The 57,671-nt window shown below is 63.8% G+C and carries 32 protein-coding genes (1 of these 32 running past the window's edge); 10 read left to right on the forward strand and 22 right to left on the reverse strand.

Annotated features, from left to right (window positions below; genetic code table 11):
- The 5 genes from PO883_RS21055 to PO883_RS21075 form a co-directional block, all read right to left on the reverse strand.
- Positions 1 to 1,022, reverse strand: a 1,022-nt coding sequence (locus PO883_RS21055; RefSeq protein WP_289311485.1) for a glucokinase, incomplete at its 3' end; no start/stop codon positions are given.
- A 177-nt stretch (positions 1,023 to 1,199) separates the two neighbouring features.
- Entirely contained in the window at positions 1,200 to 2,147 is a 948-nt protein-coding gene (locus tag PO883_RS21060) for a VTT domain-containing protein (protein WP_289311486.1), read from the reverse strand.
- Between the two features lie 78 nt (positions 2,148 to 2,225).
- Complete coding sequence (locus tag PO883_RS21065; protein ID WP_289311487.1) at positions 2,226 to 3,902, reverse strand: ABC transporter ATP-binding protein; 1,677 nt, start codon at positions 3,900 to 3,902, stop codon at positions 2,226 to 2,228.
- Between the two features lie 9 nt (positions 3,903 to 3,911).
- Entirely contained in the window at positions 3,912 to 4,934 is a 1,023-nt protein-coding gene (locus PO883_RS21070) for an ABC transporter permease (RefSeq protein ID WP_373890091.1), read from the reverse strand.
- The gene (locus tag PO883_RS21075; protein WP_289311489.1) at positions 4,931 to 5,869 is read right to left on the reverse strand and encodes an ABC transporter permease; all 939 of its coding nucleotides are present in this window, start codon (positions 5,867 to 5,869) and stop codon (positions 4,931 to 4,933) included. The genes PO883_RS21070 and PO883_RS21075 overlap by 4 nt, the downstream gene beginning before the upstream one ends.
- Positions 5,870 to 6,298: 429 nt before the next feature.
- On the opposite strand from PO883_RS21075, the gene PO883_RS21080 reads away from it, so the two are divergent.
- Entirely contained in the window at positions 6,299 to 9,094 is a 2,796-nt protein-coding gene (locus PO883_RS21080; RefSeq protein WP_289311490.1) for a TonB-dependent receptor, read from the forward strand.
- Positions 9,095 to 9,379: 285 nt separating this feature from the next.
- A complete protein-coding gene (locus PO883_RS21085; protein WP_289311491.1) occupies positions 9,380 to 11,998 on the forward strand; it encodes a TonB-dependent receptor in 2,619 nt (872 codons plus the stop codon).
- Positions 11,999 to 12,397: 399 nt separating this feature from the next.
- Here the strand turns inward: PO883_RS21085 and PO883_RS21090 are convergent, their stop codons facing one another.
- The 3 genes from PO883_RS21090 to aroG all read right to left on the reverse strand — a co-directional run bounded on the left by PO883_RS21090 (position 12,398) and on the right by aroG (position 17,725).
- The gene (locus PO883_RS21090; protein WP_289311492.1) at positions 12,398 to 12,901 is read right to left on the reverse strand and encodes an excisionase family DNA-binding protein; all 504 of its coding nucleotides are present in this window, start codon (positions 12,899 to 12,901) and stop codon (positions 12,398 to 12,400) included.
- A gap of 300 nt (positions 12,902 to 13,201) precedes the next feature.
- A complete protein-coding gene (locus tag PO883_RS21095; protein WP_289311493.1) occupies positions 13,202 to 16,099 on the reverse strand; it encodes a TonB-dependent siderophore receptor in 2,898 nt (965 codons plus the stop codon).
- Between the two features lie 564 nt (positions 16,100 to 16,663).
- Positions 16,664 to 17,725, reverse strand: a complete 1,062-nt coding sequence (gene aroG / locus PO883_RS21100; RefSeq protein WP_289311494.1) for a 3-deoxy-7-phosphoheptulonate synthase AroG — start codon at positions 17,723 to 17,725, stop codon at positions 16,664 to 16,666.
- On the opposite strand from aroG, the gene PO883_RS21105 reads away from it, so the two are divergent.
- From PO883_RS21105 to PO883_RS21115, 3 genes are all read left to right on the forward strand, one after another.
- Positions 17,719 to 18,159, forward strand: a complete 441-nt coding sequence (locus PO883_RS21105; protein ID WP_289311495.1) for a hypothetical protein — start codon at positions 17,719 to 17,721, stop codon at positions 18,157 to 18,159. The genes aroG and PO883_RS21105 overlap by 7 nt on opposite strands.
- Positions 18,160 to 18,230: 71 nt before the next feature.
- Positions 18,231 to 21,080 carry a TonB-dependent receptor domain-containing protein gene (locus tag PO883_RS21110; RefSeq protein WP_289311496.1) on the forward strand — a complete coding sequence of 950 codons (2,850 nt, stop codon included), beginning with the start codon at positions 18,231 to 18,233 and terminating at the stop codon, positions 21,078 to 21,080.
- A 39-nt stretch (positions 21,081 to 21,119) separates the two neighbouring features.
- Positions 21,120 to 23,786, forward strand: a complete 2,667-nt coding sequence (locus PO883_RS21115; protein ID WP_289311497.1) for a TonB-dependent receptor — start codon at positions 21,120 to 21,122, stop codon at positions 23,784 to 23,786.
- 137 nt (positions 23,787 to 23,923) lie between these two features.
- Here PO883_RS21115 and tldD read toward each other — a convergent pair whose 3' ends face one another.
- The 3 genes from tldD to PO883_RS21130 are packed head-to-tail and all read right to left on the reverse strand — an operon-like array spanning position 23,924 to position 30,476.
- Entirely contained in the window at positions 23,924 to 25,384 is a 1,461-nt protein-coding gene (gene tldD, locus PO883_RS21120; protein ID WP_167086456.1) for a metalloprotease TldD, read from the reverse strand.
- A gap of 58 nt (positions 25,385 to 25,442) precedes the next feature.
- Positions 25,443 to 26,240, reverse strand: coding sequence for a carbon-nitrogen hydrolase family protein (locus PO883_RS21125; protein WP_289311498.1), 798 nt, complete (start codon positions 26,238 to 26,240; stop codon positions 25,443 to 25,445).
- A 30-nt stretch (positions 26,241 to 26,270) separates the two neighbouring features.
- Positions 26,271 to 30,476 carry a YhdP family protein gene (locus PO883_RS21130; protein WP_289311499.1) on the reverse strand — a complete coding sequence of 1,402 codons (4,206 nt, stop codon included), beginning with the start codon at positions 30,474 to 30,476 and terminating at the stop codon, positions 26,271 to 26,273.
- 187 nt (positions 30,477 to 30,663) lie between these two features.
- On the opposite strand from PO883_RS21130, the gene glnE reads away from it, so the two are divergent.
- Entirely contained in the window at positions 30,664 to 33,420 is a 2,757-nt protein-coding gene (gene glnE, locus PO883_RS21135; RefSeq protein WP_289311500.1) for a bifunctional [glutamate--ammonia ligase]-adenylyl-L-tyrosine phosphorylase/[glutamate--ammonia-ligase] adenylyltransferase, read from the forward strand.
- Positions 33,421 to 33,510: 90 nt separating this feature from the next.
- On the opposite strand, the gene PO883_RS21140 is transcribed toward glnE, so the two are convergent.
- On the reverse strand, positions 33,511 to 36,306 hold the full coding sequence (locus tag PO883_RS21140; RefSeq protein ID WP_289311501.1) for a TonB-dependent siderophore receptor: 2,796 nt from the start codon (positions 36,304 to 36,306) through the stop codon (positions 33,511 to 33,513).
- A 257-nt stretch (positions 36,307 to 36,563) separates the two neighbouring features.
- Positions 36,564 to 39,455: a TonB-dependent siderophore receptor gene (locus PO883_RS21145; RefSeq protein ID WP_289311502.1), complete on the reverse strand. Its 2,892-nt coding sequence runs from the start codon at positions 39,453 to 39,455 to the stop codon at positions 36,564 to 36,566.
- Between the two features lie 353 nt (positions 39,456 to 39,808).
- Here PO883_RS21145 and PO883_RS21150 point away from each other — a divergent pair, with 353 nt between their 5' ends.
- Positions 39,809 to 40,270 (forward strand): cache domain-containing protein, encoded by a 462-nt coding sequence (locus PO883_RS21150; RefSeq protein ID WP_167086463.1) that lies wholly within the window; start codon positions 39,809 to 39,811, stop codon positions 40,268 to 40,270.
- A 307-nt stretch (positions 40,271 to 40,577) separates the two neighbouring features.
- On the opposite strand, the gene gap is transcribed toward PO883_RS21150, so the two are convergent.
- Positions 40,578 to 41,588: a type I glyceraldehyde-3-phosphate dehydrogenase gene (gene gap / locus PO883_RS21155; protein ID WP_167086464.1), complete on the reverse strand. Its 1,011-nt coding sequence runs from the start codon at positions 41,586 to 41,588 to the stop codon at positions 40,578 to 40,580.
- Positions 41,589 to 41,649: 61 nt separating this feature from the next.
- On the reverse strand, positions 41,650 to 43,647 hold the full coding sequence (gene tkt / locus PO883_RS21160; protein WP_289311503.1) for a transketolase: 1,998 nt from the start codon (positions 43,645 to 43,647) through the stop codon (positions 41,650 to 41,652).
- A gap of 145 nt (positions 43,648 to 43,792) precedes the next feature.
- Between tkt and PO883_RS21165 the strand changes: the two genes are divergently transcribed.
- On the forward strand, positions 43,793 to 44,518 hold the full coding sequence (locus tag PO883_RS21165; protein ID WP_289311504.1) for a 16S rRNA (uracil(1498)-N(3))-methyltransferase: 726 nt from the start codon (positions 43,793 to 43,795) through the stop codon (positions 44,516 to 44,518).
- Between the two features lie 251 nt (positions 44,519 to 44,769).
- Here PO883_RS21165 and PO883_RS21170 read toward each other — a convergent pair whose 3' ends face one another.
- The gene (locus PO883_RS21170) at positions 44,770 to 47,532 is read right to left on the reverse strand and encodes a TonB-dependent receptor (RefSeq protein WP_289311505.1); all 2,763 of its coding nucleotides are present in this window, start codon (positions 47,530 to 47,532) and stop codon (positions 44,770 to 44,772) included.
- Positions 47,533 to 47,993: 461 nt separating this feature from the next.
- Between PO883_RS21170 and PO883_RS21175 the strand changes: the two genes are divergently transcribed.
- The gene (locus PO883_RS21175; RefSeq protein ID WP_289311506.1) at positions 47,994 to 49,628 is read left to right on the forward strand and encodes an NAD(P)/FAD-dependent oxidoreductase; all 1,635 of its coding nucleotides are present in this window, start codon (positions 47,994 to 47,996) and stop codon (positions 49,626 to 49,628) included.
- Between the two features lie 134 nt (positions 49,629 to 49,762).
- Here PO883_RS21175 and corA read toward each other — a convergent pair whose 3' ends face one another.
- From corA to glnA, 5 genes are all read right to left on the reverse strand, one after another.
- Positions 49,763 to 50,728 carry a magnesium/cobalt transporter CorA gene (gene corA / locus PO883_RS21180; protein WP_289311507.1) on the reverse strand — a complete coding sequence of 322 codons (966 nt, stop codon included), beginning with the start codon at positions 50,726 to 50,728 and terminating at the stop codon, positions 49,763 to 49,765.
- Positions 50,729 to 50,804: 76 nt separating this feature from the next.
- On the reverse strand, positions 50,805 to 52,298 hold the full coding sequence (ntrC, locus tag PO883_RS21185) for a nitrogen regulation protein NR(I) (protein WP_289311508.1): 1,494 nt from the start codon (positions 52,296 to 52,298) through the stop codon (positions 50,805 to 50,807).
- Between the two features lie 69 nt (positions 52,299 to 52,367).
- Positions 52,368 to 53,453, reverse strand: a complete 1,086-nt coding sequence (glnL, locus tag PO883_RS21190) for a nitrogen regulation protein NR(II) (RefSeq protein WP_289311509.1) — start codon at positions 53,451 to 53,453, stop codon at positions 52,368 to 52,370.
- Positions 53,450 to 53,950, reverse strand: a complete 501-nt coding sequence (locus PO883_RS21195) for a DUF4124 domain-containing protein (RefSeq protein ID WP_229423474.1) — start codon at positions 53,948 to 53,950, stop codon at positions 53,450 to 53,452. The genes glnL and PO883_RS21195 overlap by 4 nt, the downstream gene beginning before the upstream one ends.
- Before the next feature lie 194 nt (positions 53,951 to 54,144).
- Positions 54,145 to 55,560 (reverse strand): type I glutamate--ammonia ligase, encoded by a 1,416-nt coding sequence (glnA, locus tag PO883_RS21200; RefSeq protein WP_167086472.1) that lies wholly within the window; start codon positions 55,558 to 55,560, stop codon positions 54,145 to 54,147.
- Positions 55,561 to 55,870: 310 nt separating this feature from the next.
- On the opposite strand from glnA, the gene PO883_RS21205 reads away from it, so the two are divergent.
- Positions 55,871 to 56,329, forward strand: a complete 459-nt coding sequence (locus tag PO883_RS21205; RefSeq protein ID WP_289311510.1) for a rhodanese-like domain-containing protein — start codon at positions 55,871 to 55,873, stop codon at positions 56,327 to 56,329.
- Positions 56,330 to 56,359: 30 nt separating this feature from the next.
- Here the strand turns inward: PO883_RS21205 and PO883_RS21210 are convergent, their stop codons facing one another.
- Positions 56,360 to 57,671, reverse strand: the 3' portion of a protein-coding gene (locus tag PO883_RS21210) for a TAXI family TRAP transporter solute-binding subunit (RefSeq protein ID WP_289311511.1). It continues 53 nt past the right edge of the window; 1,312 of the gene's 1,365 nt are visible here — the last part of the coding sequence; the start codon falls outside the window, past its right edge — the gene reads right to left on this strand; the stop codon is at positions 56,360 to 56,362.

Consider the following 57,671-nt stretch of genomic DNA (forward strand, 5'->3'; position numbering starts at 1 on the left):
CAGCCGAGCTTTTCGGCGAGGATGGCGGAGACGCCCAGGAAGGCGGGGTACTCGGCCGTGATGACGAAGGTCGGCACTTGCGCCAGATAATTGACGAAGCGCCCTTTCTGCTCGAAGCGGCTGCGGAAAGATGAGCGCGCAAAACGCTCGCCCAGCCGTGGCACGATCCCGCCACCTATATAGATACCACCCTGCGCACCGAGCGTGACCGCGAGATTGCCCGCCACCGTGCCCAGCATGCCGCAGAAGGCGTCGATCGCCTGGTCGCACAATGCACATTCCCCCGCCAGCGCGCGCCGCGAGATCTCGGGCGCGTCCAGCTCCTGCGCCACCTGCCCCGTATGGTGCGCCAGCGCGCGGTAGATCAGCTCGATACCGTCGCCCGACAGCATGCGCTCGGCCGACACGTGCTCGTACTGGCGCCACGCGAACTGCAAAATCGCCACTTCGGTCTCGTTGGCCGGCGAAAACGTCACGTGCCCGCCTTCGCTGAGCAGCGCGGTCCAGCCGTCGCCCGACGGAATCAGCCCCGACACGCCCAGCCCGGTTCCGGCGCCGACCAGCCCCAGCGGCGTCTGCGCACGCGCCACGCCGCCGCCAATCTGCTGTTTCTGGCTAGCTGCCAGGTGCGGCAAGGCACGCGCCAGCGCGGTGAAGTCATTGACCACTTCCAGCGTCTCGAAGCCGCACTCAAGCCGCAAGGCGGCAATCGAGAACTCCCAGTGATGGTTGGTCATCCGCACCAGATCACCCGTAATCGGATTGGCAATGGCCAGCGCCGCGTGGCGCAAGGCGCCTACGCCGGCGCCAAGCACCTTCGGCGAGCCCAGATAGGCGCGCAGAGCATCGGCCAGGGTCGGATAGTCGGCACAGGGCAACACCTCGATCAGCCCGGTCTGCCCGGGCGCCGTCTCCAGCGCGAAGCGGGCGTTGGTGCCGCCGATGTCGGCCAGGAGGCGCGGCCCGTCGGCATAGGCGGGGGACGGGGAAGCTGAAGATGGCGCGGTAGCGTGCTGAGTCATGGTGGCAAGTGTTCTATGGACTCGCCAAGCTTAATGGACACATGCCCGAGGTGCAAGCTTTCTTTGTAGTTTTAGTACATTGTCACGGAAAATTCTTGCGGCAAGGCGAGTTCCGGCAACGCTGCCCGTAGTATAGCTACGCGCAGCGGGGTCGAAACGAAAGGAAATGGGACGGAATCAGCCGGCGTGGGCAGTCTGCGGGTCGCTCGCGCCGCTGTGGTGGGCGTTCCATGCGTCCAGTCCGCCATGCAGGGGCCGGGCCCGATGATAGCCCTTGGCAATCAGTTCCTTGGCGACCTGGGCCGCCGTGACGTCGTTCGGGCAGCTGCAGTAGACGACGATGTGGCGTTCCTTGTCGAGCAGCGCCATGACGCTGTCGGGCGTGCAGGCGTTATAGATCAGCGCGCCAGGCACGGCTTGTTCGAGCTGCTGGGCGGTGACGCTGCGCGCGTCGATGATGATCGGATGCTGCCCGCCGTGGATCAGCTGGACCAGCTCGCTCATGCTGATGCGCTCGATCTGCATGCCCTGGCGGAAGCGGCGCCGCTCGATGTACTTGTACAAGACGAACAGGGCGAGCAAGCTCAGCAGGACCATCAGCGCGGTGCTGCCCATGTCTTCGAGCATGAGCAGTACTTTGTCGACGCTGTTGTGGAAGATGACGCCGATGGCAATCCCGGTGCCGCTCCACAGCAGGCTGCCGGTCATGCTGAAGGCCAAAAAGCGCGGCGTGCTCACGCCCAGCGCGCCGGACATGGGCGAGGCGATGATATTGAAGCCCGGAATGAATTTGGCGACCATCAGCGATTTCGGACCGAAGCGCTTGAAGCGGTCTTCGGTCTGGCTGACGCAGTAGTCGGGCGAGAGCGAGATTTTGCACAGCAGGCGCAGGATGCGCTTGCCGTAGAAGCGCCCGGCGTTGAACCAGAACACGTCGCTGATCAGGCAGGCGCCGACGCTCACGGCAAGGCACACCGGCAAGCTGATCTCGCCACCCGCAGCCAGCGCACCGGCCACGATCAGGATGGGGAAAGCGGGAATCGGCAAACCGATTTGCTCGACCAGCACGATGGCAAACACGATGAGCACACCGTAGACCTGAAGCAATTCGATAAGATTGGGCATGCCGCTATCTTAGCCGAAAATGCGCCGGAAATCGCCCGCTGCCCGCATTGCCGCAAGCGCGCCCCGGCATGCGCATATTTACGCGCCCGGGATCGCCCCCAGCAAGGCCCTGGTGTAGGCGTGCTGCGGATTGCGGTACAACTCGTCCGAATCGGCCATCTCCACCACGCTGCCGGCACGCATCACCATGACCCGGTCGGCCATGTACTTCACCACCGCCAGGTCGTGCGAAATAAAGATGTAGCTCATGCGGTATTCATCCTGCAGGTCTTGCAGCAGATTGAGTACCTGCGCCTGCACCGAAACGTCGAGCGCCGACACCGATTCGTCGCACACCAGGATTTCCGGACGCAGGGTCAGGCAGCGCGCAATCGCAATGCGCTGCCGCTGCCCGCCCGAAAATTCGTGCGGATAGCGCTGCATCGCCTGCGCCGGCAAGCCGACCTTGTCGAGCAGTTGCAGCGCCATGGCCGCGCGCTCGCCGTCGCCCGCGCCGATCTGGTGAATGCGCATCGGTTCGAGCAGGATCTGCCCCACCGTGAAGCGCGGATTGAGCGAGGCATACGGGTTTTGAAACACAATCTGGATGCGCCGCTTGTAGGCCATGAATTCGCGCGCCGGCATGCCGATCAGGTCCTTGCCGTCGAAAATCGCCGTGCCGCCGCTGGCCTGGTGCAGCCGCAGCAGGGTCAGTCCGAGCGTGCTCTTACCCGAGCCCGACTCGCCCACCACGCCCAGCGTCTTGCCGCGCGCCAGGGTGAACGAGACGTCGCTCACCGCGCGCAGTTCGCGCTTGCCGAACAGTCCCTCGCGCGCGTAAAAACTTTTGCTCAGGTTGCGCACGACCAGGACTTCCTCGTCGCCGGCCGCGTAACCGCGCACGCGCTGGGGACCGGCGGCCTGCTCTTGCACTTCCAACCGATCGTCCAGATAGTCGCCGAGCACCGGCAGGCGCAGCGGACGCTGGTCCAGCCGCGGGCGGCAGTGCAGCAGCGCGCGCGTGTAGGGGTCTGCCGGCTGCTCCAGCACCTGGCGCGCCAGGCCCTGCTCGCGCACCTCGCCATGGCGCATCACGATGACGTGGTCGGCGATCTCGCCGACCAGCCCCAGGTCGTGCGTGATGAACAGCACCGACATGGCGCGCCGCTGTTGCAGGCGGGCGATGAGGGCGATGATCTGCTTCTGGATGGTAACGTCAAGCGCGGTGGTCGGCTCGTCGGCGATCAGCAGGGCCGGCTCGCAGGCGATCGCCATGGCGATCATCACGCGCTGCTGCTGGCCGCCCGACAGCTGGCCGGGATAGGCGTCGATCTTGAGCGCCGGATCCGGCATGCCCACCTCGTCGAGCAGCGCCAGCGTGCGCGCCCTCGCCTGCTTCGCGCTCATGCCCATGTGCAAGCGCAGCACTTCGCCGATCTGGAAGCCGACCGTCAGCACGGGATTGAGCGAGGACATCGGCTCCTGGAAGATCATCGCGATCTCCTTGCCGCACAGGCGGCGCCGCTCCCTGGCCGGCAGCGCCAGCAATTCACGTCCGTCGAACACGATGCGCGAAGCCGGATCGATCAGCGTCGTTTCCGGCGCCAGCAAACCCATCACTGCCAGCGAGCTGACCGACTTGCCGCTGCCGGACTCGCCCACCAGCACCACGGTGGCATTGCGCGGCACCGCGAACGAGACGCCGCGCACCGCCTCGACCGTGCTGTGCTTGTCGACGCGGAAGGCGATGCGCAGATTGTCTACTTGAAGCAGCATGCGGGCCTTCTACTTGAGTTTCGGATCGAGCGCGTCGCGCAGCGCATCGGTCAACAGCGAAAACGCCGTCACCAGCAGCGCCATGGCGGTCGCGGCGGCGGTCAGTTGCCACCATTTGCCGAGGATCAATTCGTTCTGCGCTTCATTGAGCATGCTGCCCCACGACACCACGCCGACCGGCACGCCGAAGCCGAGAAAACTCAGGATCACTTCGGCCTTGATGAAGCCGACCGCCAGGATCGACAGCTGCACCAGCGCCACATGGCTGATGTTGGGAAAAATATGCGAGAACATCTTGCGCCAGTGCGAGGCGCCGATGGCGTCGGCCGCCATCACGTACTCGCGCCCCTTGTGCTTCATGTACTCGGCGCGGATCAGGCGGTACGGCCCGGTCCAGCCGGTCAGCCCGAGAATGAGCACGATGGTGCTCACGCCCTTGTGCTGCAGCACGGCGGCCACCGCCAGGATCATCAGGATCGGGGGAATCGAGGTGAACACGCTGTAGAACCAGTTGAACAGGTCGTCGACCACGCCGCCGAAGTAGCCGGAGAATGCACCGAACAGGGTCCCCAGCGCGACCGCCAGCAGCGCCGCCGCCAGCCCCACCACGATCGAGGTTTCGCCGCCCTTGATGGTTTTGAGCAGGACGTCATGGCCCCATTTGTCGGCCCCGAACGCCAGCGTAGGCAGGCGCGCTGGCGGTGGCGCGGCAATCGCGGCGCCCTGCGCGTCGATGACGGCGGCAATGTCGCCGGCCAGCGGATCGAAGGCGTTCGGCGGCGGCGCCATGCGCGCCACGCCGGCGCCCTCTTGCGTCAAGGCATCGGGGCCGGTGAACGATGGCGGCGCGTACGTGACGCCCACCTCCTCTTCCCAGCCGGCGGCGACCAGGCCCATGGAGGACAGCCCCAGCATGGCCAGGAACAGCGCCACCACGGCCAGCGACAGCATCGCCACGCGGTCGGCGCGCAGGCGCCGCATGGCCAGGGTCCACAGGCCGGCCGGCGCGTTTGCTGGTGCGCCCATCCTCATGCGAGCCGCACGCGCGGATCGACCGCCTGGTACAGCAGGTCGGCCAGCAGATTGAACACCATGGTGGCGGCGGCCACGTACACGGTAATCGCCTTGATCACCGGAAAATCGCTGCGCTCCACCGCCAGGATGACTTCGCGCCCTATGCCGGGAATACCGAAAAACCGCTCCAGCAAAAACGCGCCGATCAGCAGCGCCGGCAGGTTCGCCATCACGTGCGTGATGATGGGAATGGCGGCATTGCGCAGCACATGCACCCACATGATGCGCCGTTCGGACAGCCCCTTGGCGCGCGCCGTGCGCACATAGTCCTGCTGCACTTCGTCGAGCACGAAACTGCGGTACAGGCGCAGGGTCGGCGCGATCGACACGGCCAGCCCGATCAGCACCGGCAGCGCCGCATAGCGCAGCAGGTTCTCGCCCAGCCCGGCGCCCCAGCCCTGCACCGGAAACAGGCCCATCTTGTAGGCCAGGCCGTACTGGAAGGCGATGATGTACACCAGGATGCTGACCGACATGCCGGCCGTGCAGGCAATCATCACCGCGCGGTCGGTCAGCGAGCCGCGCACGAAGGCCACGGCCAGCGCCAGCGCGATGCCGGTCGCGGTTTCGAGCACGGTCAGGGGAATGAGCACCGTCAGCGACGGCCCCAGCCGGCTGGCGATGATGCGCGAGACCGGTTCGCCGGTGCTCCAGGCGTTGCCGAAGTCAAAGGTCACGATCTGCTTGACGAAGATCCACAGCTGCACGTGCATCGGCTGGTCGGTGCCGAGCTGGCGCCGGATGTTCTCGATCTCGGCGGCATCGGACATCTTGCCGGCGAGCAGATACGCGGGATCGCCGCCGATCCAGTTGAACAAGATAAACACCAGCAGCACGACGCCGGCCATGGTGGGCAGCATCTGCCACAGGCGGCGCAGGATATAGGCAAGCATGGGATGTGGCGCGGTCTTTCCTGGTCGTGGTGCGGTTCGGTTGCGGCAGTGCGCAGGCCATCACGATAGCGCATTTCAGCCGCGCGCGGTCATGCCAGGCGAACAATGTTCAAGCACGCCATGCCGTCGCCGCAGCCCTGTCAACACAGGCCAACGGCAGACTACGCCCGCAAATTCAAGTACAAAATTGTAGCGTCGGGAAACTGTTGTTTCGCTGCCAAAATGAACGGTGTGTACATTGACAGTCAGACACTCAGGTGTTGATATATGTGCGCTTGGAAAATGTTCTCACCAACTATTTCCCAAGAAAACGGGAGACTGCATGTGTTTTTTGCCAATTTCAGCAAGCCTGTGCTGGGAATAGTGCAAAAAGCGACATAGGCATGCAGATATAGACGTCTTTAACATTGATACCCTCTGGAGTTACACATGTTTAGAAAAACCGCAATTGCGCACGCCGTCTCTCTGGCGATCGCTTCGGCAGCACTTTCCGTGGCCGCGCCGGCCATGGCACAGGACGCAGTAACAGGTCCGATTCAACGCGTCGAAGTCACCGGTTCCAGCATCAAGCGCGCCAGCGCCGAAACCGCTTCTCCAGTCCAAGTCATTACTGCGCAAGACATGGCCAAGTCCGGCAAGGGCACGGTCGCGGAATACCTCCAGACCCTGACCGCCGATGGCGCAGGTTCCCTGCCGACAGGCTTCGGCAACGGCTTTGCCGCCGGTTCGACCGCGATTTCGCTGCGCGGCCTCGGCGCCACCTCGACCCTGGTGCTGCTCAACGGCCGCCGCATGGCGCCGTTCGCCCGCGCCGATGATGGCCAGAAGAGCTTTACCGACCTGTCGACCATTCCGATGGAAGCGGTCGAGCGCATTGAAGTGCTGAAAGACGGCGCCTCCTCGACCTATGGCGCGGACGCGATTGCGGGCGTGGTCAACATCATCCTGCGCAAGGATTTTACGGGCATCATCGCCAAGGGCACGATCGGCCAGTCCAAATACAAGGATGGCGAAATGGCCAAGGGCTCGCTGACCTGGGGCAAGGGCAACCTGGAAGCCGACGGTTACAACGTGCTGGTCAACGCCGAGTACTACACCAACAACGAACTCAAGAACAAAGACCGCGCCAACCGTGGCTGGATCGGCCACGGCGACCTGCGTCCGTACGGCTATGCGATGGATACCCAGTTCGCGTCCGGCTACCTGTCGGGCAGCAACAACACCGGCGCCAGCCCGGCCGGTTCGATCCGCAACCCGGCCAACAATACCTATGTCTCGCTGCCCGGCTGCGGCGCCCTGTCGAAGACCGCCAACCGCGATCCGCAAGGCGGCTGCCTGTGGCACCACGACCAGTTCCGTTCGATGCAGCCGCAGGTCGATGGCTTGAACCTGTACACGCGCGCCACCAAGAAACTGGGCGAAGACCTGCAAGTCTACGGCGAAATCGGTTACTCGAAACGCGATACCTCGTTCACCCTGGTGCCGGGCGAAATCACGCGCACCTATGCCGGTCCGCCGACGGCTGCCAATCCGACCGGCGTGACCAACTGGGGTTCGGGCGCCGGCACCACCATGCAGCTGGCCGCCAACCACCCGCAAAACCCGTACGGCGTGCCGGTACGGGTGCGCTATTCGGCCTTCGACGTGGGTCCCAGCGAGCGTTCGGTCAACAATGAATTCAACCGCCTGGTGGTGGGCCTGAAGGGCGCCGGCATGGGCTGGGATTTCGACACGTCCTACGTGCATTCGGAATCGAAACTCGACCTCATGTACAGCAATATGCTGAACCTGCGCGTGGTCCAGGCCGCGCTGGGCAATCCGGCCAGCTCCTACTTCCCGTACTACATCGGCGAGCAGGCCGGCAAGAACCCGGCCTCGCTGTACGCGGCCATGGTGCGCACCGCCACCTCGCATTCGACCACCCAGCTCGACATCGTCGACTTCAAGGCTTCGCGCGAGCTGTTCCAGCTGCCGGGCGGCGCCATGGGCCTGGCCGTGGGCGGCGAACACCGCCGCGAAAAACTCGACAATCCATCGCTGTCGGGCACCGAAGACGGCAGCATCAATTCCTCGTACGTGGCCGCCAAGGGCGAAGAGAAGATTTCAGCCGTATTCCTCGAGGTGGCGGCGCCGGTACTGAAATCGGTGGAATTGTCGGCCGCGCTGCGTTACGACAAGTACACCAACTTCTCCTCGACCACGCCGAAATTCGGCGCCAAGTGGACTCCGGTCAAGAGCTTCGCCCTGCGCGGCACCTATTCGGAAGGCTTCCGCGCACCGGGCGCCGCTGAAGCGAGCGCCTCGTCGCGTTCGACCGGCACCGCCACCACGCGCGATCCGGTCCGTTGCCCTGGCGGCACGCCGGCAGCCGGCGGCGGCAGCGCCACCGATTGCGCGATCTCGCTGGCCGCGGTCAAGGTCGGCAATCCTGCGCTCAAGCCGGAAACCTCGAAAGGCATGACGCTGGGCATGGTCTGGGATCCGCTGAACGATACCAGCCTGTCGGTCGACCTGTGGAAGATCAAGCGCAGCGACGAGATCAATCCGCTGCCGTACAACGAAGCGGCGGCCCTGCCGACCGCCGTGCGCGCGGATAACAACCTGGTGGTCGGCGGCGTGGCGATTCCGAACACCGGCACCATCCTGATCTCGAACGCACCGTACCGCAATTCGAGCTTTACCGAGATCAAGGGCGTCGACCTGGACATCAAGCAAAAGTTCCGTCTCGGCGACTATGGCCGTGCCAACCTGGGCCTGACCTGGACCTACATCGATTCCTGGATCCGTGCCGAGTCGGCCACCGTCAAGTACCAGTACGCCGGCACCCACGGCAACTGCGACACCTCCAACTGCGCCGGTACGCCGAAACAGAAGATCAGCTTCGTGGCAGGCTGGGACTGGCAAGACCTGAACCTGACGGCCACCACCAACTACCGCTCGAAGATGAAGAACGTGCAGTACGAGGGCGACATCTGCGCATCCAAATTCGCCAACGGCACCCCGGCGCCGAACGCGGAATGTACGCTCGCTTCGTTCACCTCGACCGACCTGTCGGTGCGCTACAACCTGTCGAAGAACTTCCAGCTGTTCGGTTCGATCAACAATGTGTTCGACAAGATCGCACCGCTCGATGCACTGACCTACGGCGGCATGAGCTACAACCCGATGGACGCCAGCGGCGCCATCGGCCGCTATTTCAAGGCCGGCGCGCGCTACCAGTTCTAGTCTGAACCAGCAGTGAACGCATGACGGAAGGGCGACGCGCAGGCGTCGCCCTTTTTCATTGCCCTGTCCTGCAAGTATGTATATGTACGCGCACACGCATTGTCGCGCCGCGGCGGTTGCTGCCTACAGGAACATGATTGCTGACTGGAAGCTTACTTTGTAAATCAAGCTAAACAATTTAGCCATTTCCGTTGTATTTTGATCAAAGCCAATCTTGTACGATTGACACCCGCAGCACCTGATGATTCTATAGTCCCCTCTCACTTTTGGATGGAGTTGAACAGCATGATGAAGCCAACCGTATTATCCCTGTCGTTGGGCGCGATCTTCGCTGCCGGCGGCGGACTCGCAGGCGCGGCGTTCGCACAGGACGGCCAGCCAATGCAGCGCGTCGAGATCACCGGATCGTCGATCAAGCGCATGCAAAGCGAAACCGCCACGCCGCTGAGCGTCATCAAGGCCGACGAATTCATCAAGCAGGGATTGACCACGGCCCAGGAAGCGCTGTCGCGCATTCCATCGAACCAGACCACCATGGGCAGCGGCAACGTCGTGGGCGGCAATAGCAGCGGCTTGCCGACCGGCGGCCAGGCCAGCGCCGATTTGCGCGGCCTGGGCGGCGACAAGACCCTGGTGCTGCTCAACGGCCGGCGCCTCGCCAACCACCCGTACGACAGCTCCAGCGTCGACCTGAACATGATTCCCCTGTCCGCCCTGGACCGCGTCGAAGTGCTGCGCGACGGCGCTTCCGCGATCTACGGCACCGACGCCATCGGCGGCGTGATCAACTTCATCACCAAGCGCTCGGTCACCACCACCACCATCACCGGCGAACTGGTGCGTCCACGCAAGGTCGGCGGCGATGAAGAGCGGGTCAACCTGTCCAGCGGCTTCGGCAACCTCGACAAGGATGGCTTCAACGTCTTCGGCGTGGTCGACTGGCACAAGCAGGAATCGATCAATTCGCAGCAGCGCGAATTCTCGAAAACCGGCATCGTCCCGAGCCGCGGCCTGAACCTCACTTCCGGCACTACCTTCCCCGGCAACTACTACGATGCCGGCGCCGACAAGTCCGGCAATCCGGGCTGGGCCAGCGGTTGCAACGCACCGTTCTCGGTACCGAACGCGGACGGCATCTGCCGCCAGGATTACACGCGCCAGATCGACAGCATGCCCGACCAGGAACAATTGGCCGTCTTCGCGCGCGGCAGCATGAAGCTGGGCGCCGACCACCTGGCCAGCCTGGAATTCCTGCATTCGCAAAACGACGTGACCTCGCGCACGGCGCCGCCGCCGCAAACCGGGCTGATCATGCCCAACACCAGCAAGTACTACCCGAAGAGCGGCGTGTCGGGCCAGCCGCTGTCGATCAACTGGCGTCCGCTTGAATCGGGCCAGCGCACCATCGATTCGAAAGGCAAGGCCGACCGCGTGGTGTTCGGCATGGAAGGCTTGCTGGCGGGCTGGGATTACAAGGGCGGCCTGTCGCACTCGATATCGAAGTCGAGCGAAGACTTCATGGGCGGCTATGTGGCCGACGCCGCGTTCGCGGCCGGCGTGGCCAATGGCATCCTCAACCCGTTCGCACTGCAAGATGCGGCCGGCAAGACTTATCTCGAGAGCACCGCCCTGCGCGGCCGCGTGCAAAGCGCCGAAGTGAAGAACACCGCCTTCGACTTCAAGGCCAGCCGCGACCTGATGGCGATGGGCGGCGGCCAGATGGCCGTGGCGGTCGGCACCGAAATCCGGCGCGAGACGGCCGACTTCAACGTCAACCGCGCGATCGCTTCGCAGGCGTCGAGCTCGGGCCTGTCCGGTTCGCTGTCGAAATCCGGTTCGCGCAATATCCAGGCCCTGTTCACCGAACTGAACCTGCCATTTACCAAGGAACTGGAAATGCAGCTGGCGGCCCGTTACGACCGCTACAGCGACGTCGGCAACACCACCAACCCGAAAATCGGCCTGCGCTACCAGCCGATGCCGCAGCTGCTGGTGCGCGGCTCGGCCAGCACCGGTTTCCGCGCGCCGACCCTGTTCGAGAAAAACGGTCCGCCATCGCGCAACGATACCAACGATAGCTACAGCGATCCGATCCTGTGCCCGGGCGGCAAGGCGCAGCCAGGCTCGAACCCGCTGCGCGACTGCAACCTGCAACAGTTCAAGCTGCAGGGCGGCAATGTCAACCTGAAACCGGAAAAATCGAAGTCCTTTTCCTTCGGCGCCGTGGTCGAGCCGATCCCGAGCGTGACCTTCGCGGCCGACTACTGGAACATCCAGCTCAAGGACAAGATCGCCGCCCTGCCCGAGCAAACCATCTACGGCAACTACGCCAAGTACAAGGCGCTGTTCCTGCGTAATCCCGACGGTTCGCCGAACGCGATCGAAGACTTCCTCAACAACCTGGGCGAAGTCAAGACCGATGGCGTCGATGTCAGCCTGACCCTGCGCCTGCCGCGCACCAGCGCCGGCAACTTCACCGTGACGATGGACGGCACCTACGTGCACAAGTACGATTACCAGAACGAGCGCAGTGGCGAGTTCATCCACAACGTGGGCCGCTACGCCGACATGGCGCCGGTGTTCCGCTGGCAGCACACCGCTGCGCTGAACTGGTCCAATGGCCCGTGGGGCGTGAACCTGTCGCAATCGTTCAAGTCCGCGTACCAGGACCAGGATCAGGTCGATCCGGAGTTCAAGCACAAGGTCGAGGCGTACAGCCTGTTGAACCTGTCGGGCAGCTACAGCGGCATCAAGGGCCTGACCCTGACCGCCGGCCTGAAGAACCTGCTGGACGAACAGCCGCCATTCTCGAACCAGGGCACCCTGTTCCAGAAGGGCTACGATCCGCGCTTCAGCGACCCGATCGGGCGCGCCGTGTACCTGCGCGCCAGCTACGCGTTTTAAGCGTTTTCAGCTGGCAAAAAACCGCCGGGGTCCGGCGGTTTTTTTTCATCCTTGCAGCCCGTTCCTTCCTTGAAAGCATGGCCCGCGCCTTCACCCAAGGCATGCGGCGCGTCCGTTATTGGCGACGCGGACCTGCGGAAGGAAGCGCCAGCCCCCATTCCCGTGAGAAGTGTTGAACCGTTTTCCTCGCCCCATGCAATTTGGCCAGTTGCGCAAGAACTCGGCTTCAATATCCTGACTCCACCTCGCGGAGAACAGGCCCAGCAAGCACATATCGAACAGCACGTCGGAGAGCCGCGGCGGCAACAGAGCATTGGCGTCCAGCAGCGCATGGGTAATACCGCCGGGAGACAAGGGATGGTTGATCGCCGCCTCAGGTCCGCCGGCGCGTCTTCGTCTTCACATCGACAAATGCCGTCTCGGGAATGGCATACATGCCGGTCTCCGCAGCAGCAGCCCGGTAGTCCGGTAGTCCGGATGCGCGGTGCCGGCATCGCGTTGCGAAATCCATGTGCGCACTGAAGATTCCGGAACGCGGCGCCCGCCCCCGGCGACCGACTCGCCCTCCAGTTTGTTGTTATCAATAAGCATGGCAACATAAGGCAGGCTGCATTGCATCAGCTCGGCTGCGTCCTTGATCATCAGCATCGTGTCGGCCCGCGCAGTGGTCGATGTCGCCGCGTGAAGCTCGGCGACGTCAGTCAGATAGCGCTGCAAGCCAATGCGCATGTTACGCGCCGGATCATCCTGCCCATCCAAGAGTTCATGAAGCGCATCGGCAATGTGTTGCGGCGTCCCGACCGCCAGGTTCGGCAACTTCGACACCAAGGCCTCCGCGATGCCTGCCAACGGGTCGGATGCGATGGATGGGGTATGCCGGTTCTTTTTGAAAACGGTGGTCATGGAATGCCCTCCCTTCTTACCGGTCTTCATTGTAGTTCAAATGCTGCGGCAGCCGGTGCTGCGGCAGCCGATGCTGCGGCAGCCGGTGCTGCGGCAGCCGATGCTGCGGCAGCCGGTGCTGCGGCAGCCGGTGCTGCGGCAGCCGGTGCTGCGGCAGAAGCGACTCCCTCCAAAGTGCACCGTTCGCCCCCCATAGAAAAAAACCCGCCGGACAGGACGTCCGGCGGGGTTTTTTACGTCATACAAGTTTCTTACAAGAGTAGGCGATGGCTGTCTGTCAACCGCCGCGCACCCCGGCAATTACAGGAACTTGTAGTTCAGACGTGCGTAAAACGTGCGGCCCAGCGGGTTGGTGAAGGTCGGATCGTAACCCACTTGGAAGTTGGCAGCATTGCGCGACGATGGTGGATCTTCGTCCGCGATGTTCTTGATGCCAAACGTCATGCTCACGTTTTTCATCGGTTTCCAGCCCAGGGTAGCATCGAAGGTCGAATAGGCACCGACCTTGCGCAGCTCGGGATACTCAGGCCCGATCTCTGCCGGATCGGTAAAGTCCCAATATCCTTTGGTATAGTTATGCGTCACCGACGCACTCCACTGGCCAATACCGTAGTTCAGGCTCAGCATGTGGCGGAAACGCGGGGTCGGACCGAAATCCTTGTAGTTGCCCAGGTCGCTGACTTCCGGCGAGCCTGCGTACTGGTAGCCGTGCTTGCTGTAGTAGGTCGAATCGAAGTTCGCGCCAAGCGTGCCCATGTCGCCCATCTTCTGGCGATAGTTCAGGTTCAAATCGACACCAGCGGCGTAGAATTTGCCGGTGTTCACGCGTGGCAGGGCCACGTACGCAAGCGGGAAATCCTTGTTGGCATTGGCGGCATAAGGCAGCTTGATGCCGCCGACCGGCACTGGTGGCGGAGGCAAGTTGTTCGCTAATGCCAACTCCTTGTCTTCTTCATACTTCTTCTCGATTGCCGGATCGTAGCGATAGAACTGACTCAGATTGGCGACCGGATCGCCGAACACGGTGTTTTCCGACATCGCGTTAATTGACTTATCGATTTTCACATTCCAGTAATCGATCGAGCCGCTGATGGTCGACGTTGGCTGGAACACCAGGCCCAAGGTGTATTGCTTCGATTTCTCAGGCTTGAGGTCCGGGTTGCCGCTGTTCTGTGTGGTCAGCTGAACATTGCACTCATCCTGGCGGTCGCCAACCTTATTGATACTGTCGACTTCCTGACCTTTCGGGCAACGCACCGGATCGCTGAAGTTCGACGAGGTGTTGTTCAACGCCTTAGGATTGAGGTTGTCCACCAGGGTCGGGGCGCGGAAGCCGCGCGCCACCGAACCGCGCGCCATGATCACGCTGGTCGGACGGTAGGTGAAACTCAGTTTCGGGCTCAGGTTGTCGAATGCGGTGCCGAAACCGTTCTTGTACTTGTCGTAGCGGGCGGCGCCGCTCAGTTCCAGGCCCTTGACGACAGGAACAACCACTTCCGAGAACAGGCCGAACACTTTACGGTCACCGGACACGCCAGGAACTTCACCCGCGCCGCCCACTTCGTCACCGTTCTTGAGGACATCCGACGACTCCTGGGTCAGCTTTTCCTTGCGATACGACGTGCCGACCGAAAAGCCCACCGCGCCGGCCGGCAGATTGAACAACTCCTTGGACATCTTGAAATCGAGCTCTTTCGAGATCGAGACGCCGCCGTTTTCAAAGCCGCTCAGCTGCGAACCGAGCAATGCCGCCTTGCTGGCCTCATCTTGCGTACCGAATACGTTGATTTCACCCTTTTTGACCAGAGGCTCCAATTTGGCGTAGCTGAACTTGCCAGGACCGAACTGGATCTCGACTTCGTTCTTGCCGTAGGTCAGTGCGGTCTCGTAATCCCAGCCCGCCATCGTGCCCTTGGCGCCCACCACGATCCGGGTGTTTTCGGTCTTGGTCAGGTCATTGCGGCCGCCACCGGCGACGGTGCGCCAGGTACCCTCAAGTTCACTCGTCGGCGTCACGTCCATGTCGGCCGCAAGCACGCTCTCTGCCGTCGTGACAGTGCCGTTCGGCATTTTGTAGCCAGCCGGCAGCTTGAGGCCCTTGGGCAGCTTGATCGTCTTCGGATAGAAGCGGCCATTGGTCGGGTACTTCATTTGATTGGTGTACGGCGCCGGCGAGGCGGCCGCGATCATCTTGTCGCGGGTGTACGCCGCTTCGGCGAACAGTTCCAGGCCTTCGTTGACCTTGAATACGGCACGGGTGACGATGTTGTCGTGCTTGGCTTCAGGCACCAGGTCGATGTACTTGACATAGTCGGTGCCGCAGCCTTTTTCGCTGATGACCACCAGGCTGAATTCATCGTTCTTGCAACCGTTGTAGCGGTAAGGATTGACGCCGACATAGTTGTTGCCTTGCGAATCGGTGAACTTCAGGTTGGGCACGCCGTTACGTGGCGAGGACTTGTTGATGCCCAAGTCAGGACGCACGGAAGTGGTCGAGAAGCTGCGGTCGGAAGCTTGCAGTTTATCGTTTTCTTCATGGTTGGCGCTGAACAGCACGTTGAAGCGGTCAGTCGCGATGTCGCCGAAGCCGCCGGTCAGGTTAAAGCTGGTGGTATTGCCGCCGCCCTGGTCGACGTGGGTCTTGTAGGCCGATACTTCCATCCCTTTGTAGTCTTTTTTGAGGATGAAGTTGATCACGCCGGCGATCGCATCGGCACCGTACACGGCGGAGGCGCCGTCGCGCAGCACTTCGATGCGTTCGATGGCCGACAGCGGGATCGAATTCAAGTCGACCGGATTGTTGCCGACCGCATAGTTGGCCACGCGGCGGCCGTTCAGCAGCACCAGCGTGTAACGGGCGCCGAGGGCGCGCAGGTTGGCGGTCGATGGCACGCCGGACGCGCCGACGTTGTTCGACGCCACGTTGCCGCCGAAGTTACCTGGGATCAGGTTGACCAGATCCTGGGCCGAGGTGGCGCCGGTGCGCTCGATGTCTTCGCGGCGCAGGATGGTAACAGGCAGTGCGGTTTCAGCGGCGACGCGCTTGATCGACGAGCCGGTGATCTCGACGCGCTGCATCGAATTGTCCTGGGAAGCGGTCTGCGCCACGGCAGGCAGTGCTGCGAGGCCAAGGCCGACGGCGATACCGCCCGAAAAAACCAGGCGCAATGAACGCGATAAAACGGTTTCCGTCATCATGTGTGAATCCCTTGATTTATAAAATATTAGTATTAACACCATCTTTTGGATGATGCATCAATTTAAGTAGCGAACCTTGCGGTGGCCGGGTCCGGATTGCGGAGTCCTTCCGGTGCAAGGTACAACCAGCCGAGCTCTTGGTAGCGCTGTCTCCCTCGGCTGAACTTCTTCACTTCGCTTAAAGCGACTTGTCGATTGGCGTTCGACATCTATGCCTTTTTGCCAATCAAGCCCAAGATAGAAACATACGGGAATATTTGATGTCAATGGTAAATACGGAATATGTATATAAACAACAGGGTTGGTGTCGTATGCACGATTGCGCGGCATTTTTTTGCGTGCAAGCAGGGAAATTGTGATTGAATAAAGGTAATTAATTGCCGTGGTTTGCAATGCGCAGCCATGCCCACTCGTCGCGCAAGCCAATCCGATGCTGTTTGAAGCGCGCCTTGCCAGGTATGGCGCCGTTCGATATGCTGGCGCGCACGCCGGCCACGCCGGCGGCGGCGCGCCGGGAAATCAGCGGGGTACCGGAGCAGCCCCGCGCACCATGTCAGCGAACGGTTACAGGTCCTGGCGCAAGCGGCGCTCGCGCACGGCCGCGGCCAGGCCTTCCAGCACCGCCACGCTGCTGTCCCAATCGATGCAGCCATCGGTGATCGACTGGCCATACACCAGTTCCTTGCCCGGCACCAGATCCTGGCGCCCCGCCACCAGATGCGATTCCACCATCACGCCGACGATGCGCTCGTCGCCGCCGGCCACCTGGGCCGCGATGTCGGCGCACACCGGTATCTGGTTCTCCGGCTTCTTGGAGCTGTTGGCATGCGAAGCATCGATCATCAGGCGCGCCGCCAGGCCGAGTGCCGAGATCTGCTGGCAGGCCAGTTCCACGCTGGCGGCGTCATAGTTGGGCGTCTTGCCGCCACGCAGGATGACGTGGCAATCCTCATTGCCGTTGGTCGAGACGATCGCCGAATGCCCGCCCTTGGTCACCGACAGGAAATGGTGCGGATGCGAGGCCGCCTTGATCGCTTCGACCGCGATCTTGATGTTGCCGTCAGTCCCATTCTTGAAGCCCACCGGACAGGACAGCCCGGACGCCAGTTCGCGGTGCACCTGCGACTCGGTGGTGCGCGCGCCGATCGCGCCCCAGCTGATCAGGTCGGCGATGTACTGCGGACTGATCACGTCCAGGTACTCGGTCCCGGCCGGCAAGCCCAGCTCGTTGATGTCGCGCAGCAGTTCGCGCGCCATGCGCAGTCCGTCGTTGATGCGGAAGCTGTTATCCATGTACGGATCGTTGATCAAGCCCTTCCAGCCGACCGTGGTGCGCGGCTTTTCGAAGTACACGCGCATGACGATTTCCAGCTCGTCCTTGAAGCGTTCGCGCTCGCCCACCAGGCGCCGCGCGTATTCCATGGCGGCACGGGTATCGTGGATCGAGCACGGGCCGATCACCACCATCAGGCGGTCGTCCTGGCCGTGCAGGATGCGGTGCAGCGCCACGCGCGAGGAGCTGGCGGTCTGCTCGGCGCGCTCGCCGCAGGCAAACTCGCGGATCAGGTGGGAGGGTGGCGTCAGTTCCTTCATTTCGCGGATGCGTAGATCGTCGGTGCGTGGCATGGTTTTCTCCGTGGCTAGGTGTTTCAAACTGGATTCAAAATGGTCGGGCTAAAAAAAAACCGCCATGGCTGGCGGTTTTTCTGGATATTGCAAGATCTCGTCGTTGCTACGTGAACCTGCCGCTACTCCACCGCCTTTGGGTTGGAATTGCTAAAGTAAAAGTAGCAGGTAAAGAAAACGACGTTGTGCATGGCAAGAATCCAAAAGTGATGCAACGACTATATCAACAATTCCTGCAAATTGGCAAGCTGTTTTATCGGCGCCCGTCAAGACAAGACGCTACAAGCGGTTGCGCCTTCCCCACAATGGGCACGCCGATGCCTGTCACCTTTGATCCAGATCAGTCATGGCGGCGCCTGCGGTGCAAAACTCGGTGCATCGCGTCCCCATCGAAGCTTGCGCCAGATCAAACCACGGTCAACTTTTCCAAATAGATAGATTGAGCTGAATCATGGTCATGCCGGCGCTTAGCGGGCGGGGCAGTCAATCGTTTCCGGAGTCCGCAATGAACGCATCCCGCATATCGTGTTCGCTCAGGCGCCTGGTCGCCGGCGGCGGCGGGGCCAGCCTGGCCCTGCTCCCATTCGCCGTCCAGGCGCAAGCCCCGGCCCCGCCCGGCCCCATGCCGCGGGTGGAAATCACCGGCACCCATATCCCGCGCGCCACGGCCGAAACCGCGGCCGCCGTCATCACCCTGAACCGCAACGATATCGAACGGTCCGGCAAAACCACGGTGGCCGAACTGCTGCAAACCCTGGCCGTCGACAACCAGGGCTCGGTGCCGTCCAGTTTCGGCGGCGGCTTCGCCAGCGGCGCCTCCGGCATCTCGCTGCGCGGCCTGGGCGCCGCCTCCACCCTGGTCCTGCTCAACGGGCGCAGGGTGGCACCCTACGGCCTGGCCGACGATGGCCAGAAAATGTTTTCCGACCTGAACATCATCCCGGCCGACGCCGTCGAGCGCATCGACGTGCTCAAGAATGGCGCCTCGGCCATCTACGGCTCGGACGCGATCGCCGGCGTGGTCAACGTGATCCTGCGGCGCGACTTCCACGGCACCACACTGCGCGCCAGCTTCGGCCAGTCGCGCGAGCGCGACGGCAACGATGGGGTCGCCTCGCTCACCTGGGGCGGCGGCGACCTGCAGGCCGAGCGCTACAACGTGCTGGCCAGCCTCGAGTACGGGCGGCGCGGCGCGATCTGGAACCGCGACCGCGCCGGGCGCGGCCACATCGGGCGCGGCGACCTGCGCGACTGGGGCTTCAGCGCCCAGGAGTCGCTCGGCGGCACCGGCGCCATCACCGCCAGCAATACCGCCGGCAGCGCCATCAACGGCAACGTGCGCAATCCCGCTACGCTCGATTACTACAACCGCGGCAACCTGGCCGGGGCCGGTTTTACCCGCACCTTTCCGGGCGCCGCCTGCGCCGGCTTCACGTCCCATCCGCAGGGCGACCCCGCCGGCGGCTGCCTGATCGATGCCGCGCAACGCTACAACCAGATCCAGCCGAGCCAGGAACGGATCAACTTTTTCGGGCGCGCCACCTTGCAGGCCACGCCGCGGGTGCAGGCCTACGCCGAGCTCAATCTGTACCGCAGCGTATCGGCCTCCTCCTCCACGCCCTCGGCGGTCAGCGGCGCGGTCGGCTATCCGGGCGGGCCGGTCAACAGCGCCGCCGTGGCGCTGGGCCCGGCCCATCCCGACAATCCCTACTTCGGTACGGCGGCGCGGCTGCGCTACATGGCCGCCGATATCGGCCCGCGCATGAGCCAGATCGATTCCGATTTCGTGCGCCTGCTGGCCGGCGCCAAGGCCACGCTCGGGCCGTGGGAGGTCGATACCGCCCTGCTGTTCTCGCAAAACCAGGTCAGCAACGAACGCAGCGGATATCCGCAGCGCGACGTCGCGTTCGCGCTGCTCAATCCGGGCCCGGCCAACGTGGCGGCGGCCAGCGCCAATCCGGCCTATGCCGCGCTGGCGCCGGGCAGCGTGTGGCGCATCGCCGAAAACGCCGCCCTGAACCCGCCGGCCCTGTACGCGGCGCTGGCGCCGGCCAGGACCAACGATGCCAGGAGCCGCATCGCGCAGGCCGACCTGCGCGCCTCGCGCCAGCTGGCCGAGCTGCCCGGCGGCGCGCTCGGAGTCGCCATCGGCGCCGACTTCCGGCACGAATCGGCCGAGCTGGCCCCCACCCCCGGTACCGAGCGCGGCAACGTCATCGGCCTCGGTTACTCGGCCTACAAGGGTAGCCGCAACGTGGCCGCGCTGTACGGCGAGGAGCTCGCGCCCGTGCACCCGGCGCTCGAACTGTCGGCCGCGCTGCGCGCCGACCACTACACCGACGCCGGAGACTCCTACACGCCCAAGTTCGGCGTCAAATGGACGCCGCTACGCACTTTCGCCTTGCGCGGCACGTATGCGCGCGGTTTTCGCGCGCCCAGCACGGCCGAAAACGGGGTCGGCGGCCTGGCCGCGTATTCCACCTCGGTCGACCCGCTGCGCTGCAGCCTGGGCGTCGAGATCGCCTGCAACCCGGCCCAGGTCGCCATCATCACCTCGCCCAATCCCGCCTTGTCGCCCGAAAAATCGCGCAGCGTCAATGTGGGCATGGTGTGGGACCCGTACCGGCGCACCACGGTCTCGCTCGATCTGTGGGAAATCAAGCGCAAGAACGACATCAACCAGGAACAGAGCGACGCCGCCATCCTGGCCGGCCGCATCGCGCGCGACCCGAGCGGCGCCACCTGGCCCGGCGACCCCGGCCCGATCGCGGCGGTGCTGGCCAGCTACGTCAATTCGGCGCGCACCCAGGTGCGCGGCGCCGACCTCGACCTGCGCCAGCGCTTCGACTTCGGGCCGGGCAGCGGCGAAGCGAGCATGGATGCCAGGTGGACCCACCTGTTCAAGTGGCAGCGAACCGAGCAGGACGGCAGCACGCGCGACTACGCCGGCACCCACGGCAACTGCGACGTCACCAACTGCATCGGCACGCCCGACGACCGGGTCAATTTCAGGCTGTCGTGGGAGCGCGCGGCCTGGCGCGTATCGGCCAACGTGAACTACCGGGGCGCCATCAAGCATACCCTGTTCAAGAACGACCCCGCCGCTTGCGCCAGCCACTTCGCCGACGGCAATCCGGCCCCGGCCGACTGCGAACTGCCTTCCTTCACCACGGTCGACCTGAGCTTGCGCTGGAAGCCGGCGCCACGCATCGACGTATTCGGCTCGGCGCAAAACATCGTCGACCAGCTCGCCCCGCTCGATCCGCTGACCTACGGCGCCACTGCCTATAACCCGCTCGACCATGCGGGCGCCGTGGGGCGCTTTTTCACGGCCGGCGTGCGCTACACCTTTTAGCGACATCCTTTCACTCACTGTTAACCACCGGAGCAATCCATGATTGAAAAAGCCTTATCCGCCGCCATCGGCCGCTTGTGCGCCGGCGGCGCCCTGCTCGGCGCCGGCGTGCTGGCCCTGCCCGCACAGGCCCAGGCGCCCGCCGACGCCTCCCAGACCATGCAAAAAGTCGAGATCGTCGGCACCTCGATCAGGCGGCGCCTGGAGGCGCAAACCGCATTGCCGATCACCTCGCTGCGCGCCGAAGACTTCGCCAAGCAGGGCCTCTCGACCGCGCAGGAAGTGCTGGCCACGATTCCGATGAACCAGACCTCGACCGGCGCCAGCCAGTCGGTCGGCTCCGGCACCGGCGGGCGTGCCACGGCCAATCTGCGCGGCCTCGGCGGCGACAAGACCCTGGTGCTGCTCAACGGCCGGCGCCTGGCCAACCACCCCTTCTTTGCCGACACGGTCGACCTGAACATCATTCCCGTCGCCGCGCTCGACCGGGTCGAGGTGCTGCGCGACGGCGCCTCGGCCATCTACGGCAGCGATGCCATCGGCGGCGTGATCAACTTCGTCACCAAGCGCTCCTACCGCGGCCTGGAAGTGAGCGTGGAAGCGTACGAACCAGTTGGCTCGGGCGGCGGCGACGAGCAGCGCGTCAACCTCATCGGCGGCTGGGGCGACCTGGCCACCGACGGTTACAACCTGCTCGGCATTGTCGACTTTCACCGCCAGTCCGCGCTGACGGCCACCGACCGCGACTTCGGACGCACCGGCGTGCGCCCCGAGCGCGGCATGTACCAGACCAGCGGCACCACCTTCCCCGCCAACTTCTATTCGGAGAACGACATTTCCGGCAATCCGAGCTTCGCCAGCGGTTGCCGTCCGCCCGACTCGATCCCCAACCGCACTGGCGGGGCGACTTGCCGCTTCGACTACACCCAGTTCGTCGACCTGATTCCACTGACCAGGCAGGAAACCTTCCTCGGCCGCTTCAGCAAGAAACTCGGCGCCGACCATAGCGCCACCCTGGAATACCTGCACAGCCGCAGCACCAACGAAGCGCGCGTGGCGCCGCCGCCGCTGGCCGGCATCGGCCTGACCATGAGCAATGCCAGCCCCTTCTATCCGGGCCGCGGCATCACCCCGGCCGTGGCCGGCCTTGCCGGCGAGCCGCTCGACGTCAGCTGGCGGCCCCTGGTAACCGGCAAGCGCGAAGGCCTCGACGTGAGCCTGTCGGACCGCCTGCTGGCCAGCATGGAAGGCACGCTGGGCGGCTGGGATTACAGCGCCGGCCTGTCGTATGCGGTGGGGCGCGCGCGCAGCGCGTTTACCAACGGCTACGTGATCGATGCGCGCCTGATCGAGGGCGTGGGCAATGGTTTGCTCAACCCGTTCGGCGAGCAGACCCCGGCCGGCAACGACTACCTGCGCCAGTCGCTGCTCCAGGGCGAATACCTGCGCGCCAAGATCAAGAGCGGCGCCATCGACTTCAAGGCCAGCCGCGAGCTGATGAACCTGCCCGCTGGCCCGCTCGGCTTCGCGCTCGGCGGCGAATTCCGGCGCGACGAAGCCGACTACCGGGTTAACCGGGCGCTGGCCAGCCAGGCGTCCAGTTCCGGCTACGCCGATGCCCAGGACCAGAGCGGCAGCCGCAATATCGGCGCCGTGTTCACCGAGTTCAACATCCCCCTCATCAAGGACCTTGAAGTCAACCTGGCCGCGCGCTACGACGACTACACCGACTTCGGCCACAGCTTCAACCCCAAGGTGGCGCTGCGCTGGCAACCCAGCAAGCAGGTGCTGCTGCGCGGCTCGTTCAACAAGGGTTTCCGCGCCCCCACCCTGTACGATCTGCACGGGCCGCAAACCACCACCAACACCAGCAGCCCCTGGGACGATCCGGTGCTGTGTCCGGGCGGTACGGCGGTTCCGGGGGCCAATCCCAATCTTGCCTGCGACCAGCAACAAAACCAGCGCCAGGGCGGCAACCCCGACGTCAAGCCGGAACGCTCGCGCACCTACAGCGCCGGGATCGTGCTCGAACCGACGCCCGACCTGACCTTGTCGCTCGACTACTGGGATATCCGGCTCAAGGACCAGATCAGCGCGCTGGCGGAGGAATCGATCTTCGGCAACTACCAGAAATACCAGAACCTGTATTTCTACAATGCCGCCCGCACCCGGCTCGACTACGTGCTGACGATCACCCAGAACCTGGGCGAGGTCAAGACCCGCGGGATCGACCTGGGACTGCTGTGGCGCCTTCAGCGCGGCCAGTGGGGCAATTTCACCCTGGGGGTCGATGGCACCTGGGTCGACCGCTACGACTACCAGAACGAGCGCAACGGGCCGTTCACGGTCAACGCGGGGCGCTATGCCGATGCCAGTCCGGTGTTTCGCTGGCGACACAACGCCAGTCTGGGATGGACCCGGGGTCCGCTGAACATGACCCTGTCCAACCGCTACCTGTCCGGTTACGACGACCAGCCCGATGAAAACGGGATCGTGCCTGGCCGCGTGGGACATTACTCCACCTGGAGCCTGGCAGGGACCTACACGGCGAACCAGAAGGTCAGCGTGACCGCCGGCGTCAAGAACCTGCTCGACGACGACCCGCCCTTCACGGTCCAGAGTACAACCTTCCAGCAGGGCTACGATCCGCGCTACACGGACCCGCTCGGACGGACGTTTTACGTGAGGGCCATGTACAAATTCTGAGTGCGACGTTCTGCGTGCGGCCAGCTGAAACGCCCGCCGGAAAAACACAAAGGGCGCACCAGAAGTGCGCCCTTTGTGAAACAGTGCCAGCAATGACGGTGCTTGACGTGGCTGAAAAGTAGCCGGCCCTGGCGAACTTACGCGGTACCGCCCACCGTCACGTCTTCGATGCGCAAGGTCGGCTGGCCCACGCCGACCGGCACGCTCTGGCCTTCCTTGCCGCACACGCCCACGCCGGAATCGAGGCGCATGTCGTTGCCGATCATCGATACGCGGTTGAGCACGTCCGGACCGTTGCCGATCAGGGTGGCACCCTTGACCGGATAAGTGACCTTGCCGTTTTCGATCATGTAGGCTTCGCTGGCCGAAAACACGAACTTGCCGTTGGTGATATCGACCTGGCCGCCGCCGAAATTGACCGCGTACAAACCGTTCTTGACCGAGGCCAGGATTTCTTCCGGGTCCTTGTCGCCGCCCAGCATATAGGTGTTGGTCATGCGCGGCATCGGCAGGTGCGCGAACGATTCGCGCCGCGCATTGCCGGTCACCGGCATTTTCATCAGGCGCGCATTCATCGTATCCTGGATGTAGCCCTTCAGAATGCCATCTTCGATCAGGGTGGTGCACTGGGTCGGATTGCCTTCGTCATCCATATTGAGCGAACCGCGGCGGTCGGCCAGGGTGCCGTCGTCGACCACGGTCACGCCCTTGGCGGCCACGCGTTCGCCAATGCGGCCCGAAAAGGCCGACGAACCCTTGCGGTTGAAGTCGCCTTCGAGCCCGTGTCCGATCGCTTCGTGCAGCAGCACGCCGGGCCAGCCCGGTCCGAGCACGATGGTCATCGGACCGGCCGGGGCCGGACGCGCATCGAGATTGACCACGGCCGCCTTGACCGCTTCTTCCGCGTAGCGCTCCAGCACCACGTCATCGAAATAACCGTAGTTGTAGCGCCCGCCGCCGCCGGACGAACCCATTTCGCGGCGTCCGTTCTGCTCGACGATGACCGTCACCGAGACCCGCACCAGCGGCCGGATATCGGCCGCCAGCACGCCATCGCTGCGCACCACCAGCACCACATCGTATTCGCCGGCCAGGCCCGCCATCACCTGCACCACGCGCGGATCTTTGGCGCGCGCCATTTTTTCCACGCGCTCGAGCAGCTTGACCTTGGCCGTCGCGTCAAGCGAAGCGAGCGGATCGTTGGGCAGGTACAGCGAGCGTCCGCCCACCGGCGTCATCGAGGACGCCACCTTGATCTTGCCGGCCCCGGCGCGCGCGATGGTGCGCGTGGCCGCGGCCGCGTCCAGCAGGGCGCGTTCCGAAATTTCATCGGAGTACGAAAAAGCGGTCTTGTCGCCGGACACGGCGCGCACGCCCACGCCCTGGTCGATCGAGAAACTGCCGGTCTTGACGATGCCTTCTTCCAGGCTCCAGCCTTCGCTCTTGGTAAACTGGAAATACAGGTCGGCGTAATCGACCTTGTGGGTGAACATCGTGCCCAGGGTGCGCAGGAGCTTGCCTTCATCGAGGCCAAATGGCGTCAGCAGCACATCGCGCGCGACAGCCAGGGAGGAGAGATTCGGTTCGAACGGGGTCATTTTGCGGGTCTTTCAGTGTGGATCAGCCATTGTGCCATAGTCGGCCCCTTGCGGTAGTTCACAGTTTGCGGTGCTTGAGCGCAGGCAAGCTTTCGCGTACCCCCGCCAGGAAAGCCGCATCGAGCGCGCCGCTGACGATGCCTTCGCCCTCGTCCAGCACGGCCTTGACCTCGCCCCAGGGGTCGATCAGCATGCTGTGGCCGAAGGTGCGGCGCCCGTTCTGGTGGCTGCCGCCCTGGGCCGAGGCCAGCACATAGCACTGGTTTTCGATGGCGCGCGCGCGCAGCAGCACTTCCCAGTGCGCCAGGCCCGTGGTGTGGGTAAACGCGGCGGTGACCACGATCAGCGCGCACTCGCCCATGGCCCGGTACAGCTCGGGAAAGCGCAGGTCGTAGCAGACCGACAGGCCAACCCGCCCGAACGGCGCCTCGAAGGCCGCCACGGCTTCGCCCGGCACGATGGTGCGCGCCTCGTCGTAGCTTTCGGCGCCACGGGTAAAACCGAACAGGTGGATCTTGTCGTAGCGCTGCACCGGGCGGCCCTGCGGGTCGTACACCAGGGTGGTGTTCATCACCCGCCCGGCGTCGGGCGACACCAGCGGCAAGGTGCCGCCGATCAGCCAGATGCCGTGCTCGCGCGCGGCCTGCGCCATGCATTCCTGGATCGGGCCCTGCCCGGGCGCCTCGGCATGGGCCACCTTGTCGGTGTCGCTCATGCCCATGATGGGCCAGTATTCCGGCAAGGTCACCAGGGTGGCGCCGCGCGCGGCCGCCTCGCTCACCAGGCGGCGCGCGCTGGCGATATTCTCGGCCACGTCGGGGGTGCTGATCATTTGTACTGCGGCCACGGTCGTCATGTCGTTCTCTCCAGTCGGTGTTGCTGCGCTTTATTTGGTCGCCGCCGCGCCGCCTTCGGGCACCCGCAGCGGCGGCGGCCCCTTGGGCGAGCCCAGCTTGGTGATGACTGGCGCCTTCCACGGGCCGGTGATCTGCATTTCATAGGTCAGCGCGCGCATCACGGGAGCGCGCAAGAACAGTTGCGCGAGGAAACTGCCCAGCCCGACCACCGGATTGACCGCCAGCGCGTACACCAGCGGCCCGGTGCCCAGGTTAAATTCGGGAATCACCACCACATGCAGGTTGGCCGACTCGTTGGCAATGTCGGCGGTGCCGGCCATGAGCACGGTGGCGGCCACGCCATGCATCTTCAGGTTGTCGGTGCGCACCACGCCGCGCGTGATGCTGGCATTGGCGCTGATGCCGTCGAACGCCAGGCCTTCCGAAAACACATCGTGGAAATCCAGCTTGAGCAGGCGCGGCAGCATTTGCAGGCTGAGTACACCCAGCAGCTTGGCCGCGCCCGGATCTTGCTTGAGGAATTGGCCAGATGCCACGCTCATGTCGATCTTGCCCGACAGACTGGGAATATCGAGGGAATACGGCAAGCCATTCCAGGCGATATCGCCCGCCAGCTTGCCCTTGCCGCGGCGCAGCGTTTCCGGGAAACCGAAACGGTCGAGCAGCTTGCCGGCATCCTCGATCTCCAGCGTGAAATTGAGGCTGGTATTGCTCTGCCCCTCCCCCGTCACCCACTTGCCGGTACTGCGCAGCACGCCGTCCGGATTGGCCAGCAGCAAGCGGTTGATTTGCCACTCGCGTCCGGTAGCAAGCTGGGCATTACTGGCGACCAATTCCAGCCGCCCGAGTTTCTTGTTGAACAGTTCAAAATGCTCGGCCACGATATCGAGCGCGGGGATGGTGGCCGCCGCGCTCTTGCCGCTTTCGAGCAAGTCCTTGACCCCGGCCGCGGCCGATTCCGGGATGATCAGGGAGGCCAGGCGCGCCGTCACCTTGCCCAGGCCCTGGCCGCCGCTACCCTCGGCCCAGGCGATGTGGCCGGCCACCTGGCGCGCATCGATATTCGCCTGCCAGGTATCCTTCACGTGCGAGGCGCCCACCACCACGTTGTCGAGCTTGCGCTCACTGATGATCAGTTCGCCCGCGCGCGCGGCCAGCACATCGGCCACCACGTACTGCGCCAGGTCCATGCCGCCATCGACCGAGGCGTCGGCCGCCGATGCGCCGGCCGCCACCGGTTCAGGCGCGGCGTGCGCCACCGAGGCGCCGATCTTGATCCACTGGTCGACATTGAGCGACTTCATGTCGACATTGACCATCATGCCGCTGTCCGGGGCCGGGGCCGGCACGTTCACGCCGATGCCGCCGCTCTCGACCCGCCATGCGCCCTTGCCGTGCTTGACCCGCTGGTAGCGCGCGCCCATGTTGGCGCCCAGCGCCACCCGGATTTCATCGCGCGCCACGGCCGGGTCGGTACTGGGCAGGCCGTTCAGGGTGAAATGCAGCGGCAAGGCCTCGGGCGCCGCCTTGTTCAGGGGCGCCGGCAAGTCCACGCCCAGGCCGGCCAGGCTCGAATCGACCGTCACCAGCGCCTGGTGATCCTTGACCACCACCGAGCCGGTATAGTGCGCGCCGCCGGAAATGAGTCCGAGCACATGCTGCATGGCGGCCGAGGGATAGGTCTTGCGGATACCCTCGGCCGTGGCCGTGCCGCCCAGCTTGATCACGATGGCATTGTCGCGCTGGGTGCCGCCGGTCAGCGCCAGCGGCCCGCCCAGGAAGCTGGCGCCGACGCCGTTCAGGTTAATGCCGCGTTCATTGAATTCCAGCTTGCCGATGGCCGCCTGCAAGGGCGGCAGCGGGTCGAACAGCACCACATCGTTGCCCATCAATTGCAAGCTGCCCTGCACCTTGGAGTCGATCAGGTGATTCAGCGGCAACTGCAGCTTGAGGGCCAGCTTGGCGTTGCCGCTCGCACGGGTGTGTTCGGTAAAGCGGCCGATCCAGTTCAGCACCGGGCTCGCTTCCATATAGCCGAGGAAATCCTGCATCGGCGCGGCGGCGTTGCCATCGATTTCCAGCACGTGTTCCGGATCGGCCAGGTCGGCGATCACGGCCGTCACCGCGCTCAAGGCCACGCCCCGGGTACGCCCGGTGTCGCCCTTGATTTCCATGCGCGCGCGCTCGAACAAAAACGTGCCGTTGATCTGCTCGGCCTGCGGCCACACCGGCGCCACGCCATCCGGCGCGAAATGGCCGGGTGCGTAGTTCAGGCGCGCGTTTTCCAGGCGCCCGCCGACCCGGAACTCGCCCTTGCGCTCGCCCGGCGTATTGCTACGGAACGGAAAGTGGGCCAGGTCGCCGCGCAGGCGGAAGGTGGCGTCCAGGGCCACGCCATCTTCCAGCGCACCGGTCAGCCAGGCGCGCAAGTGTTCCGGGGTTTTCAGGGGCAGGTAGCGCCCGATGGTATTGAGTGCGAATCCGCTGAGCGTGCCGCTGACATCGACGATGTCGGCCGGCTTGCCCGGCTGCGTACCCAGGCTCATCTGATGCGTGCCCGCCAGCGAACCGCTGAGCGCGCCCTGGACGAAGTTCAGGCTATCCAGGTCCACCAGTAATTTGTTGCCGGCCGCAAAAGTCCAGCGGGCACGGGCGTTGAACTGGTCGAAGGGCATGGCCGGATCGGCGAACCAGGCCGGCAATTGCAGAACCAGTTGCTGCGAAGCTAGGCTGATCGTGCCGCCCTGGTCGCTCGCATCGAGCGTGCCCGACAGGTTTTCGATGCCGGGAATCGGTGGCACCGCGGCGCGCGCCGGCGTGCTGGCCGTCCTGGCCACGGCCAGCCGGGCCGGCTGGGCGCGCATGGTCAGCCCGTCGAGCTTGCCGCGCACGCGGTAGCTGGCAATCTCAGGGAACCTACCCTGCCACTGGGCCGAAAAATCGCTCACGCGCCCGCCCAGGCCAGCCTCGGTGAGCAACTGGCGCTGCACCGGTGTCAGCGGCAACTGGACGGCCAGCCGCGCCAGGGTTTCCAGGTCAAGTTGGCGGGCACTCACTTTCACTTGTTCGGGGCGCTTGCCGCGCGCCGGCACATAGGATTCGGACAGGGTGGTCGGCGCCAGGCCCAGGCCGTCGGCGGTGAGCAGGGAAAAATCGGTGAGCGTCACTTCATGGCCCTGGGCACCGAAGGCCGGGGCGCCGCGGTTGCTGCCGGCGGCAAAGGTTTCGCGCGCCGACAGGCGGCCGCGCACGCGCGTCAGTTCCAGCGCCGGCAAGTCGCGTCCCAGGCGCGCCGACACGCCGGCCAGCGCCACGTCGGCGGTAAAACCGGCCAGCTTGGCCCGGTCCAGGCTCAGCCAGGCGCGCACCGATCCCTGGCCCTGGCTGATTTTCACCGGATAATCGAGGTAAGGGGTCCAGGCCGACAGGTCGGTATCGGGCAGGTCGGCGTACAGCTCGCCCTTCCACTGGCCGATATCGGCCATGCGCGCCGCGAAACGCGGATGGGCAAAGTCGGCGCGCACGTCGAGCGGCCCGGCCAGGCTGGCCGGGGGCGTGGCGCGCAAGCCAAAGCGGTGGTGCTGCCAGCGGTTCTTGAGCACCAGATCGACGTTTTCCAGCGCCAGCACCGGGGCGCCGCGCAACTGGTCGGTCCACTGCACCCGCCCTTCGCGGATCACGATCCGGCGCTGCTTGAACGCCCAGTCGGCGCCACTGCCATCGCCATCCGCATGGCGCTTGATGAGCATGCCCGCCACGAACAGCTGGCCGGCCGCGTCGCGCCGGATATCCAGGTCGGGACGAATGATGTCGAGCGAATAAAAGCGCGGTTCCAGGGTCGGTACGCTCCACCACGACAGGGTGGCCGACACGCTCGGCAAGCTCAGCACCTGGCGCCCGCCCGGGTCGCGCACGATCACATCGCCCAGGAACAGGTTGGGGCGCAAGCCGTGCCAGGACGCGTAGATGCGGGTGATGCTCACCTCGCTGCCCAGCGCGCGGCTGGCGATGCGCTCGATATTGCCCTTGTAATAGTCAATATTCGGCAAAATCAGGTAGCGCAGCACCAAAAACACGATGGTGAAGATGAAATACACCAGCAGCGCCAGCTTGATGGTAAAGCCCAGCACATGGTGGGTGGCGCGGTTGCACACCCGATAGGCGGAGCGCAGCCGCCGCCAGCGCTCTGCGATGGGCAGGTGCTCGGCGGGCGTCTGTGCTTCCGGTGTGTGCATCAATAAGCTGATAAAGGGTCCGCCGTGTAAATGTATTGCAATAAGGTAGCGCTTGCGTGAATGCCGCCCACTCCCTTACCATCGTCCTGATCCGCACCGCAGCGGGCCATTCGCGGCGCGGCCCAATTCTACCTTATACAGCCCTGGCTGAACCCGACTTTCACTCACCCCGACCCCACGCCAACCCATGAACCGAGCTTCCCTGACACCGCTGTCGCGCTTTTACCAACGCTGGCTGGCGGCCGACCCCGGCCGGGCCGGCGCCGTTGCCACCCTGGGCGCGGCCGCCATCGACCAGCTCGACCTGGCGCATGCGCTGGCCAGCCAGCGCGCTGCCGACGGCGCCGCGCTGCCGCTGGGGCGCGCCATGCGGCGCCTGCGCAACCTGCTGGTGGCCGGCCTGATCGCGCGTGACCTCGATGGCCGCGCCGACCTGGCCGAAGTGGTCGCCAGCATGACCGGCTTCGCCGATTTCGCCATCCGCACCCATCTGGCGGCCCTGATGGCCGAGCAAGTGGCCAGCCACGGCATGCCAGTCGGCTACGAATCGGGCTTGCCGCAAGAAATGATTGTGTTGGCCATGGGCAAGCAAGGCGGCGGCGAACTGAATGTCTCGTCCGACATCGACCTGATCTTCGTCTACCCGGAAGATGGCGACACCGCCGCCGGACCGGGCCAGCGCCCCCTGTCGAACCATGAATTTTTCGCGCGCCTGGGCAAGAAGCTGATCGCCGCCCTGTCCGAAATCACCGAAGATGGCTTCACCTTCCGGGTCGACATGGCGCTGCGCCCGAACGGCAACTCCGGCCCGCTGGTTGCCAGCCTGAACATGGTGGAGGAATACCTGATCGTCCAGGGCCGCGAATGGGAACGCTACGCCTGGGTCAAGGCGCGCGCGGTCACCGGCAGCGCCGCCGATATCGCCGCGCTGGAAGCCATCGTGCACCCTTTTGTCTACCGGCGCTATCTCGATTTCGGCGTGATCGATGCGATCCGCACCATGCACGCCCAGATCCGGGCCGAGGTCGACCGCCAGGAACGGCTGCACCCGGACCGCAGCAATAACGTCAAGCTGGGCCGTGGCGGGATCCGCGAAATCGAATTCCTGGCCCAGGTGTTCCAGCTGATCCGCGGCGGGCGCGATGCCGCCCTGCGCGACCGTTCCACCCGCGCCACCCTGCGCGTGCTGGCCGACAAGGAACTGCTGACCCCGGACACGGTCGAGCAGTTGCTCGACTCCTACAGCTTCCTGCGCAACCTGGAACACCGCCTGCAATACCTGGACGATGCCCAGACCCACACCCTGCCCGCCAGCGAGGCCGACCGCGCCGTCATCGCGCAAATGATGCGCCTGCCGGACGTTCCCACCCTGCTGGCGCGGCTGGAGCAGCACCGCCATTTTGTCGCCGCCCAGTTCGACGCCATCTTCAGCGACAAGTCCGAGCAACATGGCGACACGGTCGACCCGGCGGCCAGCAGCTGGGCCGGGGCCGACCTCGACAACCGCGAAGCGATCGAGGCGCATTTGCGCGCCTTGAGCTTCGACGATGCCGGCGGCGCCGCCCAGCGCCTGATGAGCACCTGGCAGTCCGGCAAGGTGCAAGCCTTGCCGGAAGCGAGCCGCACCCGGCTGCTGGCGCTGGTCAACGCCGCCCTGCCCCTGATCGCCAAGACGGCGGCCGGCGCCGGTGCCGGCAGCGCCAGTTCCACCCTGACCCGGCTGCTGGCGTTTTTCGAAGCCATCGCGCGCCGCTCGGCCTATCTGTCCTTGCTGACCGAATACCCGCACACGCTGGAGCGGGTGATCCGCATGATGTACGCCAGCGGCTGGGCCGCCACCTTCCTGACCCAGCACCCGATCGTGCTCGACGAACTGCTCGACGAGCGCGTCAGGAGCGCCGTGCCCGACTGCGCCGCCCTGGCCGCCGAACTGAAGGAACAACTGGGCGCGGCCGCCGGCGACACCGAACGCCAGATGGATATCCTGCGCGAAGCCCACCACGCGCAACTGTTCCGCCTGCTGGCGCAAGACCTGGCCGGCGAGCTGACCGTGGAAAAGCTGGCCGACTACCTGTCGGCACTGGCCGACACCATCGTCGCGGCCACCATCGATGCCGCCTGGCAAGCGATCGCCACGCGCCACCGCGAGGTGCCGCGCTTCGCCGTCATCGCCTACGGCAAGCTGGGCGGCAAGGAACTCGGCTATGTGTCGGACCTGGACCTGATTTTCCTGTTCGACGACGACGACCAGGAAGCGCCCGGCAACTACGCCAAGCTGGCCCAGCGTTTCATCACCTGGATGACGGCCCACACCTCGGCCGGCATTTTGTTCGACATCGATACCGCGCTGCGCCCGGACGGCGCCAGCGGCATGCTGGTCTCGAGCCTGGCCGCGTTCGAGCGCTACCAGGAAAATTCGGCCTGGATCTGGGAACACCAGGCGCTCACGCGGGCCCGCTTTTGCGCTGGTGACGCCGCCATCGGCGAGCGTTTCGAAGCGGTGCGCGAAGGGGTGCTGCGGCTGGACCGCACGGCGCGCGCGGACGAGCTGCGCGAGGAAGTGCTCAAGATGCGCAAGAAGATGCACGACGCCTATCCGAGCCGCCCGGGCCAGTTCGAGCTCAAGCAGGATGAGGGCGGCATGATCGATGTCGAATTCATGTCGCAATACCTGGTGCTGCGCCATGCGGCGCAATATCCGCAGCTGACCGTCAACCTGGGTAACATCGGGCTGCTGCGCATGTTCGCCGACCTTGGGCTGATCGATGCCGACCTGGCGCTGGCGGTGGGCGACGCCTACCGCGCCATGCGCAAGCTGCAGCACCAGTTGCGCTTGCAGGGCAAGGATAGCGCGCGCATCGACCCGGCGCTGGTGGCGCGCCACAGCGGCGCGGTGCGGCGCCTGTGGGCGGCCGTGTTCGATCTGGAGGGAGAAGCGCCTTAGCGCGCCGGATTGGTCGTTCCCTAAAAAAAAACCCGGCGCAAGGCCGGGTTTTCTCATTGGCGCCGCCCCGCGGCGCCTTGCGTCACAGCATCAGAACTGATACTGCGCCGCGATGCGGACCGAACGGCCGCGCGATGGCACCTCGGTGGCACGCACATCCGCCACCGGCGCGCGGTCGAACACGTTGTACAGGTTCAGGTACAAGGTGGTCTTGGCGAAGCCGGTGTAGGTCAGGTTCATGTCGGTGACCACATCACGCTTGATCTGGCAGTATTCCGGCGTAAAACCCTGCCCTTCGCAACCGGCGGCCATGTAGTTGGCGTCGTACTTGTTCTCGTACAGACGGGTACCCGGCACGTAGGTCAGCGCGCCGCCCACGTTCCAGGCACCGCGCGACCATGCCGTCGATGCCCGCACGCGGTAGCGTGGGTTCTCGTAGTTGCCCGCCAGGTTTTCCGTAAAGGTATCGGTCACCGTATCCCAGCTGCGGTAATCGAGCTGGTAGTTGGCTTTCAGGTTGCTCACCAGCTTGCCGGCCGAACCCATGTTCCAGCGGTGGTTCAATTCCATGTCCAGACCGGCAACCCGGGTGCGGTTCATGTTTTCGTAACGGTTGGAAATCGACGCGATCGGACCGACCGGGAACACGATGTCCTTGCCGGTCAGTTCCTTGGCGCGCGCCGACAGGCGCTGGTCGTCGGCCGTCACGCCGAGGCGGTTGACCGAGCCCGGACGGCGGTCTTCATCGGCCAGCAGCTGGGCCGTGCCCTTGGTATCGATTTCGTTGCGGCGCTCGATATGGTAGTAGTCGAGCGTCATGCTCAGGTTGGCCAGCGGTTCGACCACGAAGCCCAGGTTGAAGCTGCGCGATTTTTCCGGTTCCAGCTCGGGGTTGCCCTGGGTGGAGGAGGCGAAGCTGACGCTGCAACCGCTTTCGCGCGCGCGCAGCGCCTCGGCCTGGTCGATCGTGGTGCCGGTCTTGAGCGCCGTGTACAGCTGGTTGGCGGTGGCGCAACGCTTCGGATCGACGATGCTGTTGCGGAAGGCAGACAGCTCGACCTTGCCCGTTTCCGCCAGGTTCGGTGCGCGAAAGCCATTGGCCACGGTGGCGCGCACCATGAAGCGCTTGTTCACTTCGTAGCGCATGCCCACTTTCGGCACCAGCGACAGGTCGGTGTTGCCCACCTTGTCGGCACGCACCGCCGCGTTCACTTCGAGCGCCTTGGTCAGCGGCGCATTGACTTCGGCAAAAGCGGCGCTGATGTTGCGCGCGCCCTCGACATTGATCGAGCCCAGGCCCACAATCTGGCCGCTGGAGACGTTGTCGCTGACAAAAGCCTTGAAGGAATCGCGCCGGAAGTCGGCGCCGATCGCCAGGCTGAGCGGGCCGCCGTCAAGCTGCATCAGCTCGCGCGTGGCCTTGGCATCGATGAAGCTCTGCTTCGACTCGCCGCCGAAGACGTACACCGGGAACATGCGCAGCAGCAGGTCGGGGCTGTTGACACCGCCGAAGCGGTATTCGCCGCTCTTGATCGCAGCGTCGTATGCACCCGCATTGCGACGGCCGCGATCGACGTTGTTGACTTTCGAGCCCATCATGCCGAGCGCCGTCGACCAGTCCCAGCCGAAGTCGCTGCCTTCGATTCCGGCCAGCACCCGGTATTGCTTCGCTTTCGCATCTTTCTTGGACGTGAGCGCATCGTCGGCGTAGCGGTAACGCAGGGCGACCGGGAAGTCGTAAGGATTGTCCGGATGGCCGACCGGCAGTTTCGGCTCGGTGTACGAGTTTAACTTGCGGTCCTTGCTGTTATACCAGGTCGAGGGGGTACCGGTGTATTGCAGGATCGGCGCCGCGTTGTAGTAGGTGGTGTTGGTCTGGCCCAGGGTCAGTTCGGAAAAGCCGACCCGGTTGCCGCCCAGCTTCATGCGTCCGGTACCGAAGAAATTGTAGCGCTTCGCTTCCGGGCTGCGGCCCACGCCGGCCCACTGGTCGTAGCGGCAGGTGCCGTCGATCACGTTGTCGCAACCGGCGCGCGGGGTGCTGAAGCTCTTGCCGGCCAGCGCGGGATTGGCCGGATACGGGTTGGGATAGCGGTCGACGAAGTTGCCCGGATACGAGTAGGTCGACTGCACGCCGAAACTCGGATTGACATACTGGCCCCAGAAGGCCGGCACGGTGTTGATGATGTCGCGGTTCGAGTAGGGTTCGCGGTGGTAAGCCTCGAAGTGGCCGAACACATTGTAGCCGTCGGCTTCGAAGTCGCCCATGCCCATGGTCAGGGAGGCGGTCTTGCTCTTGTCCAGCTTGCTGTTAAGCAGGGATTGGCGCATTCCGCCCTTGGCCAGCACGCCCTGGAAATCGCGCTTGGTGATGATGTTGATCACGCCGGCGACCGCGTCCGAACCGTACACGGCGGAGGCGCCGTCGAGCAGCACTTCGATGCGCTCGATCGCTTCCGACGGCATGGCGTCGATGTTCACGAACGTTTGCTGGCCGCCGTCGGCCAGGCCGTAGTTGGCCACGCGCCGTCCGTTGAGCAGGGTCAGCGTGGAATTCTTGCCGAGGTTGCGCAGCGCCACACCCGAGGCGCCGCCGGCGAAGGAGTTGCCGCCGCTCTTGTCGGACAGGGTCGTCGTGCCGCTGGACGTGAGCGTGTCGAGCACGTCCTTGACGGTACTGGCGCCCATGGCGGCGATTTCGGTCTTGCCGACCACTTGCACGGTCGACGAGGTTTCGGTATCGACCGCGCGCTTGATGTTCGAGCCGGTGACGATCACTTTCTGGATCGGCTGGGCCGCTGGCGCTTGCGCCAGGGCGAGCTGGGACGTGCCCAGGGTCAGGGCGACGGCGACGACGCTGCGTTTCAATGCGAGTTGCTTGTTCAATGGAGCTCCAGGAATGCTTTATAAGTATGGGTAGATCATGTTTTCCGTTTCCCGCCGCGCACGAGCCCGCAGGCCCGTGCGCTCGCGAGGGCCATGAATTTCTCACAAAGGTGGATTGAAGACCAAGAGGAATTCACAAAAAGATGTGCATACGCACTTTTTCGTGTTTTCCGCGCTACAAAAGATGCCCGTCAGCGCACGTACAGCGCAAAAAAAACCCGGCGCCAGGGCCGGGTTTCAGTCATCGCGAGATCAGCTTAGAAGGCGTAGCGCGCCGTCACCTGGAAATAGCGGCCGTAAGGATTGTGCAAACCCTCGTTGTAGCCGGCCAGCGGCTGGACGGAACTGTTGGTGCCGACAGCCGGGTCGTAAGGCGCCTTGGTGTCGAGCAGGTTCTGGATGTTCAGGTTCAGGGTCAGGTTCTTGATCCCGGTGTAGGTGTAACCCACGCCCAGACGGGTCCAGCTTTCGATCGAGCATTTCGGGAAATACGCTTCGTACAGCGGCACGGTGGTGTCGCGATCCTTCTCGGCGTCGCTGTCCTGGCGCTTGCCGTACTGGCAGAACGGCTGGTCAAAGGTCTTTTCACCGTTGTAGCGGCGCAGCAAGGAAACCGGGCCGGTGTAATCGATGCTGGCGTTGAACGCATGCGTGCCAAACGTCCACGACGACGACAGGGTGCTCTTCCAGCGCGGCTGGTAACCGTTCGGCAAGTTGTAGTCGGCATAGCCGACATTGGTGCCGGCCATGTTGCGCTCAGGATCGCCCGCGTTCGCGGCCAGGGCGTAATAGTCCAGGTAGCTCGACGTCAGTTTCGAGCTCAGCGAACCCCACTCGCCGAGGTTCTTGCGGTATGCCACATCGATATCGACGCCGCGCACTTCGACCGCGCCCTGGTTTTTCCACGGCAGCTTGACCATCAGCAGCGGGCCGCTGTTCTGAATCACGTTGCCATTGGCATCGCGCACCCAGTTGGCCGGGTTCGGATCGCGCACCACGTTGGCCGGGTTGCGGTCTTCGTCGCGCAACGCTTCATCTTCGGAACCGAGGGCGACTTCGCCTTCCTTGCGGATCTTGTAGAAGTCCAGGCCAATATCGAAGGTGCTGGTCGGCGAGAACAGCACGCCGAAGGAAAGGCTCTTCGATTTTTCCGGCACCAGGTCGGGATTGGCGCCGCCGGTACCGGCCGCGCTCTTGGCGCAATCGAGTTCGGTCGCGCCCTCGCGCGGGGTCTCGCGATCGGCTTCGCAGCGGCGCCGGTCGAACAGGTCCCTCAGGAAGAACTGGGCCCCGCCCGGTGTCACCTGCACCAGCGCCGGCGCGCGGAAACCGCGGCCATAGGTGCCGCGCAGGGCGATACTGTCGGACACGGTCCATTTCGCGCCGACTTTCGGCACGAAGTTGGTTTTGATGCCAGGATACTTGTCGATCCGGCCCGCAAAATCCATCTCGAAGTTTTTCAGGAACGGCGTGCGCAGCTCGACGAAGGCCGATTTGACGTCGCGTTCGCCGTCGATGACGGTATTGGCCAGGCCATAAATGTCACCGCGCGCCAGAGCGGCATCGGGGGTCATCTTGATTTTCTCGCGGCGCACCTCGGCGCCTATCGCCAAGCCCATGGCACCACCACCGAGCTGGCCGAACTGGGTCGACACTTTGGCATCCCATTGCAGGATCGAGGCCATGTTGTTGCTCGTCACATCGCGCGCCAGGGTCGGATCGGCCGACAGCGCCGCCAGCGAGGTGCCGGAATTGAGCTTGCGCAAGGTCGGCAGGTACAGCATGCCGAAATAGGTATCTTCCTGGGTCGCCTTGTTGTACAGCACGGCGCTTTCCCAGTCCCAGCTGCCCACATTGCCCTGCAGGCCGGCCACCACGCGCGCATTGTCGTTGATGGTCTCGGTGCCGCCGCGCAGGTTCTCGAAACGGTAAGTGACCGAGGAGCGGGCGTCGGGGAAAGGATTGTCCGGGTGGCCGATGCCCAGGATGGCCTGGAATGGCTCGCCCACCGCGGCGCTGGTGAAGTTGGTGATGGTGCTGGTGCCGATGGTGCTCGGATTGCCGGTGTAGGAGCGCTTGGTGCGCGCGTAGCCCGCTTCGGCGAAGGCCTTGGTGTTCTGGCCCAGCTTGAACACGCCGCGCGTCATCACGCTGGCATCCTTGCCATCGCCGATGCCTTCGGAGAAACGGCTGGTGTCGAAATTGCAGAAGGTACGTCCGATGAACACGCTGGTCGCCGGCAAGCCCATCGCGGTCGAGCCGACCAGTTGCTGGGACGGTTCGCAATTGGTGCGCGTGATCATGCGCTGGCCCATGTTGCTGCGGTTCACCGCGAAGTTGCGGCTGCCCGGCGCGCTCTCGCGGTAGAACGATGGCGAACCCGAGATGGTGCTGCCATACGGGGTGGCGTAGCGCCCGTTAAGCAACTGATAGGTTTCGAACTCGATGTCCTTGACATCCTTGCGCAAGACGCGGTCGCGCTGGGACACGTCGGCGGTGATGAAGACGTTGTAGCCGTCGCTCTCGACGTCACCCTTGCCGAAGAAGAAGTTGGCGCCTTTGCGGGCAAATTTGCCATCGTCGTTGGCGCTGGCGCGGGCCGACACTTCGGTGCCCTGGTAGTTGGTCTTGGTAATGAAGTTGATCACGCCGCCGATGGCGTCGGAACCGTACACGGCCGAGGCGCCATCCTTGAGGATCTCGACCCGTTCCAGGGCCGACAGGGGAATCGCATTCAGGTCGTACAGGGTCGAATTGCCGTTGTTCGGATCGGCGTAAGCGGCCGGCGTCATGCGGCGGCCGTTGAGCAGGATCAGGGTCGAGGTCGACGACAGGCCGCGCAGCGAAGCGGTCGAGACGCCGCGCGAGAAACCGCCATCGTTGGTGTCGAGGTTGACGTCGCTGCCCATGGATGGCACTTTGCGCATCAGTTCTGTGACCGTGGCGGCGCCGCTGTCGCGGATATCCTTGCTGGTGATCACCTGGATCGGCTGGGTGCCCTCTTTTTCGGTGCGTTTCAGGTTCGAGCCGGTGATGTACACGGTGGCGGCCGGCGCCGTGGCAGCCTCTTGGGCCAGGGCGACGTGGGAAGTTCCGAGGGTTAAGGCGACGGCGATGACGCTCTGTTTCAATACCAAGTGCTTTTTCAAGATAACTCCAGGTGAGAATTCTTTGTAAAAAATCGACTCTTGTTTGTTTTGAAACCCACTTATATATATGGGTAAATAGAATCTCGCATGAAACGATGCCAAGAATCAAACGTCTTATGCGTTAACGCCAATTTTGCCGTGGAATTTGTTGTTTTTTCACGATTATGCATATATAAAAAGGGTCATTTTGGCCCTCAAGGGCGTATGTAGTTCAGTTCGGTTGACTGTCGTTTTTGCGCAGCCGTTTGTGCGAATCGGGATGTTTTCCAGGAAAATCCGACTCAACTGAGGGCGAGTATCGGCATAATGGTTTCACGCAACGACGCGCCATTGACCGTGATTGGAGTGCATTGATGAAAACATTGTTTTCCGCAGGCTGCCTCAGTATCGTCCTGCTGGCCCTGCCGGGAGCGGCCTGGTCGGCCGACAAGGGCAGTGCCGACGAAGCGGTGGCCATGGTCAAGAAAGCGATCATCCTGATCAAGGCCGACAAGGCCAAGGCCTTCGCGGCGATTGCCGACACGGCCAACAAAGAGTTCCACGACCGCGATCTGTATGTGTATGTGTACGACCTGAACGGCGTCGCCCTCGCCCACGGCAACAATCCCAAGATCGTGGGCAAGAACCTGATGGCCTTGGCCGACAGCAACGGCAAGCTGATGATCAAGGAAATGGCCGAGCAAGCCAAATCGCCGGCGGGCCATGGCTGGGTCGAATTCAAGTGGCCCAATCCGGTGACCAAGGCGGTCGAAAACAAGGCCGGCTATGTCGAGCGGGTCGACGACATGATGGTTGGGTCCGGCATCTACAAATAAGCCGATCCTCCGAGTCCGACGCCGGCTCCTAATCCCATTCGCGGCGACCACCTACAACCGGGGTCTGACCTCTGATTAGAAATTTTTTGCTGTACCGCACTGAAACCGGCTTGCGTTCGGGCCGGCGCCCGGCACGCAGGGGCAAGCAGGCGGACTCTACAGCTCATCATGCCGACATTCGGTGAAATTGTTGCTAGTCAGAGGTCAGACCCCGGTGGGGTATTGCTAATCAGAGGTCAGACCCCGGTGGGGAAACGCGGGCCAAAAAAAACGCCCCGGAGGGCGTTTTTGTCGATGTCGCCAGGTGTTACTTGGCGTTCATCAGGGCAACGGTGGTGTCCAGCATGCGGTTCGAGAAACCCCACTCGTTGTCGTACCACGACGATACTTTCACCAGGCGGCCCGATACCTTGGTCAGGGTCGAATCGAAATTCGAGGAGGCCGGGTTGTGGTTGAAGTCGATCGATACCAGCGGCTCGGTCTGGTAGGTCAGCACGCCTTTCAACGCGCCTTCCGATGCCGCTTTCATCAGGGCATTGACTTCGTCCACCGTCGTGTCGCGCTTGGCGATGAAGCTCAGGTCGACCAGCGAAACGTTGATGGTCGGCACGCGGATCGCGAAACCGTCCAGCTTGCCGTTGAGTTCAGGCAGCACCAGGCCCACCGCCGCGGCGGCGCCGGTCTTGGTCGGGATCATGCTCATCGTGGCCGAACGCGCGCGGCGCAGGTCTTCGTGCATCACGTCCGACAGCACCTGGTCGTTGGTGTAAGCGTGCACCGTGGTCATCAGGCCGGTTTCCAGGCCGATCGCGTCGTTCAGCGGCTTGACCAGCGGGGCCAGGCAGTTGGTGGTGCACGATGCGTTGGAAATGACGGTGTCGCTCGCCTTGAGCACGCCTTCGTTCACGCCGAACACGATGGTGGCGTCGACATCCTTGCCGCCCGGTGCCGAAATGATGACTTTCTTGGCGCCGCCCTTCAGGTGGGCCGAGGCTTTTTCTTTGGTGGTGAAGAAACCGGTGCACTCAAGCACCACGTCCACGCCCAGCTCGCCCCATGGAATTTCAGCAGGGTTGCGCTGCGCGAACACGCGGATGGCATCGCCGTTGACGATCATGTTGTCGCCTTCGACCGTGACGGTGCCCGGGAACTTGCCGTGCGCCGTATCGTAACGGGTCAGGTGCGCGTTCGACTTGGCATCGCCCAGGTCGTTGATCGCCACGATCTGGATGTCGTGTTTCTTGCCGCCTTCGTAGAAAGCGCGCAGGACATTGCGGCCGATACGGCCATAACCGTTGATTGCAACTTTGATCGTCATTACTTTGCTCCTGAGTGATAAAAATGGGTGGGCGGCGGCGCCCGCGCGCCGCCAGCGCTTCTTAGTTCGTCAGTACCGACTTGACCTTGGCAACCACGTTCTCGACCGTGAAACCGAAGTGCTTGAACAGCACCGGCGCCGGCGCCGATTCGCCGAAGGTGTCGATGCCGACCACGGCGCCTTCCAGGCCGACGTATTTATACCAAAAGTCGGTCACGCCCGCTTCGATCGCCACACGCGGCACGCCACGCGTCAAGACGCTGGCCTTGTAGGCGGCGTCCTGGCGGTCGTACACATCGGTCGACGGCATCGACACCACGCGCACCAGGATGCCTTCGGCGGCCAGGGCGGCGGCGGCCTTGGTGGCCAGTTCGATTTCGGAACCGGTGGCGATCAGGATCGCCTTGGCATCAGCCACGTCTTGCAGCACGTAGCCGCCGCGCGCGATGTCGGCGATCTGGGCCGGGGTGCGTTCCTGGAACGGCAGGTTCTGGCGCGAGAAGATCAGGGTCGACGGGCCATCCTTGCGCTGCACGGCGGCGCCCCAGGCGGCGGCCGACTCGACGGTGTCGCACGGACGCCAGTTGTCCAGGTTCGGAATCAGGCGCAGGGAAGAAACGTGCTCGACCGACTGGTGGGTCGGGCCATCTTCGCCCAGGCCGATCGAATCGTGGGTGAACACGAAGATCGAGCGCAGTTTCATCAGCGCGGCCATGCGCAGCGCGTTGCGGCTGTAGTCGGAGAAGGTGAGGAAGGTGGCACCGAACGGGATGTAGCCGCCGTGCAGGGCGATGCCGTTCATGATGGCGCTCATGCCGAACTCGCGCACGCCGTAGTTGATGTGGTTGCCCGGCTTGCCGGAACGCAGTGCGATGCACTCTTTCCAGTTGGTCAGGTTGGAACCGGTCAGGTCGGCCGAGCCGCCCAGGAACTCCGGCAGGGTCGGGGCCAGCGCCTGGATCGCGTTCTGGCTGGCCTTGCGGGTCGCGATGTTTTCTTTCTTTTCGACGCAGGCGGCAATCGCCGCGTCCAGGGTCGCGTTGAAGTCGGCCGGCAGCTCGCCCTTCATGCGGCGCTCGAATTCGGCGGCCAGCTCAGGGTATTGCGCGCGGTAGGCGCTAAACTTGGTGTTCCACTCGGCTTCCATGGCGGCGCCATCGGCTTTCGCGTCCCAGGCGCTGTACACCTCGGCCGGGATCTCGAACGGGACCGAGGTCCACAGCAGGTGCTCGCGCACGGCCGCCACTTCCTTCTCGCCCAGCGCGGCGCCGTGCACCTTGTCGCCGCCCTGCAGGTTGGGCGAACCCTTGCCGATGATGGTCTTGCAGCAGATCAGGGTCGGCTTGGACGACAGCTTCGCTTCGGCAATGGCAGCATCGACCGCCGCCACGCTGTGGCCGTCGACGGCGGCGATCACGTTCCAGCCGTACGATTCAAAACGTTTCGGGGTGTCGTCGGTGAACCAGCCTTCCACCTTGCCGTCAATCGAAATGCCATTGTCGTCGTACAGGGCGATCAGGCGGTTCAGGCCCAGGGTGCCGGCCAGCGAGCACACTTCGTGCGAGATGCCTTCCATCAGGCAACCGTCGCCCAGGAAGGCGTAGGTGTAGTGGTCGACCACGTCGAAGCCGGGCTTGTTGAATTCAGCCGCCAGCAGGTATTCGGACAGCGCCATGCCGACCGCGTTGGCGATGCCCTGGCCGAGCGGGCCGGTGGTCGTTTCCACGCCCGGGGTGATGTCCACTTCCGGGTGGCCCGGGGTCTTCGAGTGCATCTGGCGGAAGTTTTTCAGGTCGGCCATGCTCAGGTCGTAGCCCGACAGGTGCAGCAGCGCGTAGTGCAGCATCGAACCGTGCCCGTTCGACAGCAGGAAACGGTCGCGGTTGAGCCACTTGGGATTGGACGGATTGTGCTTGTAGTGGCCGGCCCACAGCGCCACGGCGATTTCCGCCATGCCCATCGGCATGCCCGGATGGCCGGAATTGGCCTGTTGAACTGCATCCATTGCCAGCGCGCGGATCGCGTTGGCCATCAAAGTGGTAGGGAGCGTCGTTTTCATGGGTCGAATCTGTGAGGTCGTAGGATTGGGAATGCGGGTGGCGCTGCATGGAGTACCGAGCCAAGTATTTTACCAGACCAGAGGGTGCCGAATTAAAATGAAGCACTTTGCGCCCCTGCCGGCTCCCACTACTTATCAGGATGTCATGCCCCGTTTCTATTGTTCCCAGCCGCTGGCGATCGGCGCCACGCTCGACCTGCCCGAGGCGGTGGCCCACCACGTTCATGTGCTGCGGCTGCAGATCGGCGCCGAACTATGCCTGTTCAACGGCGATGGCGGCGAATACATTGCGCACCTGGTCAGCGCCGAGAAGCGCCGCGCCAGCGTGACGGTCAAGGCCTTCGTGGCGCGCGACGCCGAGCTGCCCTACGAAATCACCCTGGCCCAGGCCTTGCCGGAAGCGTCCAAGATGGACTGGATCATCGAAAAGGCGGTCGAGATGGGGGTGGCGGCGATCCAGCCGCTGGCCGCGCAGCGCTGCGTGGTGCGCCTGTCGGGCGAGCGCGCCGAGAAAAGACTGGCGCACTGGCAGGGCGTGATCGTGTCCGCGTCCGAGCAGAGCGGGCGCAACCGGCTGGCGCGGCTGGCCCCGGTGGACGAGCTGCATCAATGGAGCGCCCAGCAAGACATGCACAAGCGCATCCTGCTCAGCCCGCGCGGCGGCCAGTCGCTGGCCGACTGGGCCAGGCACCAGCCGCCCCAGGCGCTGTCGCTGATGATCGGTCCGGAAGGCGGCTTCAGCCTGCAGGAAGAAGATAGCGCGATGGCGCGCGGCGCCCTGGCGCTGTCGATGGGCCCGCGCATCCTGCGCACCGAGACGGCCGGCATCGCCGCCGTGGCCGCCCTCAACGCCCTGTGGGGCGGCCTGTAACTTTCCCGTCAATCTACGCTCGCCGTGCCGATGCCGCTGTGATGCCGCTGTGATGCCGCCGTGATGCCGCCGTGATGCCGCCGTGATGCCGGCAGCGTAAGCGCCGCCGCATCCGGCATTGCCGCAATCGGCGCCGCGCACCCAGGCGGCACGCGGCGGGTACCCAGTTCTTCCCCTCCCCCTCCAGACCAAAAAAAGGCGCGTTGCCGAAGCAACGCGCCTTTCATGATGTCTTACGTCGTATCAGCTGCTTAGAACTTGTAGCTGGTGTTGAGGTAGACGGTGCGGCCCATCGTGTCCGCGTAACGCGCATCGTAACCAACCTGGTGGCCCGACGACGTGCGCAGGGTCAGTGGTGGCTCTTTGTCCATCAGGTTCTTGATACCGCCACGAACTTCCCAGGTTTTGCTGATCGCAAACTTACCCTGGTAGTCGACGGTGCTGTACGAAGGCACTTGCAGACGGATCTGGCTGACGGCAGGGGCCTTGGTCGCCACGTTGTACAAGCTAGCGGCCTGGTCGGTGTAACCATTGCGGTAGTTCAACGTCAGCGCATTGGTCATCTGGCCCGTTTCCAGGGTAGCGCCGAACTTGACGATATCGCGGAAGGTGACTTGATTGTCGATGCCGTATTTATCCATGCTGTCGGTCCACTCGGTGTCCGAACCCGGAATGGTGTAGCTGGCCTTGAGCATGTGGGTACCATTGACGTTCAGGGTCATTTTGCCGAACGAATACTTCTCGCCGACGGTCAGATCCCAGTCGATACCGCGGTTGTGCGCTTTGCCGATGTTGATCGGGGCGCGGATGAAGGCCCAGGTCTTGATACCGGTCGCTGGATCGGCGAACTCGGTAAACAGCTGGCGGTACTTGGCTGGATTGGCAAACGCCTGGATTTCGCCGACGTTCGACACCTGGTTGGTCATCTTGATGTCCCACAGGTCGGCGCCGAAGGTCACGCTCGACGATGGCTCGAGGCGGAAGCCCAGGGTGAACTGCTTCGATTCTTCCGGACGCAGTTTTTCGTTACCACCGTTGTACGAGTTGTACTGGTTCACGCCCGGACGGCACAGGGTCACATCGATCGCTACCAGGTCTGCCGGGCAAGCATACGGTGCGGCCGTGACGCCGGCGGACACCAGGGTGTTGGCGATGTCGTTCTGGTCGGCGACGCGGAAACCGGTACCGTACGAACCGCGCAGCAGCAGGGCCGTGGTCGGGGTGTAGCGTGCGCTGATCTTGTAGGTGCTGGCGCTCTGGGATTCACCCTTGGTGCGCTTGGCCCTCTTGTCTTCCACGCCCGAATAACGGTCGTAGCGGATGGCGGTCGTCACTTCCAGGTTCTTCATCAGCGGCAGCGCCATTTCGGCGAAGGCACCGCCGGAGTTACGGGTGTAGTCGAATTGGTTTGGCGCGGTGAAACCGTAGATGCTGCCATCCTTGGCTGCGGTCGTGGCGGTCTGCACCTGGTGCAGTTCGCGGCCGTCGATACCCAGGCCGATGCTGCTTGCGCCGCCTGGCAGGTTGAACAGTTCGCGCGATGCGCGCAGGTCGAGGCCGCGCAGGACCGAATACGCTTCACGGATCGAACCGTGGAAGACCGAACCATTGATCTGTTGAGCCGTTGGCGACGTTGGCGAGCCGGCCGGCAGGAATGGATTGAAGCTGGCGCCGCCGATCAGGCTGCGGAATTCCTTGTTCAACAGATAGCCGCCGGTGTAACGCTCGTCGAGCTGGTAGCGCGAGTAGGTGGCGCCGGTATTCATGTCCCAGCCGCCAAAATTGGCTTCCAGGCCCATGACGAAGTGACCGACGTCGGTGATGGTCTGGCTGTCGCGGGTACCGAATTCGGTCGCGCGGTAGGTCGCGGTGGCGGTCTTGACATCGGCGCGCTGATCGGCGCTCAGGTACGGTGCGACGTACTGGTTGTAGACTGGCGAACCGATCGGCACGGCCACGTTGACCGGGTTGGCGGCGATCCGCGCCGTCAGGTCGAAGCGGCCCAGTGCCAGGTCGGCAAAGGCGGTCAGGTTGTCGCTGAACTTGATGCGGCCCGAGGTGAACAGGGTGTCGCGCTTCGATTCAGGCACGGTTTCCACGGTCGAGGCGCTGTCGACGGCGCAGTACTCGGTGGTGGCGGTGTTCGACAGGTAGTTGAAGAAGCCGGTCGGGCAGGCGCCGTTGACTTTCTTGTACGGGTTAAAGCCGATCTGGTCAGTTTTCGGATTCTTGAACGCGACGTTCACGTTCGATGCGGTGCCCGAGGTCGAGGTACGGTCATAGATGTAGCTCTGGCCGTCGTGGCCCAGGGGAATGTACGACGTTTTGCTGAATTCGCGGTCGGTCGCCTTGACCTTCTTCTGCTCGTCGTGACGGTAGGTCATCAACAGGTTGAAGCGGTTCGTTTCCAGGTCGCCGAAGCCCCAGGTGAAGCCAGCGTTGGCGCTCTTGCCGCCCGGGTTGGTCGGTACCGACACGCCCGCGTCCAGGGTCAGGCCGCGGTAGTTTTTCTTGAGGATGAAGTTGATGACGCCGGCAATCGCGTCGGCGCCGTACAGGGCGGATGCGCCGTCGCTCAGCACTTCGACGCGCTCGACCGCGCTCATCGGAATGGAGTTCAGGTTGACCGAGCTGCCGCTATCCTGGAAAGGCGCCATGCGGCGGCCGTTCAGCAAGACCAGGGTGTAGGTGCCGCCCAGGCCGTGGATCGACGCGGTGGAGCGGCCACCCGAGTTGGTGCCGGCGGCAATGGCTTCAATCGTGAAACCCTGCATCGCCGGCAGTTTCTGGATCAGGTCGGCAACGGTGGTCGCGCCAGAACGGGCGATCACTTCCTTGGACACCACCTGGACTGGCAACGCGCCTTCTTTCACGATGCGCTTGATGCTCGAACCGGTGATTTCAACTCGCTGGATAGGAGCATCCTGAGCCAGTGCGTGGCCGGCGACGAAACCGGCTAACAGGCCGAGGGCGAGGCGAACGGAACGTACGCCAATCTTCTCTTGAAACATCATTTTTAGAACTCCGTTTAGGATGAGGATAACGACACTACAGCAGCTTGCTTGTACGACAGCCTTCCGGATCTCGGCGGCGCTGGCACGTTGCCGGGTTCAAATTCCCCCGGCAGTGGCGCGCTCGCAGGGCGTCGCATCATTTCTGCAACGGGCATTATCCGGTCAGCGACAAAAAAAGGGCGGCCAAAACCAGCCGATTTGCAACTTTCGCTGCGACTACAGCGAAAATTCTTACTTTACGCAAATAGGCCGAATGAAATATGGTGCGCTGCCGCAAAATTTGAATAATGAATGAGTCTGTTTTGCAACAAATTTTCTCAACTACATATTACTAGTCGCGCAGCAACACCTTGAGGTCGAAAATACCGTGCCGGGGCGGCCCGATTCGCCCATCAGGCGATGCACCCGGTAAAATAGCGCCCTGCCCCGCTTTTGCCCACCCTGAACCACGAACGACTCCTATGCTGCGAATTAACGAACTCAAACTCCCGCTCGACCATGCCGACGCCGACCTGCGCGAGGCGATCCTGGCGCGCCTGGGCATTGCCGGCGCCGACCTGCTCGGGTTCAGTGTGTTCAAGCGCAGCTACGACGCCAGGAAGCGCAGCGCCATCGTGCTGATCTACGCGGTCGATGCCGAACTGCGCGACGAAGCGGCGGTGCTGGCGCGCTTGCAGCATGACGCCCATGTGCTGCCCGCGCCCGACACCGGCTACACCTTCGTCGCCGGCGGCGAGCAATTGCAGGGCCACGACCGCAACGAGCGCCCGGTGGTGATCGGCACCGGCCCGTGCGGGCTGTTCGCGGCCCTGATCCTGGCCCAGATGGGCCTGCGCCCGCTGATCCTCGAACGCGGCAAGGTGGTGCGCGAGCGCACCGTCGACACCTTCGGCTTCTGGCGCAAGCGCGAGCTGAACCCGGAATCGAACGTCCAGTACGGCGAAGGCGGGGCCGGCACCTTTTCCGACGGCAAGCTGTACAGCCAGATCAAGGACCCCAAGCATTACGGGCGCAAGGTGCTGACCGAATTCGTCAAGGCTGGCGCGCCGGACGAGATCATGTACGTGAGCAAACCGCACATCGGCACCTTCCGCTTGGTCAAGATGGTCGAACAGATGCGCGAGAACATCATCGCGCTGGGCGGCGAATACCGTTTCGAGAGCAAGGTCAGCGATATCGAGGTCGAGGGCGACGGCGAGGCGCGCCAGATCCGCGGCGTCACCCTGGCCAGCGGCGAACATATCCCCACCCGCCACGTGGTGCTGGCCATCGGCCACAGCGCGCGCGACACCTTCGAGATGCTGTACGAGCGCGGCGTGTATATTGAAGCGAAGCCGTTTTCGGTCGGTTTCCGGGTCGAGCACCCGCAGTCGCTGATCGACGCTTGCCGTTTCGGTCCGAACGCCGGCAACAAGATCCTCGGCGCGGCCGACTATAAACTGGTGCACCACGCCGCCAACGGCCGTTCGGTGTACAGCTTCTGCATGTGCCCGGGCGGCACGGTGGTCGCCGCCGCGTCCGAGCCGGGGCGCGTGGTCACCAACGGCATGAGCCAGTATTCGCGCAACGAGCGCAATGCCAACAGCGCCATCGTGGTCGGCATTACGCCGGCCGACTTTGTCGACAACCCGGGCCACCCGCTGGCCGGCATCGCGCTGCAGCGCCGCCTGGAAGAAGGCGCGTTCGCGCTCGGCGGCGGCACCTACGACGCGCCGGGGCAGCTGATGGGCGACTTCGTCAAGGGCCGCGCCTCGACCGCCTTCGGTTCGGTGGTGCCGTCGTTCAAGCCGGCGGTGCACCTGACCGACCTGGGCACCGCCCTGCCCGACTACGCCATCATCGCCATGCGCGAAGCGTTTCCGGCGTTCGACAAGCAGATTCGCGGCTACTACCAGGAAGACGCAGTGCTGACCGGCGTGGAAACGCGCACCTCGTCGCCGATCCGCATCAAGCGCCGCGACGACAACCTGCAAAGCCTGAACACGCGCGGCCTGTTCCCGGCCGGCGAAGGCGCCGGCTACGCAGGCGGGATCTTGTCGGCGGCGGTCGATGGGATCAAGGTGGCGGAAGCGGTGGCGCTGTCGATGGCGGGGTAATCAGCTGGCTGCGGCAAAGTCGATTGCAGCAGCCGCGTTTAAAACCCTTAAACTTCAGCATCGTCCATCCCGCGCAGCCGGGAAGGACGGCTTCACAGTTAACGGGCGCCTGGCGCGCCGTCAACAGCGGGGATTTACAACCACCCTGACTTCCTGAACCGGTAATACAGGTAGACGCACACGGTGACCATCGCGCTGATCGCAACAGCGTAGCCGTACTTCCATTTCAGTTCCGGCATGAACTCGAAGTTCATCCCCCACACTCCGGCGAACGCGGTAAACACCGCGAAGATCGCGGCCCATGCGGCCAGCCGTTTATTGACTTCGCCATCGTCGATGGCCACCATCGACAGGTTGACCTGGATCGCCGTGCCGATGGTGTCGCGGATGGTATCGAGCGCGCCGTTGATGCGCTGCAGGTGATCGTGCACATCGCGGAAGTATTCCTGGGTATCGCGACAGAACGACGGCACCCGCCCGCCATGCAGCTTGCCGATGGCGTCGAGCAGCGGCGTGACCGCGTGGCGCAGCACCAGCACCTTGCGCTTGAGTTCATACAGACGTTCGATATTGGTGCGCTGCGAGCCGCGGATAAAAATCCGGTCCTCGATGGTTTCGAGTTCGGTTTCAAGCGCATCGACCACCGGAAAATAGCGGTCGACCACCGCATCCATCAGCGCATAGAGCACGAACGACGAGCCCTTGCCCAGCAGGTGCGGTTCGCGTTCGGCGCGCGCGCGCACGCCAAGAAAACCACGCATGACATTGTTGCGCACCGAGAGCACGTAATTGTCGCCGACGAACATGGCCACCTGGCCCACGCTCATCTCATCGCCATCCATCTCGACCGTCTGCACCACCACGAACAGCGAATCGCCGTACTCCTCGATCTTGGGGCGCTGGTGGCCGCGTAGCGCATCTTCCACCGCCAGTTCGTGCAGCCCGAATTCGTGCTGCATGACGGCCAGTTCGTCCGGCTGGGCGTCCTTCAGGGCCACCCACACGAAACAGTCGGATTTCTCGACGTAGTCGCTGATGGCTTCGACGGAAATGTCGGACAGCTTTTTGCCTTCCTGGTAGGCGACGCAGTTGATCAGCATGGAGGTTCCAACAATAAATTGGACAGAAGCTTACACCATGCCGCGCGCGGACGGGGCACGCGCCCCGCCACGCCCCCTACTCGTCCTTGGCGCCATCGATCCCGAGTTCGGCGATCTTGCGGGTGATGGTGTTGCGCCCGATCCCCAGGCGCACCGCCGCATCGTTCTTGCGCCCGTGCGTGTGCTTGAGCGCCGTCTTGATCAAGGCCGACTCGAACTGCCGTCCCAGCACATCCATCACCTCCGACTGGCCGGCCGCCAGCATGCTGGCCGCCTGCAGCTCCAGCAAGCCAATCCAGCCGCCGGCAGCACCCAGCGCCGCCATGCCGGCGCCGCCCGCAAGCATGCCGGCGTGGCCGTTGGCCGGCAGCGCCGCGCCCTCGCCCATGGCCGGCGGCAGCGCCGTATCGGCCCCTCCCTCCTGCGTCAGTTCGAGCGGCATGTCCTTGACGTCCACGGTCTGCCCGGGCGCCATCACGGTGATCCAGTTGCACAGGTTTTCCAGCTGGCGCACATTGCCCGGCAAATCGAGCCCGGTGAGGAAATGCAGCGCCGGATCGCTCATGCGCTTGGCCTCGACCCCGAGCTGGCGCGCGCTTTGCACCAGGAAGTGGCGCACCAAAAGGGGGATATCCTCGCGCCGCTCCCGCAAACTGGGCAGGCGCAGGCGGATCACGTTGAGGCGATGGTACAAGTCTTCGCGAAACAGGCCGTCGCGCACCCGCTGTTCCAGGTTCTGGTGGGTGGCCGTAATGACGCGCACATTGGCCTTCATCGGCTGGTGCCCGCCGACCCGGTAGAAGTGGCCGTCCGAGAGCACCCGCAGCAGGCGCGTTTGCAGATCGAACGGCATGTCGCCGATTTCATCGAGGAACAGGGTGCCGTTTTCGGCCTGCTCGAAGCGGCCGCGCCGCGTTGTCTGGGCGCCCGTGAAGGCGCCGCGCTCGTGGCCGAACAGTTCGGACTCCAGCAAATCCTTGGGAATGGCCGCCGTGTTCAAGGCGATGAAAGGCTGCTGCGCGCGCGGGCTGTGCTTGTGCAGCGCACGCGCGACCAGCTCCTTGCCGGTGCCCGATTCGCCCGTGATCAGCACCGTCACGTTCGACTGCGACAAGCGCCCGATGGCGCGGAACACTTCCTGCATGGCTGGCGCCTGGCCCAGGATTTCGGGCGTCTCGGTGGGGCCGGATTCGACGCTGGTCTCGCGCAGGCTTTCTTCAAGCGCGCGCCGGATCAATTCCACCGCCTTGTCGATGTCGAACGGCTTGGCCAGGTATTCAAAGGCGCCGCCCTGGAAGGCGGCGACCGCCGAATCGAGGTCGGAAAACGCCGTGATGATAATCACCGGCAGGCCGGGATAGCTGGCCTTGACGGTTTGCAGCAGGTCAAGCCCCGACTCGCCCGGCATGCGGATGTCGGACACCAGCACTTGCGGCGTATCGAATTCGAGCGCGGCCATGGCATCGCGCGCGTTGGAAAAGCTTTTGGTCGCGAGGTTCTCGCGCGCCAGGGCTTTTTCAAGCACCCAGCGGATCGAGGCGTCGTCGTCGACTATCCAGATTGGTTTCATGTGTTCGCGCTTCCCCGCAATATGGATCTTCAATTGATGGGACCCGGATTGTCGAAGCTGATGCGCGGCTTATGGCAGCGGCAACAGGATCCTGAAATCCGTAAATCCAGGCCGGCTTTCGCACTCGATCACACCCATGTGCTGCTGCACGAAGGTCTGCGCCAGTGTCAGCCCCAGGCCGCTGCCGCCCTCCCGTCCCGATACCAGGGGATAGAAAATGCGGTCGCGGATCTGCGGCGGGATGCCCGGTCCATTGTCGATGATATGCAAGTCTAATGCCAGCCCGTAGCGCACCTTGGCCAGGGTCACCTGGCGCGCCACGCGGGTCTTGAAAACCAGCTCGGCGTCGCCCGCCACGATCCGCTCGGACAGGGCCTGGGCGGCATTGTGCGCGATATTGAGCACGGTCTGGATCAACTGTTCCTTGTCGCCCCTGAACTCGGGAATCGAGGCATCGTAGTCGCGCCGGATGGCCAGCCCGAGCGGGAACTCGGCCAGGATCAGGCTGCGCACGCGCTCGCACACTTCATGGATATTGACGTCGCCGACGATGTGCGGACGCCGGTGCGGCGCCAGCAGGCGGTCGACCAGGGTTTGCAGGCGGTCCGCTTCCTTGATGATCACCTGCGTGTATTCGCGCAGCTGGGTCAGGTGGCGCGCCGGCAGTTCGAGTTCGAGCAGCTGCGCCGCGCCGCGGATGCCGCCCAGCGGGTTCTTGATCTCGTGCGCCAGGTTGCGCACCAGTTCCTTGTTGACCTGGCTCTGGTCGAGGATGCGCTCTTCGCGGTCGAGTTTCAACTGCTGGACGTTCTCGCGCAGCTCGATCACGATGCCCGATTCGCCCGCCTCGCTGACGATGCTGTGCACATGCAGCGGTTCGCGTCCGCTGCGCTCCAGGGTCAGGTCCTGGCGCAGGTCGGCGTATTTATGGGCCAGCGCCTGTGTGCACAGATTGAGCAATTCCTCGGCGTTGAGGAACAGGGTATGCAGCTGCTGGCGTTGCAGGGCCCGCAGCGAGCTTTCCAGCAGGTGCTCGGCGGCCGCGTTGGCAAAGGTGATGGTGCCGCCGGCGTCGACCAGCAGCACGGCCGACGCCAGCAGGTCGAGGCCGGCCAGGGCTTCGCGCCGTGGCACGCAAGGCGCGGCCATGGTCATTTAATGTTCGAAATTTCGCGCCGCAGCGCTTCGATATTCTTCTCGGCGCGCGCGATGTTGTCGGCCATCGACTGGACCCGCTCCTGGTACTTGGCGTAGTTCTTCTCGTTGCCCTGGCGTTCAGGCTCGCCCTTGTTGTACTCGCGTTTGAGTTCGGCCAGCTTCTTTTCTTCGGCGTGCAGTTCGTCGTTGAGGATCTGGCGCCGGTCGGCGTCGCGCGCGCGCTGCTCGCTGCCACCCACCTTGGGGAAATCGGTCGGCGTGGTCACCGGCTTGGCCGGAGCGCTGCTCTTGCGCCCCGACGGCGCGGGAATATTGTTCGGCACGTCGAGCTGCTTGCAGCCCGGCTTGGGGTTGTCGGTCAACTCCTTGCGGCCACTGGCATCGACGCACAGATAGATGTCGGCCCGGGCCGGCAGCTGCGCACCGAGGCCGGCGAGCAGCACCAGCGCCAGCAAAGGCGAACGCAGCGGTCGGTGCGGGCGAATTCGGGACATCCTCGTTATCATAAGCATCAGCGTTGTTTCACGGAATTCCGTGGAGTAATTAGATTCAACCGAATATACAACATCCAATGAAAAACGCGAGGAAAGCCGTGGCCTTCCTCGCGTTTTTATACCGGAGAGATACGTTTTGATGTCTCTCCAGCTACAGGTGCTGCACGTTGGCAATGCTTGCCAACCAAAAACAATTACAGCGAGTAGTACATGTCGAACTCGGCCGGGTGCGTGGTCATGCGCATGCGCTGCACGTCCTGCATTTTGAGTTCGATGTAGGCATCGATCATGCTGTTGCTGAAAACACCACCGCGTGTCAGGAACTCGCGGTCCTTGTTCAGGTTGTCGAGCGCTTCTTCGAGCGAGGAGCACACGGTCGGGATCAGCGCGTCTTCTTCCGGCGGCAGGTGGTACAGGTCTTTCGACGCTGCTTCGCCCGGGTGGATCTTGTTGGCGATACCGTCCAGGCCAGCCATCAGCAGCGCGGCGAAGCACAGGTACACGTTGGCCAGCGGATCCGGGAAGCGGGTCTCGATGCGGCGGCCTTTCGGGTTCGCCACATGCGGGATGCGGATCGAGGCCGAACGGTTCTTGGCCGAGTAAGCCAGTTTCACCGGCGCTTCGTAGCCAGGCACCAGGCGCTTGTACGAGTTGGTACCCGGGTTGGTGATCGCGTTCAGTGCCTTGGCGTGCTTGATGATGCCGCCGATGTAGAACAGCGCATCTTCCGACAGGCCGGCATAGCCGTCGCCGGCGAACAGGTTCTTGCCGTCTTTCCAGATCGACTGGTGCACGTGCATGCCCGAGCCGTTGTCGCCAACGATCGGTTTCGGCATGAAGGTGGCGGTCTTGCCATAGCTGTGGGCCACGTTCCAGACCACGTATTTCAGGTTCTGGGTCCAGTCGGCGCGCTCGACCAGGGTCGAGAAGCGGGTGCCGATTTCATTCTGGCCGGCGCCAGCCACTTCGTGGTGGTGCACTTCGACCGGGATGCCCAGTTCTTCGAGGATCAGGCACATTTCCGAGCGCATGTCCTGGAACGAATCGACTGGTGGCACCGGGAAGTAGCCGCCCTTGACGGTTGGACGGTGGCCGCTGTTGCCGCCTTCGGTCTTGGCATCGGTCGCCCACGACGATTCATCCGAATCGATCTTGACGAAGCAGCCCGACATGTCGATCTTCCAGCGCACGCTGTCGAAGATGAAGAATTCCGGCTCAGGGCCGAAGTAGGCGGTGTCGCCGATGCCGGTCGACTTGAGGTAGGCTTCGGCGCGCTTGGCGATCGAACGCGGATCGCGGTCGTAGCCCTTGCCGTCGGCCGGCTCGATGACGTCGCACTGCATGAACAGCGTGACTTCTTCCATGAACGGATCGATGTTGGCCGTGTTCGGGTCTGGCATGAGCAGCATGTCGGACGCTTCGATGCCCTTCCAGCCGGCGATCGACGAGCCGTCGAAAGCGTGGCCCGATTCAAATTTGTCGAGATCGAAGTGCGATACGGGAACCGTTACGTGCTGCTCTTTGCCACGCGTGTCGGCGAAGCGAAAGTCCACAAAGCGAACGTGCTTCTCTTTAACCATTTCCAAGACTTCTGCGGCCGTCATTGCCATGCGTATCTCTCCTAATATAAATGGGGGGTTGCCACCTCGGCGGCAAAACTCACAGGGATCATAGCAGAAAGCGTGCCAGCCAGACCATGCGGACCGAATGGCGCAGCAGCGTTGAAAATGCTGCCAAATATCACTAAACTCCGGAGTCCCTGCAACAGCGCCGGCGCGGGCGTCTGATCGGGATCGCACCACCTTGGTGCGAATCGCGCGGATTGCACCAAGTTGATGCACGATGCACCGAAAAGGGAAAAATGCCGCGCCGTGGTGCGCCGCTCCTATAATAATCGCAAACTTGACCGAGGAATACGCCATGAGTAACGCCGACACCCTGCTTGCCACCGCCCGCACCCGCGCGCCCGGCCAACCGTATGCGGGCGCAGTGACGCCGCAGGAAGCGTGGGAACTGCTGCACAGCGAAGCGCGCGTGCGGCTGGTGGACGTGCGTACCGACGCCGAGCGCGCGTGGGTCGGCAAGGTCGCCATTCCGGCGCAGCAGCACTGCGCCGTGCAATGGAGCACCTGGCCGGACGGCGCGCCCAATCCCGATTTCGTGCGGCAGCTCGAAGCGGTGGCGCAAAAGGATGAGGTGCTGCTGTTTTTGTGCCGCTCGGGCGTCAGGTCGCGCCACGCCGCACGGGTGGCGACGGAAAATGGCTATGCGCAGTCATTCGATATCCTGGAAGGCTTCGAGGGCGACAAGGATGCGGACGGTCACCGCAAGAGCGTCGGTGGCTGGTGCAAGGCCGGCTTGCCGTGGCTGGGGGCCTGATTTTTTAAAAGCTCACCGGCGCCAGCGGCGTTACGCGAGCGCACCCGGCGCGGATTGCGTAGCGCGGACTTGATCGTCGGCCACGGCGTTCTTCACCCGCTGGCGCACGAAATTGATATGGCTGCGCAGGCCATACAAGCCATCGGCAAACGCGAGCGGAATCGAAATCTGGTTGACCATTTCTTCGATCTCATCGAGCCGTTTTAACAGCCCCGCGCAAATGTCTGCCCGCTGTGCGCCTTGCGCCGCCTCCAGCTCCTGCTCCACCGTGCGCAGCTGCCCGTACCAGCGGTAGACGCGCGAGCGAATCCGCCACACGTACAGCGGCGGCACCACCTTCGACAGCGGCAGCACCAGCGCCGCCAGCGCCACCACCACGACCCACATGCGATCAAAAAAATTGGCCAGCCAAAAGCTCATGTAGCGTTGCAGCAGCGGCGCGCCATCCTTGTAGAACTTGGCCGCTTCGCGCGCCACCGGAATTTCGGTGTAGCGCGCCGACGGGAACTGCCCCTGCTGCTGGAACCAGCCGGTGCCGCCATGAATTTCGCTGGCCGCCTGCACGTACAAATCGATCAGCGCCGGATGCAAATCTTCACGCGCCACCAGCGTCGCTGTGGGTGCGATCAGATGGTAATCCTGGGCCGGGATGTCGCGCCCCACGTCGACGATCCCGCGCGGCAGCACCACGTGCGAGACGAACGGCAAGCGCCGTGAATAGGCTTCGGCCTGGGTGAAGTCAAACAGCTTGAAGCCCGGCGTTTGCAGCAGCATCTGCACCAGCGGCGCGTCCGGGCCGGAGCTGAAGACCAGGCCATCGATGCGTCCTTCCAGCAGTTCCACCGTGCCCGGCGTGTTCTCCAGGGTGCCGATGGTCAGGTCGGCCGGCTCGACGCCGTTCAGCGCCAGCACCTGGCGAAACAGCTTGGGCACGCCGCTGCCTTCCGGTCCGAGGTTGATTTTCAAGCCCTTGAGCTGCGACAGCTGCGTGACTTTGGCATCCTCGCGCAGGAACAGCCAGACCGGTTCGGTGAACAGGCTGCCGATCGAGACCAGTCCCTTGCGCTGGGCTTCGGCCTGCTCGGTCGATCCGCTCTGGACGAAAGCGATATCGACCTTGCCTTCATTGAGGTGCTGCAGGTTGTCCTGCGAGCCGAGGGAGCGCTGCAGGGTGACGGCGATGCCATGCTTGCCCAGCTTGGCGGCGTATTTTTTGCCGAATTCCTCGTAAGCGCTGTTTTCCTGGCCGGTGCCGAGCGTGACCCTGCGCGGCGGCGAGGGATCGACCAGGAAGTAAGCGACCGCGCACAGCGCGGCAATGGTGAGAACGGTGGGGCCGGCG

Source organism: Massilia sp. DJPM01 (assembly GCF_030348125.1).
Classification (GTDB): Bacteria; Pseudomonadota; Gammaproteobacteria; order Burkholderiales; family Burkholderiaceae_D; genus Telluria_A; species Telluria_A frigida.

Bases quoted from the DNA above. Each gene is read 5' to 3' on its own strand.
- PO883_RS21060 (WP_289311486.1), bottom strand. From the start codon at position 2,147: ATGCCCAATCTTATCGAATTGCTTCAGGTCTACGGTGTGCTCATCGTG.
- PO883_RS21065 (WP_289311487.1), bottom strand. From the start codon at position 3,902: ATGCTGCTTCAAGTAGACAATCTGCGCATCGCCTTCCGCGTCGACAAG.
- PO883_RS21070 (WP_373890091.1), bottom strand. From the start codon at position 4,934: ATGAGGATGGGCGCACCAGCAAACGCGCCGGCCGGCCTGTGGACCCTG.
- PO883_RS21075 (WP_289311489.1), bottom strand. From the start codon at position 5,869: ATGCTTGCCTATATCCTGCGCCGCCTGTGGCAGATGCTGCCCACCATG.
- PO883_RS21080 (WP_289311490.1), top strand. From the start codon at position 6,299: ATGTTTAGAAAAACCGCAATTGCGCACGCCGTCTCTCTGGCGATCGCT.
- PO883_RS21085 (WP_289311491.1), top strand. From the start codon at position 9,380: ATGATGAAGCCAACCGTATTATCCCTGTCGTTGGGCGCGATCTTCGCT.
- PO883_RS21090 (WP_289311492.1), bottom strand. From the start codon at position 12,901: ATGACCACCGTTTTCAAAAAGAACCGGCATACCCCATCCATCGCATCC.
- PO883_RS21095 (WP_289311493.1), bottom strand. From the start codon at position 16,099: ATGATGACGGAAACCGTTTTATCGCGTTCATTGCGCCTGGTTTTTTCG.
- aroG (WP_289311494.1), bottom strand. From the start codon at position 17,725: ATGCCACGCACCGACGATCTACGCATCCGCGAAATGAAGGAACTGACG.
- PO883_RS21110 (WP_289311496.1), top strand. From the start codon at position 18,231: ATGAACGCATCCCGCATATCGTGTTCGCTCAGGCGCCTGGTCGCCGGC.
- PO883_RS21115 (WP_289311497.1), top strand. From the start codon at position 21,120: ATGATTGAAAAAGCCTTATCCGCCGCCATCGGCCGCTTGTGCGCCGGC.
- tldD (WP_167086456.1), bottom strand. From the start codon at position 25,384: ATGACCCCGTTCGAACCGAATCTCTCCTCCCTGGCTGTCGCGCGCGAT.
- PO883_RS21125 (WP_289311498.1), bottom strand. From the start codon at position 26,240: ATGACGACCGTGGCCGCAGTACAAATGATCAGCACCCCCGACGTGGCC.
- PO883_RS21130 (WP_289311499.1), bottom strand. From the start codon at position 30,476: ATGCACACACCGGAAGCACAGACGCCCGCCGAGCACCTGCCCATCGCA.
- glnE (WP_289311500.1), top strand. From the start codon at position 30,664: ATGAACCGAGCTTCCCTGACACCGCTGTCGCGCTTTTACCAACGCTGG.
- PO883_RS21150 (WP_167086463.1), top strand. From the start codon at position 39,809: ATGAAAACATTGTTTTCCGCAGGCTGCCTCAGTATCGTCCTGCTGGCC.
- gap (WP_167086464.1), bottom strand. From the start codon at position 41,588: ATGACGATCAAAGTTGCAATCAACGGTTATGGCCGTATCGGCCGCAAT.
- tkt (WP_289311503.1), bottom strand. From the start codon at position 43,647: ATGAAAACGACGCTCCCTACCACTTTGATGGCCAACGCGATCCGCGCG.
- PO883_RS21165 (WP_289311504.1), top strand. From the start codon at position 43,793: ATGCCCCGTTTCTATTGTTCCCAGCCGCTGGCGATCGGCGCCACGCTC.
- PO883_RS21170 (WP_289311505.1), bottom strand. From the start codon at position 47,532: ATGATGTTTCAAGAGAAGATTGGCGTACGTTCCGTTCGCCTCGCCCTC.
- PO883_RS21175 (WP_289311506.1), top strand. From the start codon at position 47,994: ATGCTGCGAATTAACGAACTCAAACTCCCGCTCGACCATGCCGACGCC.
- corA (WP_289311507.1), bottom strand. From the start codon at position 50,728: ATGCTGATCAACTGCGTCGCCTACCAGGAAGGCAAAAAGCTGTCCGAC.
- ntrC (WP_289311508.1), bottom strand. From the start codon at position 52,298: ATGAAACCAATCTGGATAGTCGACGACGACGCCTCGATCCGCTGGGTG.
- glnL (WP_289311509.1), bottom strand. From the start codon at position 53,453: ATGACCATGGCCGCGCCTTGCGTGCCACGGCGCGAAGCCCTGGCCGGC.
- PO883_RS21195 (WP_229423474.1), bottom strand. From the start codon at position 53,950: ATGTCCCGAATTCGCCCGCACCGACCGCTGCGTTCGCCTTTGCTGGCG.
- glnA (WP_167086472.1), bottom strand. From the start codon at position 55,560: ATGGCAATGACGGCCGCAGAAGTCTTGGAAATGGTTAAAGAGAAGCAC.
- PO883_RS21205 (WP_289311510.1), top strand. From the start codon at position 55,871: ATGAGTAACGCCGACACCCTGCTTGCCACCGCCCGCACCCGCGCGCCC.